At 32.3% G+C, this 56,705-nt stretch carries 66 protein-coding genes and 1 pseudogene (2 of these 67 cut by a window edge); 18 read left to right on the top strand and 49 right to left on the bottom strand.

Annotated elements, in window-relative coordinates:
• From BM319_RS19680 to BM319_RS19670, 3 genes are all read right to left on the bottom strand, one after another.
• Positions 1 to 462, bottom strand: the 5' portion of a protein-coding gene (locus BM319_RS19680) for an AEC family transporter (RefSeq protein ID WP_091024325.1). It extends 450 nt beyond the left edge of the window; 462 of the gene's 912 nt are visible here — the first part of the coding sequence; its start codon is at positions 460 to 462; the stop codon falls past the left edge of the window.
• 42 nt (positions 463 to 504) lie between these two features.
• On the bottom strand, positions 505 to 849 hold the full coding sequence (locus BM319_RS19675) for an SHOCT domain-containing protein (protein WP_025569086.1): 345 nt from the start codon (positions 847 to 849) through the stop codon (positions 505 to 507).
• 226 nt (positions 850 to 1,075) lie between these two features.
• Positions 1,076 to 1,528, bottom strand: a complete 453-nt coding sequence (locus BM319_RS19670; RefSeq protein WP_025569087.1) for a VOC family protein — start codon at positions 1,526 to 1,528, stop codon at positions 1,076 to 1,078.
• A gap of 161 nt (positions 1,529 to 1,689) precedes the next feature.
• On the opposite strand from BM319_RS19670, the gene BM319_RS19665 reads away from it, so the two are divergent.
• Positions 1,690 to 2,229 carry a GNAT family N-acetyltransferase gene (locus BM319_RS19665; RefSeq protein WP_091024323.1) on the top strand — a complete coding sequence of 180 codons (540 nt, stop codon included), beginning with the start codon at positions 1,690 to 1,692 and terminating at the stop codon, positions 2,227 to 2,229.
• Between the two features lie 126 nt (positions 2,230 to 2,355).
• Here BM319_RS19665 and BM319_RS19660 read toward each other — a convergent pair whose 3' ends face one another.
• Positions 2,356 to 3,894, bottom strand: a complete 1,539-nt coding sequence (locus BM319_RS19660; RefSeq protein ID WP_091024321.1) for an FAD-dependent oxidoreductase — start codon at positions 3,892 to 3,894, stop codon at positions 2,356 to 2,358.
• 163 nt (positions 3,895 to 4,057) lie between these two features.
• Here BM319_RS19660 and hpt point away from each other — a divergent pair, with 163 nt between their 5' ends.
• Positions 4,058 to 4,585, top strand: a complete 528-nt coding sequence (gene hpt / locus BM319_RS19655) for a hypoxanthine phosphoribosyltransferase (RefSeq protein WP_091024319.1) — start codon at positions 4,058 to 4,060, stop codon at positions 4,583 to 4,585.
• 45 nt (positions 4,586 to 4,630) lie between these two features.
• On the opposite strand, the gene BM319_RS19650 is transcribed toward hpt, so the two are convergent.
• Positions 4,631 to 5,047, bottom strand: coding sequence for an NUDIX hydrolase (locus BM319_RS19650; RefSeq protein ID WP_091024317.1), 417 nt, complete (start codon positions 5,045 to 5,047; stop codon positions 4,631 to 4,633).
• 139 nt (positions 5,048 to 5,186) lie between these two features.
• Between BM319_RS19650 and BM319_RS19645 the strand changes: the two genes are divergently transcribed.
• Positions 5,187 to 6,446: a TolB family protein gene (locus BM319_RS19645; RefSeq protein WP_091024315.1), complete on the top strand. Its 1,260-nt coding sequence runs from the start codon at positions 5,187 to 5,189 to the stop codon at positions 6,444 to 6,446.
• A gap of 21 nt (positions 6,447 to 6,467) precedes the next feature.
• Here BM319_RS19645 and BM319_RS19640 read toward each other — a convergent pair whose 3' ends face one another.
• The 3 genes from BM319_RS19640 to BM319_RS19630 all read right to left on the bottom strand — a co-directional run bounded on the left by BM319_RS19640 (position 6,468) and on the right by BM319_RS19630 (position 8,285).
• Positions 6,468 to 7,232 (bottom strand): 2-phosphosulfolactate phosphatase, encoded by a 765-nt coding sequence (locus tag BM319_RS19640; protein ID WP_091024314.1) that lies wholly within the window; start codon positions 7,230 to 7,232, stop codon positions 6,468 to 6,470.
• Between the two features lie 140 nt (positions 7,233 to 7,372).
• The gene (locus tag BM319_RS19635; RefSeq protein WP_091024312.1) at positions 7,373 to 7,894 is read right to left on the bottom strand and encodes a hypothetical protein; all 522 of its coding nucleotides are present in this window, start codon (positions 7,892 to 7,894) and stop codon (positions 7,373 to 7,375) included.
• 28 nt (positions 7,895 to 7,922) lie between these two features.
• Entirely contained in the window at positions 7,923 to 8,285 is a 363-nt protein-coding gene (locus BM319_RS19630; RefSeq protein ID WP_069033275.1) for a VOC family protein, read from the bottom strand.
• Between the two features lie 146 nt (positions 8,286 to 8,431).
• Between BM319_RS19630 and BM319_RS19625 the strand changes: the two genes are divergently transcribed.
• A complete protein-coding gene (locus BM319_RS19625; RefSeq protein WP_091024310.1) occupies positions 8,432 to 8,920 on the top strand; it encodes a GNAT family N-acetyltransferase in 489 nt (162 codons plus the stop codon).
• Positions 8,921 to 8,952: 32 nt separating this feature from the next.
• Here the strand turns inward: BM319_RS19625 and BM319_RS19620 are convergent, their stop codons facing one another.
• The 3 genes and pseudogenes from BM319_RS19620 to BM319_RS19610 all read right to left on the bottom strand — a co-directional run bounded on the left by BM319_RS19620 (position 8,953) and on the right by BM319_RS19610 (position 10,973).
• A complete protein-coding gene (locus tag BM319_RS19620) occupies positions 8,953 to 9,912 on the bottom strand; it encodes an RtcB family protein (RefSeq protein ID WP_091024306.1) in 960 nt (319 codons plus the stop codon).
• Positions 9,913 to 10,196: 284 nt separating this feature from the next.
• Positions 10,197 to 10,412, bottom strand: a pseudogene (locus tag BM319_RS19615) (RtcB family protein); the annotation flags it as partial.
• 111 nt (positions 10,413 to 10,523) lie between these two features.
• On the bottom strand, positions 10,524 to 10,973 hold the full coding sequence (locus BM319_RS19610) for a GNAT family N-acetyltransferase (protein ID WP_091024302.1): 450 nt from the start codon (positions 10,971 to 10,973) through the stop codon (positions 10,524 to 10,526).
• Positions 10,974 to 11,238: 265 nt separating this feature from the next.
• Between BM319_RS19610 and BM319_RS19605 the strand changes: the two genes are divergently transcribed.
• The 6 genes from BM319_RS19605 (at position 11,239) to BM319_RS19585 (ending at position 16,623) form a co-directional block, all read left to right on the top strand.
• Entirely contained in the window at positions 11,239 to 11,790 is a 552-nt protein-coding gene (locus BM319_RS19605) for a cysteine hydrolase family protein (protein ID WP_069033278.1), read from the top strand.
• On the top strand, positions 11,787 to 13,256 hold the full coding sequence (locus tag BM319_RS19600; RefSeq protein ID WP_091024300.1) for a nicotinate phosphoribosyltransferase: 1,470 nt from the start codon (positions 11,787 to 11,789) through the stop codon (positions 13,254 to 13,256). The genes BM319_RS19605 and BM319_RS19600 overlap by 4 nt, the downstream gene beginning before the upstream one ends.
• Positions 13,249 to 13,878: a nicotinate (nicotinamide) nucleotide adenylyltransferase gene (gene nadD, locus BM319_RS19595; protein ID WP_069033280.1), complete on the top strand. Its 630-nt coding sequence runs from the start codon at positions 13,249 to 13,251 to the stop codon at positions 13,876 to 13,878. Before BM319_RS19600 ends, nadD begins: the two co-directional genes overlap by 8 nt.
• Positions 13,875 to 14,696, top strand: coding sequence for an NAD(+) synthase (nadE, locus tag BM319_RS19590; RefSeq protein ID WP_069033281.1), 822 nt, complete (start codon positions 13,875 to 13,877; stop codon positions 14,694 to 14,696). The genes nadD and nadE overlap by 4 nt, the downstream gene beginning before the upstream one ends.
• A 115-nt stretch (positions 14,697 to 14,811) precedes the next feature.
• On the top strand, positions 14,812 to 14,952 hold the full coding sequence (locus BM319_RS24415) for a lmo0937 family membrane protein (protein WP_170927396.1): 141 nt from the start codon (positions 14,812 to 14,814) through the stop codon (positions 14,950 to 14,952).
• 159 nt (positions 14,953 to 15,111) lie between these two features.
• A complete protein-coding gene (locus tag BM319_RS19585; protein ID WP_091024298.1) occupies positions 15,112 to 16,623 on the top strand; it encodes a flavin monoamine oxidase family protein in 1,512 nt (503 codons plus the stop codon).
• 107 nt (positions 16,624 to 16,730) lie between these two features.
• Here the strand turns inward: BM319_RS19585 and BM319_RS19580 are convergent, their stop codons facing one another.
• From BM319_RS19580 to BM319_RS19555, 6 genes are all read right to left on the bottom strand, one after another.
• Positions 16,731 to 17,144 carry a hypothetical protein gene (locus BM319_RS19580; RefSeq protein ID WP_091024296.1) on the bottom strand — a complete coding sequence of 138 codons (414 nt, stop codon included), beginning with the start codon at positions 17,142 to 17,144 and terminating at the stop codon, positions 16,731 to 16,733.
• Positions 17,145 to 17,373: 229 nt separating this feature from the next.
• Positions 17,374 to 18,015 (bottom strand): thermonuclease family protein, encoded by a 642-nt coding sequence (locus BM319_RS19575; protein ID WP_286143841.1) that lies wholly within the window; start codon positions 18,013 to 18,015, stop codon positions 17,374 to 17,376.
• Between the two features lie 115 nt (positions 18,016 to 18,130).
• A complete protein-coding gene (locus BM319_RS19570) occupies positions 18,131 to 19,063 on the bottom strand; it encodes a DNA-3-methyladenine glycosylase family protein (RefSeq protein WP_286143840.1) in 933 nt (310 codons plus the stop codon).
• A gap of 88 nt (positions 19,064 to 19,151) precedes the next feature.
• Entirely contained in the window at positions 19,152 to 20,126 is a 975-nt protein-coding gene (locus BM319_RS19565; protein ID WP_091024292.1) for a DMT family transporter, read from the bottom strand.
• Positions 20,127 to 20,220: 94 nt separating this feature from the next.
• Positions 20,221 to 21,156, bottom strand: a complete 936-nt coding sequence (locus BM319_RS19560; RefSeq protein WP_091024289.1) for a DUF1835 domain-containing protein — start codon at positions 21,154 to 21,156, stop codon at positions 20,221 to 20,223.
• Positions 21,157 to 21,361: 205 nt separating this feature from the next.
• Positions 21,362 to 21,496, bottom strand: coding sequence for a YuzL family protein (locus tag BM319_RS19555; protein WP_082459488.1), 135 nt, complete (start codon positions 21,494 to 21,496; stop codon positions 21,362 to 21,364).
• A gap of 103 nt (positions 21,497 to 21,599) precedes the next feature.
• Between BM319_RS19555 and BM319_RS19550 the strand changes: the two genes are divergently transcribed.
• Positions 21,600 to 21,842: a YkuS family protein gene (locus tag BM319_RS19550; RefSeq protein WP_069033287.1), complete on the top strand. Its 243-nt coding sequence runs from the start codon at positions 21,600 to 21,602 to the stop codon at positions 21,840 to 21,842.
• Positions 21,843 to 22,053: 211 nt separating this feature from the next.
• Here BM319_RS19550 and BM319_RS19545 read toward each other — a convergent pair whose 3' ends face one another.
• The 3 genes from BM319_RS19545 to BM319_RS19530 all read right to left on the bottom strand — a co-directional run bounded on the left by BM319_RS19545 (position 22,054) and on the right by BM319_RS19530 (position 23,755).
• Complete coding sequence (locus BM319_RS19545) at positions 22,054 to 22,578, bottom strand: chromate transporter (protein ID WP_091024287.1); 525 nt, start codon at positions 22,576 to 22,578, stop codon at positions 22,054 to 22,056.
• Complete coding sequence (locus tag BM319_RS19540) at positions 22,578 to 23,147, bottom strand: chromate transporter (protein ID WP_091024285.1); 570 nt, start codon at positions 23,145 to 23,147, stop codon at positions 22,578 to 22,580. The genes BM319_RS19545 and BM319_RS19540 overlap by 1 nt, the downstream gene beginning before the upstream one ends.
• Positions 23,148 to 23,410: 263 nt before the next feature.
• Positions 23,411 to 23,755 carry a 2Fe-2S iron-sulfur cluster-binding protein gene (locus BM319_RS19530; protein WP_056471833.1) on the bottom strand — a complete coding sequence of 115 codons (345 nt, stop codon included), beginning with the start codon at positions 23,753 to 23,755 and terminating at the stop codon, positions 23,411 to 23,413.
• Positions 23,756 to 23,945: 190 nt separating this feature from the next.
• On the opposite strand from BM319_RS19530, the gene BM319_RS19525 reads away from it, so the two are divergent.
• Positions 23,946 to 24,746: an aspartate dehydrogenase gene (locus BM319_RS19525; RefSeq protein ID WP_091024283.1), complete on the top strand. Its 801-nt coding sequence runs from the start codon at positions 23,946 to 23,948 to the stop codon at positions 24,744 to 24,746.
• Between the two features lie 151 nt (positions 24,747 to 24,897).
• Here BM319_RS19525 and BM319_RS19520 read toward each other — a convergent pair whose 3' ends face one another.
• From BM319_RS19520 to BM319_RS19490, 7 genes are all read right to left on the bottom strand, one after another.
• Positions 24,898 to 25,560, bottom strand: a complete 663-nt coding sequence (locus tag BM319_RS19520; protein ID WP_069033356.1) for a GntR family transcriptional regulator — start codon at positions 25,558 to 25,560, stop codon at positions 24,898 to 24,900.
• 333 nt (positions 25,561 to 25,893) lie between these two features.
• On the bottom strand, positions 25,894 to 26,373 hold the full coding sequence (locus BM319_RS19515; RefSeq protein WP_091024282.1) for a GlcG/HbpS family heme-binding protein: 480 nt from the start codon (positions 26,371 to 26,373) through the stop codon (positions 25,894 to 25,896).
• A 13-nt stretch (positions 26,374 to 26,386) separates the two neighbouring features.
• Positions 26,387 to 27,859 carry an aldehyde dehydrogenase family protein gene (locus BM319_RS19510; RefSeq protein ID WP_091024280.1) on the bottom strand — a complete coding sequence of 491 codons (1,473 nt, stop codon included), beginning with the start codon at positions 27,857 to 27,859 and terminating at the stop codon, positions 26,387 to 26,389.
• Between the two features lie 58 nt (positions 27,860 to 27,917).
• Entirely contained in the window at positions 27,918 to 28,646 is a 729-nt protein-coding gene (locus BM319_RS19505) for an iron-containing redox enzyme family protein (RefSeq protein ID WP_056471818.1), read from the bottom strand.
• Between the two features lie 220 nt (positions 28,647 to 28,866).
• Positions 28,867 to 30,321 (bottom strand): hypothetical protein, encoded by a 1,455-nt coding sequence (locus BM319_RS19500; protein WP_091024277.1) that lies wholly within the window; start codon positions 30,319 to 30,321, stop codon positions 28,867 to 28,869.
• Positions 30,322 to 30,348: 27 nt separating this feature from the next.
• Positions 30,349 to 31,116: a creatininase family protein gene (locus BM319_RS19495; RefSeq protein WP_091024275.1), complete on the bottom strand. Its 768-nt coding sequence runs from the start codon at positions 31,114 to 31,116 to the stop codon at positions 30,349 to 30,351.
• Positions 31,117 to 31,228: 112 nt separating this feature from the next.
• Positions 31,229 to 31,561, bottom strand: a complete 333-nt coding sequence (locus BM319_RS19490) for a 2Fe-2S iron-sulfur cluster-binding protein (RefSeq protein WP_069033297.1) — start codon at positions 31,559 to 31,561, stop codon at positions 31,229 to 31,231.
• A 283-nt stretch (positions 31,562 to 31,844) separates the two neighbouring features.
• Between BM319_RS19490 and BM319_RS19485 the strand changes: the two genes are divergently transcribed.
• Positions 31,845 to 32,180: a hypothetical protein gene (locus BM319_RS19485; protein ID WP_069033298.1), complete on the top strand. Its 336-nt coding sequence runs from the start codon at positions 31,845 to 31,847 to the stop codon at positions 32,178 to 32,180.
• Positions 32,181 to 32,268: 88 nt separating this feature from the next.
• Here the strand turns inward: BM319_RS19485 and BM319_RS19480 are convergent, their stop codons facing one another.
• Positions 32,269 to 33,645 carry a hypothetical protein gene (locus BM319_RS19480; protein WP_069033299.1) on the bottom strand — a complete coding sequence of 459 codons (1,377 nt, stop codon included), beginning with the start codon at positions 33,643 to 33,645 and terminating at the stop codon, positions 32,269 to 32,271.
• A 435-nt stretch (positions 33,646 to 34,080) separates the two neighbouring features.
• Between BM319_RS19480 and BM319_RS19475 the strand changes: the two genes are divergently transcribed.
• On the top strand, positions 34,081 to 34,236 hold the full coding sequence (locus BM319_RS19475) for a DUF1540 domain-containing protein (protein ID WP_069033300.1): 156 nt from the start codon (positions 34,081 to 34,083) through the stop codon (positions 34,234 to 34,236).
• A gap of 170 nt (positions 34,237 to 34,406) precedes the next feature.
• On the opposite strand, the gene BM319_RS19470 is transcribed toward BM319_RS19475, so the two are convergent.
• The 5 genes from BM319_RS19470 to BM319_RS19455 form a co-directional block, all read right to left on the bottom strand.
• Positions 34,407 to 34,733, bottom strand: a complete 327-nt coding sequence (locus tag BM319_RS19470; protein ID WP_091024273.1) for an antibiotic biosynthesis monooxygenase family protein — start codon at positions 34,731 to 34,733, stop codon at positions 34,407 to 34,409.
• A gap of 112 nt (positions 34,734 to 34,845) precedes the next feature.
• Entirely contained in the window at positions 34,846 to 34,983 is a 138-nt protein-coding gene (locus tag BM319_RS24840; RefSeq protein ID WP_175403473.1) for a hypothetical protein, read from the bottom strand.
• A 115-nt stretch (positions 34,984 to 35,098) separates the two neighbouring features.
• The gene (locus BM319_RS19465) at positions 35,099 to 36,262 is read right to left on the bottom strand and encodes an MFS transporter (protein ID WP_069033302.1); all 1,164 of its coding nucleotides are present in this window, start codon (positions 36,260 to 36,262) and stop codon (positions 35,099 to 35,101) included.
• Positions 36,263 to 36,936: 674 nt separating this feature from the next.
• Positions 36,937 to 37,308, bottom strand: coding sequence for an ArsR/SmtB family transcription factor (locus BM319_RS19460; protein WP_091024271.1), 372 nt, complete (start codon positions 37,306 to 37,308; stop codon positions 36,937 to 36,939).
• The gene (locus BM319_RS19455) at positions 37,308 to 37,733 is read right to left on the bottom strand and encodes an SRPBCC family protein (protein ID WP_069033304.1); all 426 of its coding nucleotides are present in this window, start codon (positions 37,731 to 37,733) and stop codon (positions 37,308 to 37,310) included. Before BM319_RS19455 ends, BM319_RS19460 begins: the two co-directional genes overlap by 1 nt.
• A 415-nt stretch (positions 37,734 to 38,148) precedes the next feature.
• On the opposite strand from BM319_RS19455, the gene BM319_RS19450 reads away from it, so the two are divergent.
• Positions 38,149 to 40,248 (top strand): TerD family protein, encoded by a 2,100-nt coding sequence (locus BM319_RS19450; RefSeq protein ID WP_091024269.1) that lies wholly within the window; start codon positions 38,149 to 38,151, stop codon positions 40,246 to 40,248.
• Between the two features lie 40 nt (positions 40,249 to 40,288).
• Here the strand turns inward: BM319_RS19450 and BM319_RS19445 are convergent, their stop codons facing one another.
• The 6 genes from BM319_RS19445 to BM319_RS19420 all read right to left on the bottom strand — a co-directional run bounded on the left by BM319_RS19445 (position 40,289) and on the right by BM319_RS19420 (position 46,706).
• Positions 40,289 to 40,762: a GNAT family N-acetyltransferase gene (locus BM319_RS19445; protein ID WP_069033306.1), complete on the bottom strand. Its 474-nt coding sequence runs from the start codon at positions 40,760 to 40,762 to the stop codon at positions 40,289 to 40,291.
• A 127-nt stretch (positions 40,763 to 40,889) separates the two neighbouring features.
• Entirely contained in the window at positions 40,890 to 41,180 is a 291-nt protein-coding gene (locus BM319_RS19440; RefSeq protein ID WP_069033307.1) for a hypothetical protein, read from the bottom strand.
• 726 nt (positions 41,181 to 41,906) lie between these two features.
• Positions 41,907 to 43,100 carry a CapA family protein gene (locus BM319_RS19435; RefSeq protein ID WP_091024267.1) on the bottom strand — a complete coding sequence of 398 codons (1,194 nt, stop codon included), beginning with the start codon at positions 43,098 to 43,100 and terminating at the stop codon, positions 41,907 to 41,909.
• A 336-nt stretch (positions 43,101 to 43,436) separates the two neighbouring features.
• On the bottom strand, positions 43,437 to 44,474 hold the full coding sequence (locus tag BM319_RS19430; protein ID WP_069033309.1) for a TolB family protein: 1,038 nt from the start codon (positions 44,472 to 44,474) through the stop codon (positions 43,437 to 43,439).
• Between the two features lie 88 nt (positions 44,475 to 44,562).
• A complete protein-coding gene (locus BM319_RS19425; protein WP_069033310.1) occupies positions 44,563 to 46,020 on the bottom strand; it encodes a sensor histidine kinase in 1,458 nt (485 codons plus the stop codon).
• Positions 46,017 to 46,706, bottom strand: a complete 690-nt coding sequence (locus BM319_RS19420) for a response regulator transcription factor (RefSeq protein ID WP_069033311.1) — start codon at positions 46,704 to 46,706, stop codon at positions 46,017 to 46,019. Before BM319_RS19420 ends, BM319_RS19425 begins: the two co-directional genes overlap by 4 nt.
• A 263-nt stretch (positions 46,707 to 46,969) precedes the next feature.
• Between BM319_RS19420 and BM319_RS19415 the strand changes: the two genes are divergently transcribed.
• Positions 46,970 to 47,302 carry a hypothetical protein gene (locus tag BM319_RS19415; RefSeq protein ID WP_091024263.1) on the top strand — a complete coding sequence of 111 codons (333 nt, stop codon included), beginning with the start codon at positions 46,970 to 46,972 and terminating at the stop codon, positions 47,300 to 47,302.
• A 51-nt stretch (positions 47,303 to 47,353) separates the two neighbouring features.
• Here BM319_RS19415 and BM319_RS19410 read toward each other — a convergent pair whose 3' ends face one another.
• Both BM319_RS19410 and BM319_RS19405 read right to left on the bottom strand, forming a co-directional pair.
• The gene (locus tag BM319_RS19410; protein WP_069033313.1) at positions 47,354 to 48,199 is read right to left on the bottom strand and encodes a class I SAM-dependent methyltransferase; all 846 of its coding nucleotides are present in this window, start codon (positions 48,197 to 48,199) and stop codon (positions 47,354 to 47,356) included.
• Between the two features lie 68 nt (positions 48,200 to 48,267).
• Positions 48,268 to 48,987 (bottom strand): toast rack family protein, encoded by a 720-nt coding sequence (locus BM319_RS19405; RefSeq protein WP_091024262.1) that lies wholly within the window; start codon positions 48,985 to 48,987, stop codon positions 48,268 to 48,270.
• Positions 48,988 to 49,276: 289 nt separating this feature from the next.
• On the opposite strand from BM319_RS19405, the gene BM319_RS19400 reads away from it, so the two are divergent.
• The gene (locus BM319_RS19400) at positions 49,277 to 50,719 is read left to right on the top strand and encodes a flavin monoamine oxidase family protein (RefSeq protein WP_069033315.1); all 1,443 of its coding nucleotides are present in this window, start codon (positions 49,277 to 49,279) and stop codon (positions 50,717 to 50,719) included.
• A 168-nt stretch (positions 50,720 to 50,887) separates the two neighbouring features.
• Here BM319_RS19400 and BM319_RS19395 read toward each other — a convergent pair whose 3' ends face one another.
• The 4 genes from BM319_RS19395 to BM319_RS19380 form a co-directional block, all read right to left on the bottom strand.
• Complete coding sequence (locus BM319_RS19395) at positions 50,888 to 51,391, bottom strand: GNAT family N-acetyltransferase (protein WP_069033316.1); 504 nt, start codon at positions 51,389 to 51,391, stop codon at positions 50,888 to 50,890.
• 22 nt (positions 51,392 to 51,413) lie between these two features.
• Positions 51,414 to 51,983: a nucleotidyltransferase domain-containing protein gene (locus tag BM319_RS19390; RefSeq protein WP_069033317.1), complete on the bottom strand. Its 570-nt coding sequence runs from the start codon at positions 51,981 to 51,983 to the stop codon at positions 51,414 to 51,416.
• 61 nt (positions 51,984 to 52,044) lie between these two features.
• Complete coding sequence (locus BM319_RS19385; protein ID WP_091024260.1) at positions 52,045 to 52,308, bottom strand: hypothetical protein; 264 nt, start codon at positions 52,306 to 52,308, stop codon at positions 52,045 to 52,047.
• A gap of 1 nt (position 52,309) precedes the next feature.
• The gene (locus tag BM319_RS19380; protein WP_069033319.1) at positions 52,310 to 53,560 is read right to left on the bottom strand and encodes a helix-turn-helix domain-containing protein; all 1,251 of its coding nucleotides are present in this window, start codon (positions 53,558 to 53,560) and stop codon (positions 52,310 to 52,312) included.
• A 452-nt stretch (positions 53,561 to 54,012) separates the two neighbouring features.
• Here BM319_RS19380 and BM319_RS19375 point away from each other — a divergent pair, with 452 nt between their 5' ends.
• Positions 54,013 to 54,510, top strand: coding sequence for a hypothetical protein (locus BM319_RS19375; RefSeq protein WP_069033320.1), 498 nt, complete (start codon positions 54,013 to 54,015; stop codon positions 54,508 to 54,510).
• 236 nt (positions 54,511 to 54,746) lie between these two features.
• Here BM319_RS19375 and BM319_RS19370 read toward each other — a convergent pair whose 3' ends face one another.
• The 4 genes from BM319_RS19370 to BM319_RS19355 form a co-directional block, all read right to left on the bottom strand.
• Positions 54,747 to 55,208 (bottom strand): hypothetical protein, encoded by a 462-nt coding sequence (locus tag BM319_RS19370; RefSeq protein ID WP_069033321.1) that lies wholly within the window; start codon positions 55,206 to 55,208, stop codon positions 54,747 to 54,749.
• A 59-nt stretch (positions 55,209 to 55,267) separates the two neighbouring features.
• Complete coding sequence (locus BM319_RS19365) at positions 55,268 to 55,555, bottom strand: hypothetical protein (RefSeq protein WP_069033322.1); 288 nt, start codon at positions 55,553 to 55,555, stop codon at positions 55,268 to 55,270.
• A 244-nt stretch (positions 55,556 to 55,799) separates the two neighbouring features.
• A complete protein-coding gene (locus tag BM319_RS19360) occupies positions 55,800 to 56,519 on the bottom strand; it encodes a YebC/PmpR family DNA-binding transcriptional regulator (RefSeq protein ID WP_069033323.1) in 720 nt (239 codons plus the stop codon).
• Positions 56,520 to 56,697: 178 nt separating this feature from the next.
• Positions 56,698 to 56,705 carry the final stretch of a hypothetical protein gene (locus tag BM319_RS19355; protein ID WP_069033324.1) on the bottom strand. 445 nt of this gene lie beyond the right edge of the window, so 8 of the gene's 453 nt are visible here — the last part of the coding sequence; its start codon lies beyond the right edge, outside the window; the stop codon is at positions 56,698 to 56,700.

Genomic DNA, 56,705 nt, shown 5'->3' with positions numbered 1-56,705 from the left:
TTCTTTCATTTGAACTGAAGCCTCTGCATTATATACCCCAACAGTAAATGTCATGATATTTTGAAACAAAACGATTAAAACTCCAATACTCAATGCAAAAGGATCATTTTTAAAAACTAACGCATTTACTGGCAATCCAAGATTTCCTGAATTATTTAACGCGATGCTATTCGCAAATGTACCTTGCATAGATTTTTCAATTCCTCGCCATCTACATATTAATGTTGAAATTAGCGACATAAAGACAAATTGAATAACCAAGTAAAATAAAACAATACCTGCAACTTTACCAGATAACGGACTATCATATATTTTCATAAATACTGCGACTGGAAGAAATAAATAAACTAAGAGGGTTGTTAAAGTACGTAAGTGAAGTTTAAAAAGGCGATTAAATAAATAACCTAATAAAACATAAAAAAATAGAGGAAGCATAACTTCTAGTAGTAATTTTATTACCATTTCTTTTCCTTCTTTCAGATGATCAACCGCTTATTATTATCTCTACATATCTCGGTTAAAAATTTTTTCCTTTTGTTTCTGAAACTCATTTTCTGTGATTACCCCGTCATTTTTTAATTTACTTAATTTACGAAGTTTCACTTCAAAGTCCTCTTTCTCTCTTGTAATATACTCTTCAACATTTACTTCATAATTAGATATACCACGATTACTAAAAACGTTGTATCCATTGATTATGGTAATCATTAACGCAATTCCGATCCATATCAATCCGATCAAACCAGCTTTTGGTATTACAATCGTAAAACCGAGGACAATAAAAATAATGCCAATCATTAAACCAAAAAATGACTGCCCTTTACTTGGTTTAACTCGAATCTTTCTCAAGTTTCCACCTCTTTTCATTTTAAAGTTAAATTCTGAATGAAATAGAAGCTTTGATCTTAAAATTAAATAAAATATTATTTTGCTTTCGAAATAACTATATTCGACAAATTATGTTTAAATACCTATTGCAAAAATAAAAAACCACCTATTTAGGTGGAATTTTTATTTTTTTTATCACGTTATTTAAAATGATTTAACAACATTTTTTCAAACTTCTATCAACGAGTTATTTTGAAAATTTTTCTTTCCATTCACTTAAATACAAAACCTCATTTGTTTTTACTGTTTCTCCATCAAGTAGCGAAATAAACTCTAAACTATTTCCATCAGGATCTCGGAAATAAACACTTGCTGCTGGCATCCAAGTATGTACTACAGGTTCAATTGGATTTAATCCAAAAAAGTTTTCAGTTGGTTTTATCCCTCTCACTTTAAGCCATTCAATACTATTCTCTAGTTCATAAAGACTTACGCCAAAAGCAAAGTGGCCTTTGTGAAATTCCTTACCTTTCTCTACCTCCCAAAGTCCGAGCATTTGTTTGTCTTCACCAATAAAAAAGAAAGCAACTCTTCTTCCTTCAATTTTATGAGCGAGCTTAATACCTAGTTTTTCGTAAAACATAATGGATTCTTCTAAATTTCTCACTTCTAAATGAGTTTCATATATACTTTTAATCATCGCTTTTTCTCCTCTCATCAGAATAAAGTAATTTCGTAAGTATTTATATTTTAGCATTAGGCTATTTATTATAAAAAATTCTGAATTTACAACTCCTCGAGAATATCTCCAAGATGATATGATTTAATTAACTTTAATTCCAATTGTAAGGAGGTTTGTAAGTGATCTTCCAATCAAATAAGCTTACTATTCGTCAATTAAAAGAAAGTGATGTTCCCCTTCTAGCAAAATGGCTTTCGAATCCAAAAGTTCTTCAATATTATGAAGGTCGTGATCATCCGTTCGACGATGAAAAAGTAAAAAATATATTTTTTACGAAAGATCCCTCTATTCAAATGTGTATTGTAGTTTATGAAAATATTGAGATAGGCTATATACAATTTTATAAATTAGACAATGAATCAAAAATTGAATATGGTTATGAAAATACAAGTGAAGTTATTTACGGAATGGATCAATTTATTGGTGAAATTGATTTTTGGAATCGTGGAATTGGAAGTTTACTTGTCTCATCGATGGTGAAATACTTAGTGAATAAACAAAACGCAAAAAAAGTAGTAGTAGATCCACAAACATGGAATGTACGTGCGATTAAATGCTATGAAAAATGTGGATTTAAAAAAATTCGATTACTTCCGAAACATGAGTTACATGAAGGCGAATATAGGGATTGTTATGTGATGGAGTACGTTTCAGACTAAATTTTCATCACAAATTGCTAAGACATTTTTGAATAGATTATCATTGGAGATATAATGGTTAACTACTGGCAATTAATAAGGGATCTCTCACTATTTGAGAAATCCCTCATAATCTAATATTTTTAGTTATTGAACAAAAACTTGTTTTAAAGGTTGATCGGCTGGTCCTTCTAATACTTCGCCATAAATTGAAAACCTTGAGCCATGGCAAGGACAATCCCATGATTTTTCACCATTATTCCACTCGACCTCACAACCTAAATGAGTACAAGTTGTATCTACACAATGAACTTTACCATTTACATCTTTATATGCTCCAACTCTTTTACCATCTAGTGTTACAACTGAGCCCTCATCATTGTATAACTCTTCTATTTTTCTAGAAACAGGCTCTAATTTTCCTTCAATTAAATGTTTAGCTACATCTAGGTTTTGCATTAAGAAATGCTTGATACTAGGGTCTGCTTGAAATCTCGAAGGAGTGAACACATCAGCATCAACAGCTTCTTTTCCTAAAATTAAATTACTTATTAACTGCGCAGAGACTGTTCCACTTGTCATCCCCCATTTACGGAAACCAGTGGCTACGTAAATATTTTGATGTTTTGACGATAGTCTACCAATATAAGGCATTTTATCTAAAGTAATTAAATCTTGGGTAGACCATCTGAATAATACATCTTCAATTCCAAAGGTTTCTTCCCCAAAAAGTTTTAAATTTTCATAAAAACTCATAGTACGAGTTTCTACTCCAGTTTTATGACTTTCTCCACCAATTAGTACTAGTTCTTCATTATTAAATTTAAAGGATCTTAGAGACCTTTTCGGATTTTCCGCACTTATGTACATGCCTCCTGGATATGCTGTTTTTACTTTTGCAGCTAAGGCATATGAACGATCTGCATGTAATTTCGTAAAAAAGAATTGATTACCATCGTAAAAAGGAAAATGGGATGCACTTACCACATGCTTACATTTTATTTTTCTTCCACTTTGAGTGACTACGACTGGGGTGTTACCTGTTTCAACGTCAATAACGACAGTTTCTTCATAAACCTTTAATCCGTTTTCAATTGAAGCTTTTAATAAATGAATCAAGTATTTTAGTGGGTGAAACTGAGCTTGATCCCTCATTGTAATCGAATATTTTGTATCAAAGGGTAATAATGTTTTTACTGCTCCAAATGAGTCGATTCCTAATTTTTCATAAGCTTTCAATTCATTTTCTAGATTCCTTACATAATCATCTGAAGTCGTATAAATGGTTGCATCTTGTGTCTCATAATTACATTCTATTTGATTATCACTCGTATATTTTTTTATAAAATCCATTGCATTTTTAGTAGAATGATAAAAGATTTTTGTCTTTTCTAATCCAAAATGTTGGATTAGCTCATCATATATTAAATCATGCTGTGCTGTTACTTTTGCAGTCGTATGGCCCGTTGTTCCATTAATTATTTTATTCGCTTCAATTAAAGCGACCTTCATACCCGCTTGTGTTAAAAAATATGCGGTTGAAATTCCCGTAATTCCGGCACCAACGATTACAGCATCAAACTCTTCATCATCGTTAAACGGAACAAAAGTAGGAATATTTAGTCCACTTCTCCATATTGGCTTTGAATGCTTCGGCAAGCCATTATAATCAATCTTTTCATTCATCTTTGAATACCTCCATTTATGTTATGTGGTTATTATTACCAAATTGATGGATGTTCATTAAACTAACTTTTCAATACTACTATTTAGTAAATATTGTTAAAATGGAGATAATGATGAATGCTTATCTAACAAAGTAAAAAATTAAGTAAAGAAGGTAATTTACATGGCTTATAGAATAAAAGACACTTTAATTTCTGAAACTGATTTAAAAAATAGAGTAAAAGCACTTGCCAATCAAATTGAACATGACTTTAATAACGAACCACTAATCCTTGTAGTTGTTTTAAAAGGATCATTTGTATTTGCAGCAGATTTAGTTCGTGAAATGAAAAGTAATATTAATGTAGACTTTATTTCTGTTTCTAGCTATAGTAATCAAACTGAATCAACTGGAAAAGTAAGATTGTTAAAAGATTTAGATGAGAATATCACAGATAAAAACGTGGTAGTAATTGAAGATATTATTGATAGTGGCCTAACATTGCACTTTTTACGTGACCATCTTCAAATGCATAAGCCAAAATCGATTAAGATTTGTACTTTATTAGATAAACCTGAAAGAAGAAAAATCGATCTACCAGTTGATTATGTAGGTTTTGTCATTCCAGATGAGTTTATCGTTGGCTATGGAATTGATTATGCACAGCAGTATCGAAATCTACCGTATATCGCAACTGTAGAAGAATATTAATTTAATTTTAAAAAAGCCGTTTGATTTTTTATCAAACGGCTTTTTTTATTTCTTGTTAACTTTTTTATTAATTAAGTCGATTAGTAAGTTTCGATCCTCTGGAAAACTAAGCTCTAACTCAATAATTTCATTTGCTGATTTCCAAGCAATATCATATATTAATTGATCAGGGTCTTGAATTTTAACATTACCACCAATAATTCTAACTTCAAAATAATGTACTTCTACTTGAAAACCATACGAGATACCTTCTTTAATAAATAATTGCTTAATTATTTCAACTTCATATCCTGTTTCTTCGAGTAGCTCTCTTTTACAACACTCTTCAATCGTTTCATTTTGTTCTAAACCGCCTGATGGAGGAGCCCAAAGCTTATGTTCGTCAGGCTTGCCTTGAAGTACCATTAATATCTGCCCTTTATGATTAATACAAATACCCGTTGCCCCAATCCATTTCTCCATGAATAGTCACCTCTTTTAGTTACTTTATATAATCTAGCTATTCGATCATTTAATATTTTATCTTGTTGAATACGGTCCCTTTGATATTTATATAATTTCTTGGGAAAAATAACTCAAAATTAGTAAACGGGGTGAATTTATGAATCGCAAATTACTACTCATTTTCTTGATCGTTGTTTGTTTAATTATTCCGAACTATAGTTACGCGGAAACTACTGCTAAACCATTAAAAATTGCGTTTATTCGCGATGGATTTGTTTGGATAAAAATAAATAATAAAGAGGAAAAAATAACAAAAGCAAAAGGGGTTTATACGAATCAACCCGAGTGGTCATTTGATGGAAATTATTTAATGTACCAAAAAGAAATACCTACTGGTCCTACAGCATCATATCCTACTCGCTCAGAAATATGGATTTATAATATGAAAACAAAAAAAGAACAAAGGATCATTTCCGATGGTGAGAATCCAAAATGGTCCCCTACTAAAAATATTTTTGCATTTCTAGATAGTGGTGTGTTGAACGTTTCTGATTTTAAAAATTTTTACAATATTGCACTAGGTGTTGATGATTATAATTGGATTCCAAACGGTAAAGGCTTTATAGCTTCATCAGCCGCAGCACTAAATCCGGACGGTTGGACAAACCCAGTTTTATATAAAATCACTTTACCAAATGATTTAAAAAATATTTCTAGCGCAACAAACACTGTAAAACAATTTTTCGTTGTCCCTAAAACCTTAACAAAAGGCAATACTTCCATTCCGTCCATAAATGCGTCAACATTTCAATTTTCGCCTGATCAAAAATGGATCTCTTTTATCGTTAACCCAACAGCTTCTTGGTCTATGGATAGCGACATGCTTTGTATCATTTCTTCAGATGGAAAAGTTTTTGAAGTTCAAGATGAAATTATTTTACATTTAGATAATCCAAAATGGGCTCAAACTAAAAATATATTAGGATACATTGCAGGTGGAGGCAGATTAGTTTTCGGCTACAAAAATAAGAAGATGAATATTACTGAAATGCCTGCATTTACATCAACAAATTTAACACCGCCACATTACGCTGAATTAGGATTTACATGGTGTGATGATACATCGATTGTTGTTTCAAGAGTAAAAGAAAGTGAGTGGTCAAATGATGAAAAGAAACGACCAAAACCATCATTAAATGTGATTAATCTTTCTACTCATAAACAATTAAAAATAACGAATCCACCAACTGGAAAAGGCGATTATAATCCAGTCTACTCTAAGACTACCAATAAAATAACGTGGACTAGAAAAGGCGAATTAGATGTTGTCGGTAATGTATGGATCGCCAATCTGGATGGTAGTAAACCTGAAATTTTATTAAAAAATGTTAGTTCATATTCTATTTTTGAGAGGTAAAAAGGATGAGGATGAAATTTTTCATCCTTTTTCTATTTCAAGACCATTAACGAAGCAATCAATTTGTAAAACTGGTACTACTTTAAAATGGTTTAATTGACTACAATCCGTAACATCTTCTTCAAAGCCCTTCATTCTCAGTTCTCTTCCACTTCCGCATTCCCAAATCAATTCTTTAATTTTATGTTTTGAGTGAAGAAACGCGCCAATACAAACTTCCGCTTCTGGTGATTTTGTTCCTTCTAATTCTGACAAAATTGCTCCTGCTCCTAAATAATCTTCAATAGAAGGTCGCAACGCATCCTCATTTTCATGTAAATCATTCCAAACTTCACCGCACGGAATGACTGTTATATTAACATTTTTTTCTTTTTTTAGGCGATTAGCCAAACTTGCAACCGCAGAAGCATTAAGCAAAGAACCAATCAATAACGCTGGCACCTTTGAAGCGATCCATGAACAAAATGCCCCATTTAGAGAAAATAAAACAAATTTATGATTGGCATGACGTTCATTAAATGAGACCGGCGAAAGTGTTGCCTTCCCTAAAACTGCCGCTTCATTTCTTCCTAAAATATACTCCGCTCCAATCTTTTTAGCATAAGCTTTCCCATCTAAATTTGGTGGATATGGATAGACGATTGCTTTTTGAAATACTGCTGAAACAACAGTCGATGAAAAACTAAGAACATCAACAATAATCGTTATATCCCCGCGTTCCGCTGCTTCCCTAGCTCCCCTTTTTCCCCACTCTACACGACATTCATAATTTGATTGATCGAACATGTTCTCATTCCCCTTTATTAATCTTTTAAAATCGTCATACATAGAAAAAGCAATACTCTTTTAAAGTATTGCACTAGTGTGGAGACAAAGTATTAGATTTTCAGACTTATTGCAAATGTTTGACTAGCAGTCTGAAACGATTAACGATATGTAACTTCTGTATACCCTAGGCTATTTTTAGTTGTCTTCATTGGCTTATTAGGATAATAAAAGACTAAATCTTTATAATTCATCTTATATTTACTTGTTTTAAAGTACTTGTTCAAATACACAGTTCTCATCTTTTCACCATCTACATAAATTGCTTTTCCTTGAGGGCGATCTTTATCAAATCCATAAATTAGATAATCATTTAAAAAATGCATTCCCTTCCCATCTCCGGCATACAAATGCTCTGCACCTGAAATCGAAGCAAAATTCATATTTAAAAACGATGATGTTTTAAATATATATATACTATGCGGTATATTAGTAATACAAAGAATGTATGGACTATTCGGGATTTTAACCAATTCATAGTCCACTTTTTTAAGTTCTGGTAAATCCTTATGAATAGCGAAACTAACAGCCTTTTCTTTTGAATTAAAATTTATTGATATGTAAGTAAATATGCTCACTAACGCTATAAAAATTAGCACATATGTAATAACTTTTTTATTCATATAAAACTTCCTTATTTAGAAATTAATTTTATTCAGGAAAAGAGCATACACCTAAACGATTTCCTTCTAAATCTTTGAATTCAAACCATTTAAATGTTCCATCTTCATTTAATTTCTCTACTTCTACATCATGTTCTTTTAAATGATTATAAGCTTGTTCGATATTTGGAGTATAAAAATTAAAACTCATATGCTTATTTGGATTTTCTAGTTGATTAGTTTTTCTAACTAAAGTTAATGGTGTTTCGCCAATATTTAATGCTGCATATCCATTTATCGGATCATTCCATCTAACCGTAAAACCCAATACCGAGCAATACCAATCTACTGCTTTCTCAAAATCAATTACTTGCAGAAAAACTGTATCAATTCTTTTAAAATGCTCTGACATAGCTAAGTCCTCCTTTTTTACTACACACTATTTATTCAACACTTATAAACTATTTCCTTTTATATTTCATGCTAAAAATAAAGGGATTTTACTGTAATTATTCAATTATTTATAAATATTGAAACTAGAAATTGGAGGGGAAATTTTTGATAAAGATTGTTAAAGTAAAAAAAGCCGAAGAATCAAAATTACATAATTTGATGCAATTTTATATTTATGAATTTACTAAATATCTTCCTGTAATTAAACTCGGAGAAAATGGATCTTTTCATAAGTTTAACTTAGAAAAATACTGGCAGGAACAGGATTATCACGCTTTTTTTGTGTTGAATAAAGAAGAATTAATCGGTTTCGCTTTGATTGAAACTTTATTAGAATCCAATTCAAATTGTATAGAAGAGTTTTTTATAATTGAAAAATATAAAGGGCATGGTTTTGGTAAAAAGGTAGCAATAGAACTTTTCAATCTGTTTCCTGGAAAATGGAGTATCTCACAAATTGAAAAAAATGAACCTGCTAAGGCATTCTGGAGAAAAGTAATTAATTATTATACAAAAGGGAATTTTACTGAAAGAATTGATGAGAATAAAAAGACAATTCAAGAGTTTGATACAGGTGAAATGATAGAAAATTAATTTAAATTAAAGCCACCTTTTAGGTGGCTTATTTAATTTGCTTTGAAATTATAAAGTGGTTTAATGACTTTAATAACTTCGATTGCATCCTTAGTATTTTCAATGATTTCTTTCATTTCCTTATAAGCCATTGGACTTTCGTCAAGTGTACTCTCTAAAACTGAAGTACTCCAAACATCCTTCATGGTTTCTTTAAATTCATCAAGCGAAAGAGTTGCCTTTGCTTTTGAACGACTAAGAATTCGACCTGCACCATGAGGAGCCGAATAGTTCCAATCTGGATTTCCTTTTCCAATTGCAATTAAACTTCCATCTCGCATGTTGATCGGAATCAATACTTTCTCACCTTTTTGAGCGGAAATTGCCCCTTTACGAAGAATCATATTTTCGATATCAATATAATTATGGACAGTCGTAAATTGTTCAACAACTGTTAAATCCATATTCTTTACGATTTCATCCATCATTGCCTTCCGGTTCCATAAAGCATATTCTTGGGCAATTGCCATATCATGCATATATCGATCAAACCAAACTCCTTCTAAATAAGCTAAATCCTTTGGAATATATTGCGACGGAAGACTTTTTAAAGCAGTCTCAATTTCTTTTTCACGGCCTTCATCCCTTAATTGCTGAATGACTTTAGAACGATTTTCTGACTGGCTTTTTAATAATTCATACGCTTTTTTCTGATAAAATTCCGCTACAACTTTACCTAAATTTCGGCTTCCAGAGTGAATAACAAAATAAATATTTCCGTCTTCGTCAACATTGCACTCAATAAAATGATTTCCGCCACCAAGTGAACCTAAGCTAAGCTTTGTTCTTGTTTCATTTAATTCTTTAAAGCAGTGCAGCTTTGAAAAATCAATTTTCTTCACAAACTCATGCTTATTATTTCGAATTGAAAACCCTGATGGAACATGTTTACGAATGACTGCATCTAGTTTTTGAAAATCAATTTCTTTTTGTGAAACTCTTATTGTTTCCATTCCGCAACCTATATCGTACTTTAACCTCTAATTTCTTAGAGAGTGGACTATACCTTCTCTACAATCATCGGAGTATGCAGCTCCTTTTGTAGGCTCGCCGTGTTAATTATTCTATCCGACATTAGAAGGAGAATAATTCTGCACAGGTCGTCTGCTAACAACGTGCAAGTCTCTGAACCATTTGATTATGTCACCATAACCTCTGGCTGCTGATTGCCCTCGACTATATTTTACGTTAGGGTTTCCAGCAATTGAGCGAGTTTTTTTACGTTGGAGCCGTTTTAGTTAACCCCAACGAGATTTGGAACAATTTTATCATGAATCGTCATTGTCGTTCCAATTGTACATCCCTTACCTGCATGTGTATCAGGCATAATTCTAATTTTAGAACTTTTCACGAACTCTTGATTACATAGTTCAATAATTTGCCCAATTGCTCCTTGTTCCACATTATCTGTAAATATTTTAGCTTCATTAAATGAGCCTTTAACTGTAAGCATTGTCTTCTCCTTCAAGTTAGTTTTATTTTAAGGCATGACTTTACTAAACTATTTCAAAGCGCTTTATAATAGTTCTTTTTTAACGATTTACTCTAAAGATTTTCATCTATTTTATTGATTTTCTAAATTTAATGAATACGAAAGAAATTCTTTATCAACTTGATAGCCATTTTTTTCATACAATGATTGTGCCGATTTATTATCAATAGCAGTTTGTAAATCCAATGCTTTTGCTTTCGATTCGATTGCAAATTTCTTTGCTGCATCTAACAACAATTGAGCTACTCCTTTTTTCCTTGCCGTTTCAGTTACATATAAGTCATTTAATATCCATAACTTTTTCATTGATACCGAAGAAAATGAAGGATATAACTGAGTAAATCCCATAAATTGATCTTCTTCCTTCACAAGAAAAATAACAGAATCTTGTGTTTTGATTCGTTCCGTTATAAAATCAATCGCTCCGTATAAATTACTTTCTTGTTTATAAAACATTCTGTACTGATCAAATAAATTTGCTACTTCTGTAATATGTTCTGATTTTGCACGAACTACTTCCATCATGTCACCTCTTCTAACTAATAATTAATCTATTAGTTAGTTCGGTATATTTCATTAATTTCCTCTAATCGCTACACAGGGTACAAAACGTACGAAAAATAGTAATTTTTAATTGTAAAGTTAATAATATAAAAATGATCTAATAAATTTCCAAAATTTAGGTTTTCATATGAATTAACTTATAATAAGATTGAAGATGAAAAACTAATTTAATTTTTTCTATTATGTGAAGAAATTAACATGCTTACACTTGGGGTGACAATAAATGGATAAAAAAGCGCTCATTATTATTGATTATACGAATGACTTTGTAGCAGATGCTGGTTCATTAACTTGTGGTAAACCGGCACAGGAAATAGAACAAAGTATTCTTCAATTAACAAAAAATTTCATTAAAAATCAAGATTACGTTGTATTTGCAGTAGACGTCCATGATGAGAATGATCCGTTTCATCCCGAAACAAAATTATTTCCACCTCATAATATTAGACATACTAAAGGAAGAGATTTATATGGTGGATTAATGGATTTATACAATTCATCGAAAGGCAATTCAACTATTCAATGGATCGATAAAACTCGTTACTCTGCTTTTGCAGGAACAGAACTTGAGATAAAACTAAATGAAAGAGGCATTAATGAACTTCATTTAATAGGAGTTTGCACTGATATTTGTGTATTACATACAGCGGTCGATGCTTATAATAAGGGTTATAAAATAGTCGTTCACGAGCAGGCTGTTGCAAGCTTTAATGCAGCTGGACATGAATGGGCATTAAGTCATTTCAAAAATACTTTAGGGGCGGAAATAAGATGAATTACAACTTTCAAGATGATAGCCTTGCACTTCATACAGACCTATATCAAATTAATATGGCGGAAACTTATTGGGGTGACAATATTCACAATAAAAACGCTATTTTTGAACTTTATTTTCGTAAACTCCCATTTGGAAATGGATATGCAATCTTTGCGGGTTTAGAAAAAATAATCAGTTATCTACAGAACTTTAAATTTAGTAGTTCAGATCTTGACTATTTAAAAGAAGAACTCGGATATAAAGATGAATTCATTCAATTTCTGTCTAATGTAAAATTCACAGGTTCAGTTAGAGCAATTCAAGAAGGTGAATTAGTATTTGGCAATGAGCCAATCTTAAGAATTGAGGCACCGCTATTAGAGGCACAATTAATTGAAACTGCGTTATTAAACATTGTCAATTACCAAACATTAATTGCTACTAAAGCTTCACGAATTAAACATATCGTTGGTAATGATACGTTAATGGAATTTGGAACAAGACGTGCCCAAGAATTTGATGCTGCCATTTGGGGAGCAAGAGCCGCTTATATTGGTGGATTCCATGCAACTAGTAACGTTCGTGCTGGTAAATTATTTAATATTCCTGTTTCAGGTACACACGCTCATGCGCTCGTGCAAGCATATCGAGATGAATACATAGCTTTCAAAAAATATGCAGATCGTCATTACAATTGTACATTCCTAGTTGATACATACGATACACTAAAAAGTGGAGTGCCTAATGCGATTAAAGTCGCAAAAGAACTAGGTGATAAAATTAACTTTGCAGCTATCCGACTAGATAGTGGAGACTTAGCCTATTTATCGAAAGAAGCTAGAAAAATGCTCGATCAAGCTGGTTTCGTAAATACTAAAATTGTTGCTTCGAATGATTTAGATGAATATACAATTTTAAATTTAAAATCACAAGGAGCAAAAATTGATTCTTGGGGAATCGGAACAAAGCTTATTACAGCATATGATCAACCGGCTCTAGGAGCTGTTTATAAGTTAGTAAGTATTGAAGATGAAAATGGGAAAATGATTGATACAATAAAAATTTCTCAAAACCCTGAAAAAGTAACAACTCCTGGACTTAAGAAATTGTATCGAATTATTAATACTGTTAACCATCACGCTGAGGCTGATTATATTGCCCTTGAAGATGAAGATCCAGGGTCTGAGGAAAAAATAAAGTTATTCCATCCGATCCATCCATATATCAGTAAGTTTGTAACTAATTTTGAAGCTAGAGAACTTCATCATCAAATCTTTACGAAAGGTGAATTAGTCTACAAAGTGCCTGCCATTAAAGACATTCAGGATTTTGCTGAAAACAACTTAAGTCTACTTTGGGAAGAATACAAGCGTGCATTAAACCCTGAAGAATATCCTGTAGACTTAAGTCAAAAATGTTGGGATAACAAAATGGAAAAAATAGCAGAAGCTAGAAAGAAAACAGAGGAAATGAAAAATGGCTAAAATTGGGATTTATGGCAGTTCGTTTGATCCGATTACAAACGTTCATTTATGGACTGCAAGTACGATTGCTCATCGTTGTCAATTAGACAAAGTTATCTTTTTACCCTGCTCTTCAAAAAGAAGAGATAAACAATTACATAATACTGATGAACATCGTTGGAATATGTTAAAATTGGCGATTCAAAACAACTCAAAGTTTATCGCAGACGATTATGAAATGAGTAAAGAGGCTTGGGAAGTATTCACTTATTATACAATGAACCATTTTAAAGCTAAATATAATGAAGATGAAGTTTATTTCATAATGGGAGCTGATCTCTTAGAAGATATAGCAGAAGGAAAATGGAAATACGGAGATCAATTAGTTTCCGAAAATAAATTCATTGTAATGGCCCGTGATGGAATTGATATGCTAAAGACCATCTCTCGTTCTCCCTTATTAAGAAACAATGATAACGGTTCAAGATTTCATCTAATTGATAAAGGATTAGCGATGGAAATTAGTTCAACATATATTCGAGAAGAGTTTGCTAAAGGCGGCGAGCCAAGATATTTATTACCTGAGGATTGCTACGCTTATATAAAAAAATACAATCTGTATCAAAAGGAGAATGAAGATTGAACAGTTTACAAAAAGAAATTGTCGAAGAAATGAAAGTAAAGCCAGTTATCGATCCTAAAGAGGAAGTAAGAATAAGTGTTGACTTCTTAAAAAGCTATCTTAAAAAACATCCTTTTTTAAATGGTTTTGTATTAGGTATTTCAGGTGGTCAAGATTCAACTTTAACAGGAAAACTTGCACAAATAGCAATAGATGAATTAAATAGTGAGCAATCAGAAAAAAATTATCAATTTATCGCAATTCGATTACCATATGGCGTTCAAATGGACGAAGAAGATTGCCAGGAAGCGTTAAAGTTTATTCAACCAACTAAGACATACACAGTGAATATTAAAGCTGCTGTAGATGCTAGTGTAAAAACTTTAAAAGATATTGGCGTTGCCCTTACTGATTTTGCAAAAGGGAATGAAAAAGCACGTGAAAGAATGAAAGCTCAATATAGTATTGCTGCTATGAATGGGTGTGTTGTCCTAGGCACTGACCATTCCGCTGAGGCGATTACTGGTTTTTATACTAAATATGGCGATGGTGGTTCTGACCTTTGTCCGATATTCCGTCTAAATAAGCGTCAAGGAAAGATGCTACTAAAAGAATTAAATTGCCCACCAAAACTATATGAAAAAGTTCCAACAGCTGACCTTGAAGAAGATCGCCCACAATTAGCAGATGAAGTCGCTCTTGGAGTTACATATGATGACATCGATGACTACTTAGAAGGTAAAGAAATTAATAGTGACTCTCAAGCAAAAATCGAATCATGGTTTAATAAATCTAGACATAAGAGACAAATGCCATACACTGTTTTTGATAAATTTTAATTCATTAAAGCTACCTATTTGGGTAGCTTTTTCACTTTTGTGCACAATAAATGGATATGAAAGATAAAATTGGACAACGTAATAATACAGTCATTAAGAAAGGAATGTTCATATTATGTGGATTTTATTTTTTATTCTTTTGATCTTATGGGTATTAGGTTATTTTACTTTCCATATCGCAGGCGGACTAATTCATATTCTATTAATTATCGCAATTATAGTCTTTATCGTTAACTTATTTAGACGTAAAAAGTAGCAAATCTTTAGGACTTTTTCTACAAACTAAAGAGCTTGATTTTTCAAGCTCTTTTTCTTATGCCATTTCGATTCCTAATCCTGTTTTTTACCCTCTTCTATATTCCTCTATTTTTGAATAAACTTCTATGAATGTCATAAATAAAAGAGGAGCGATATTATGCCTGTTAGTATGGAGCCTCCTATATCAATGGAACAAATGCTTCAAACAATTCGTACAGGACTTCCAAAAACACTTGAACCTAAAAATATAATAATTGTTGGAGCTGGTATATCTGGTTTGGTAGCTGCTTCACTATTAAAAGGAGCAGGACATGAAGTCACAATTCTAGAAGGAAATAATCGAATTGGTGGTCGTATTTTTACTAATCGTAATTTTTATGCAGGACAGTATATGGAAAATGGTGCTATGAGATTACCTTCTATTCATTTACTTGTTTTAGAATATATTAAGAAATTTAACCTTCCTGTAGAAGAATTCATTAATAGCACTCCAAACGATATTATATTCGTAAACAATGTAAGGACCATTCAAAAACTTTATGAAGAAAATCCAGACATTCTAAACTTCCCTACCTCACCACCTGAAAGAGGTAAAACAGCAGAATATTTAGCTCAATACGCCATGCAACCTGTAACTGACTTCATTAAAAAGAATCCAAAAAAGAATTGGGAAATCGTTATTAAATTACTTGATCGGTATTCGATGGAATATTATTTGAAATATAATCCTTATGGCAGAACATTATCAGTTGGAGCTATTGATATGATTAAGGTTATGCTTGGGATGGAAGGCTTTCCTGAGCTATCATTCACTGCCTTACTTCGAGAAGTAATGATTCTATTTACTCCTGGACTAAAGTTTTATGAAATAAAAGGTGGAAACGATCACTTACCGTATTCATTCCTACCTGAATTACAAGAAAATATTATTTACCATCAAAAAATGAAAAAAATTGAACAACACGACTCCTCTTCTGTAACTATTCATACAGAGGATACACAAACCTCTCAGGCATATACGGTAACCGGAGACTTAGCCATCATTACCATACCTTTTTCATTACTAAACTTCGTTGAAATCATTCCACGCGATTTATTTTCTTATAACAAATATAAAGCAATTCGACAATTACATTATGTTCCTTCGACTAAAATTGGTCTACAATTTAAAACTAGATTTTGGGAAAAAGCGGGTTTTATTGGGGGAAAAATGATTTCTGATCTACCTGTTCGTTATTCCTATTTCCCAAGTCAATCAGTTGGTTCAGAAGGTCCAGGTGTCATATTAGCAAGCTATACATGGGAAGATAACGCTTCAATTTGGGATAGCTTAACTGAAAAAGAACAAATAGAGAATGCGCTAGAAGATTTATCTAAGATTTACGGTAAAGAAATATATAACGAGTTTATTACCGGTAATACATTTAGTTGGTCAGAAAATCCTTTCTCAGGTGGAGCTTTTGCTATTTACAAACCTGACCAGCAAACAGAGATTGCCCCATATATATCAACTCCAGAAGGACTGATCCATTTTGCTGGTGATCACACTTCTACAGCCCCAGGTTGGATTCAAGGTGCAATCGAATCTGGAATAAGAGTAGCTTATGAGGTTAACGATTTACCTAAATCTACGGCTAATGAGAATTTTGAAATACATGGTCAAGGTTAAAGTGCACAAAATGAATTAGACCAATAATTGAAACACTTATGTCAAGCACAATTCAAGAAAAACACAAAACCCACAAGTACATAATCTTGTGGGTTTTCATCATGACTTTATCCAATTTTCAAATAACCTACTGAAGGAACAAAAGAGTATCCTTGATTAATAACCATATCTGTTATTTCTGTCGTTTCACTATCTCTGACTTGATGAAACAATTTATATTTTATTGATTTTACTTTCTTTCCTCTTAATACATTATTTAAATAAATTAACTCAATGTCTAAAAAAGGTATTCTGTACTTTAAATTATTCGTGATTCTATGTGTGATTAGTTCATTAAACTCAATATCGGCATTATTAACTGAATTTTTTTTCATATCATCTACTAATTTATTCTGTTTATCAGTAAACTCACTAATAATATATTCGATTTCCACTTTTGAAAGGGAACGAGTATCTTTTAATGGCAATGTAACTTGATTTGTTTTTTCTTTACTAAATAATCGTTTAAAAAATTTAATCATAGTCCCGTCCTCTTCAATTTTTCTTATTTATATTTTGTCATGATTAAACAAGATTGTAAAAATAATTTTTTAGGCACTAATACTATTCTATTATTAAACCGAAATTCCTTTGTAGAATTGCCTCTCTTTTAAAATTTTTAGACCAAAAATTTAATAATTCCAAGAGTCAGGGATTGAATTCGAAAATAAAAGACTGAATCAGATAAAAAACACCTAGAAATAGGTGTTTTTACTCTGTTTCACATGCGTAATTATCATGATCATGATCCATTTGTGCTTGGTAGGCTTTATTCCCTTTTGGTACTCCGTTTGGATAGACTTTTCTTAAGTCCGTGCAATTTTTAAAATACGGTTTATTATTGTTAGACGAATTATTCGTTTTTGTATGATTGGTTCTATTTTTGCTCCATAAACCAACACCTTGCTGCTGGGCAGTTGCTTGTAAGCTTCTTAGCTCTGATTCATAAGAATAATTACCATAATCATAAAATTTTTCTACATAACCTTTTTTTATGATTTCTTTTTGAATTAGTCTGCCATCAATCCAAACCCATGCAAGTGTTCGATTATATTTATCCTTTTTGGGACCATCATATTCAAGCTGAATTGTTTTTGCATTTTTTAATAGATTACATGAATATGCTGAAGCTTCTTTTCCATATGGCTCAATCGTCCTTGTACTTTCTGGCGTATCAATATATAAGAATCTTGTTGTACCAACTTCAGTAAATTTGGCAGTATCGCCATCAATACATTTTATAAGCTCAACTGTAAATTTTGAATCAGTTTTCGTATTAACTGATGCTGTTGACTGTGAACATCCACTAAGTCCAAGAATAGCCATTACAGTTAATAAAATAAGTCTTTTCATGTTGCTCCCCCAATTATTCCTGTTACTACACATTATTTTAACAATAAAAACCAATTATGTATCGAAATATAGGGGGATATTTCAATTTTAATAGACTTTGCTTTGTATTACTTATTTAGGAATATAATGATCGCCATAAATAAAATGTTACGTAAGCTTCCCAGCCCTTCCATTTTGTAGCCATTTTTTTAATTTCTTCGATTGAAGGTTTTTTCTCTAATGATAGTTGATTTTTTAATGCATTATGAATTCCTACATCGGCAATTGGAAACGCAGATTTCTCTTGTAAACATTTCATCAAAACGTAATCAGCAGTCCAGTTCCCAACTCCTCGAATTTCTAATAGTTTATTTAGCTTTTTCTCGTAGGAATCTAAACGATTTAGAGATTCTTTTGAAATGCATCCTTCTGCCATTAATTTTGCGATTCCAATCACGTATTCAGCTTTTCGTTTAGTAAATTTCATACTGGTTAAATCGGAAACTTCAAGTTTGGATATGACATCTGGAGTTGGAAATAACCAATATATTTCATCCTTCCACCTAAAGCTTTCTCCATATTTTTCAACAAAGCTTCTTTTTAAAGAAAAAGCAAATGACAGATTGATTTGTTGCCCCATAATTGCCCATGTAAATGCTTCAAATAAATCCGGAATTCCAATTACGCGAAGTCCAAAATGCTGTTCAATAAGTAATTGTAGCATTTGATTATCTTTACTTAACTCATAGAACTCGGTTAAGTCTCTGCCTAAATCAAATAAATCCCATATAAATCCTGCTGCAGCTACTTTTATTTCTTCACTTGGATTTTGGTCTGGAAATTCAATTAATAATTGGTCAAAATCACTACTTACTTTTAGTAAAATTATTTTATTTTCTATTTTAATAAGTTTAAAAAAATATTCCCCATTCACTTGATGGAGTACCTCATTTTTAGATCGTGCCAAAAATACTAAGCATTCTTTAAACCTAAAATCTTTTGGTGTTAAGATGGATATCGAATTCTTATTTTTATCTAATACGAGTGATGTATTAAATTCTTTATACACATTAATCACCTCTTTCCACAAGATTAGCATTCAAAAAGTATAATTATTGCCACTCTTTTTCGTTATTTGAATTTCACTTAATAAACTTTCATAAATTAACAGTTTCCTTATCTTGCTGTACGGACTTTCCCTTTTGTGATAGATAGCTATGTAAGATCATACCGATCATGATAATAATCATTCCAATCCAAGAAATAATTGATGGAGATGCCGCTGATAAGAAGATCATTTCACCTATTACTGTGAATAATACTTCCATGGATTGGGTTGCTTCTACTGCTCCTAATTTTTGCATATTTCCCCTTACTAAATCAGTAGCCTGAAAAAATAATACAGTAGCAATTACACCTGATGAGATCGCTACAATTAAAGATTGTGATACTTGGTTTTGACTTGGTAGTCCTTCAGTATATAAACCATAGATTGATAGAATAATCCAAAATGGTAAGCTTGCTAAGGTCATTCCTAAAACACGTTGATATACATCAAGTTTTCCATCACATAATTCCATCATTTTCCGATTGCCAAGTGGGTATGCAAATGAAGCAATTATAACTGGTAAAATACCTGTTAAAACCGTTGAAATAGCTATTTTTGTAGCTAACTCAACTTGCATTAATAAAATACCAAATATGATTAATAAAGACATTCCTAATCCTTTAAAAGGAATTTTTCCACGTACCTTTCGAATTCCACTTGATGTTTCAATTGAAATGAAGAAAAATGGTGCTAATAGTGACCCAGATAATATTGTGATCTGCCATGAACTAGCTATTAACCATCCTGGAGAATAAACCGCTGCTAGACATATTGGTGCATAAAATAAACCGAATCCAATTGTTGACCATATAATCCAACTTTTTAGTTTGCCTTTCATTTCTTGCAATAGATCATAAAAATTTCTTCTAGAGATAACGATGATCAATAAAAAAGGTACCATAAAAAAGTACCTTAAGGATGCGCTCCAAATCCAACTTCCACCAGATAATTCCATCGAGCGGTTTAAAATAAATGTGATTGAAAAGAAAAATGCCGCTAATATTCCTAATAATATCGGGCGCATATTACCACCTCTATAATGTTCAAATATCTTTTACGATTAAATTAAATACTTTGTTCTCTGACTTAAATACAACATCCATTATTAAGACCTGACCTTACATGTTATTATTAGAGGCTTTTTCAACTAAATGAACTCCTCCAACCCACCAGTCTATTCCAATTAAATTCATTCGATTTGATTTTCCCGTTAGTACGTCTAATCCCCATTTAGTTAATGCAATTTTTGCTTTTGGGTTATGTTGTTTATAACTTGGTAATTCACTGTCACTACTTATTAAAGGGTGATCACCTTCCATTAATTCATTTAAAATTGCTGCGAAATATAAATCGCTTAATCCATCATTTGTTCTTTGTCTGACGAGTTTATTAAATAGTTCTGCAAAGGAATTAATACCTTCATTGATCATTGATAATGCTAAAAATTCTACTTCATTTAATCCATTCTGTTGAGAAGGAAAATATGTCATATGACTTAATAAAGCTTGTTTTAAAAACGGAAGCGCATGACATTTTTGAATAAAATTATCCAGTTCATCTACATTATTTGAACAATAAGCTTCCCATCCAGCACATGCTTCTTTTATTTGTTCTTCTGTAACTTCTTGTTTAGTTGGAAGTAATTCAATTAATTGTTGAGAAGATAATTGACCTAATCCGTGAAATGGTTTAATTCCTTCATATTCATTTATGCTAACCATCGAAATTTTTTGAAATCCAAGTGCTGATAATTCCGATAATAAATAGAGTATCGTCACCTGATCGTATCGATCATGTTCGAACCATAGAACAACTTCCTCAGAACGAGATAGTTCATTTAATAATTGATATTGGCTACGGCAATTTTCAATAAAAAAACTCAAAGGAATTTGTAGCTTTTGTTCAAAAAATTCTGCTCTTCTATTATAAGTTTCTTCTAAAGGCCAATCTTGACTAAGTGGACCAAGATCATACATTTCTCTCCATACAACAATATTACCTTTTAAAGACTTTATTTTTCCTCCAACTATATCACCATTTACAATATGATTCATCTATTCATCTACTTTCTCCATTGGTTTAATAAAAAAAAAGAAAATACAGTTCTTAATTCTTCTTACCGATCGGAGATTCCTCTTACATATATTATTATTATTTTCAAAATAAAAACCACCTATATGATAGGTGGCGAGACATTTCCTTTTAATAAGGATTTAATAAGATTAATTTGAATGTCACTTGAATATTGACCAATAGTCTTTATTTAATTTCTCTTTTTTGTTTTTTTCTACTAGAAGACATCTCAACACCAGTTTCCGATGTTGTAGTCCCTTGACCTTGTACATTTGGTGAACCTAAGCCAACTCTAGATGGATCTTTTTTAGTTTTTCCCATTTTAAACACCTCCATCTTTACTTTTTCTAAACTTAAACTTCTTTATTCAAAGAATATTTTTCCTGTAAATTGCAAATCTTATATTTCTGAGGAGGTGTTTTTTATGGCTAGAATCGGAGTAGAACAATCTTTAACAAATGTTCAAGAAGCATTACGTTCAGCGGGACACGATGTTGTTGAATTAAAACAGGAATCAGATGCAAATGGTTGCGATTGCTGCGTAGTAACAGGACTTGATTCAAATGTAATGGGAATGCAAAATGTAGCTACACAAGGATCAGTTATCGAGGCAAGTGGCTTAACAGCTGATCAAGTTTGTCAACAAGTTGAAAGTAAATTACAATAACAAATTACAAACTAAAGTTATATTAAACATTCTAAAGAAAACGCGCCGATTGGCGAACTTTAAAGCGAAGAAAGATGCGCAGTTGACTTTTACCTTATTCCCAAAATATGCGACTACGTCGATTCCCCTTCGTCGCTAGAAAATTTATACTTTCTAATGTGCAAAAAAGGGTAAGCAAAATTCATTGAAATTTGCTTACCCTTTTTTCAAATTATAAATTTAATCCACCATATAGCAAAGCTCCCATTACTATAAAAGCCGGATGTAGTTTTACTTTCTCCATTAATATGTAACTAATTACTCCTAAAAATAAAAACTGTCCAATACCAATTTGAAAATATGAATCATGAAATGAATTATAAGCCATAACACCAAGTAAAACTGCGATTGTTGGTTTGACGTAAAGAGTCATTCGCTTAACTTGAATCGAATGACGATATTTATACAAAATTCCCATTAAGGTCAGCATGAGGATTAATGATGGTGCAAAAGTAGCGAATACAGCCAAAAATGAACCTAGTATACCACCTTCATGGAATCCGATATACCCTGCCATTTTCGTAGCAATCGGTCCAGGTAGGGAGTTTCCCATAGCAAGAGCCTCATTAAATTCTTGATGTGTAAGCCAACCTCTTGTGACGACTTCTTTTTGAATTAGAGGAATGGTCGCAGGGCCTCCTCCATACCCTAAAATATTAGCAACAAAAAACGCCCAGAAAATATTCCAATATACCATTATGCAGACAGTCCTTTTGATTTTTTACCTTCAACTGATTTGGTTGGCTTAACGACCGCAAATAACAGTAGCCCACCAATTATAAACCCAGGATGTATATGAAAATATTGCATTAAAACAATCCCAACTAAAATATGTCCGATTGTAATGGGCCATTTTAACCCCTTAACAGAAGCTTCTATAAATTGCCAAGTTAGCACACCAAGCATGACTCCAACTACTGGAACAATTGCTTTAGTCATTCCTTGCACCCATTTTAGATCTTTAAATGTTACTAGAGTGGTCAATAAAACAACCATTAAAATAATCGTCGGCAGGATCGTTGCAATTGTTGCATTGATCATTCCAATTTTACCGCCAACTTTGAACCCAATGTATCCAGCCATTTTTGTATTAATCGGTCCTGGCAGTGTGTTTCCAATAGCGAGCACATCTCCGAATTCTTCATCAGTCATCCATTTAAAGCGTTCAACCACTTCTTTATGAACTAAAGGAATGGTCGATGGTCCACCTCCGTATCCAAGCATACTGCTCCTAAAAAAGGCGATAAAAATATTTAACTGTTTCATAAAATCCATCCCTTTAGATTAACTTTCTTTTAGTTTGCAATAAGACAAGAGCACTTCACACATTTGCCGCATGGTTTTTTCTTAACTGGATTAGGTTGATTGACCATGTTCATTAAAAGCGAGGTCTCCACATTACAAAACGAGCATGTCTGACCAGTTTGAACTTTTTGAATTTGAGGCATTTCTACTAACTTTAAGGCTTCTTTCATATGTTTGTCGCATACTAACAACATATCATTCACTCCCGCTCTTAAAATTGGATTTTATGGTGTAGATGTCACTTTCTTTTTCGGATGATCTAATTTTCGTTTTTTTACTTCATCTGTTACTTCTTCGTTCCAAGAAATCGTTACATCTTCGTCAGTGATGAATGCTTGACAACCTAAACGGAAGCCTTTGCTTAACCATTCTTCACCAAGTTTTCGACGCTCCTGTACTTTTATATGATCAACAGTACCCTCTTCAATTTTACAAACGCAGGATCCACAAACGCCTCCACCACATCGATTTGGTAGTTCTCCATCAAACCGAAGAGACATACGTAAAATATTGGAGTTTTCCGGTACTTCTAATACTTTTCCACTAGTAGCAAAATTCAGTTTCGGCATTATTCAAATCCTCCTCTTCATCTCTTTGGTATACAATATACCATATTTATAATTTTCTGACAATATAAAAATTACATATATTAAGCTATTTTTCTTAATTTACATTACTCTATATGTTTTTATATACCGGTCTGATATAATATTTTGTATACCAAATACGTCTTAATATTCAAAAAACGAGGTGATGAATGTGCTTAATATTGGATTAATTGGATTTGGAGCAATCGGACAAGATATCGCCAAATATATAAACGAAGGCAAGGCTGGTAATGTGTTATTAAAGGCTGTTCTCGTACGGAGAAAGGATCAATACGAATCGCATATAAGTCATTTATTTTACGACAATGAAGAGGCTTTTTTCGGATTAGGATTGGATATTATTATTGAAGCTGCAGGTCATGAAGCTGTTTATAAGTATGGGAAAAGGACGCTGTCTACTAGTAGTGACTTTATCATCGCATCTGTAGGTGCACTAGCAGATGATGAATTATTAGCAGAACTTGAAACTGCTGCAAAACTTACTAACAGCAAGATCATTATCCCTTCTGCTGCGATTGCCGGATTAGATCGTGTTGCTGCTTCTATGCTTCAAGGTGTTGATGAAGTAAAGCTTGTAACGAGAAAACCACCGAGTGCTTGGCGAGGAACAATTGCAGAGGATAAGGTAGATTTAGATACCGTTAAAGAGCCAATTTGCATTTATAATGGCGTTGCTAGAGAATCTTCTAAGCTTTTTCCGGAAAGCACAAATGTTTCAGCAACCTTGAGCCTTGCTGGAATCGGATTTGATAAAACAAAAGTTCAAGTTTATGTAGATCCAAGCATAATGAGTAATACACACCAAATTTTCGTAAAAGGATTTTTTGGTGAAATGGAAGTAAAGGTAAAAAATATTCCTTCTTCTACTAATCCAAAGACGGGGTATATTGTAGCAATGAGTATTTGTAATACTTTAAAAAATAGAACTTCCTCTATCGTTATTGGAATCTAGTATTTGCTTTTTTACTATTTGTAAAATACGAAACCAAAATAAAAAGCCCCCTTAGTCTAGACGATCTCATTGTCTCACTTATAGGGGGCTTTTATTATTTTTAGATTAATGATTATTCATACAAGAAAAGAGAAAACATCTAAAAACTATTTTATGTCGTTTTTTCTTTTCTTTTTTCTATGTAATTCATGTACGCACGTCTAGAATTTTCGATATGAATTTTCGTTAAATACTCTGACATTTCTATTTCTTTATTCCTTACTGCTTTCATGATTTCAATATGTTCCCTCAATGATTCCTTGCGTCTTCCAGGCGTTTCGTACCCCATATTAGCGGACATATGGATATAATCTGTTAAGCCGGATAAAATTTCAAATAGCTTCGGACTTCTCGCTGCCTTATACAGTAGGAGATTCATTTCGATATGCTCGTTCTCAAATGTTTCGTCTGAGTGTTCCTCAATATAAAGAAGCTCCTCGATTTTCTCATCAAACTCTTTTTGAATTTCGTCCGTCATTTTTTTAGCAGCCAATTTTGCTGCTAACACTTCTAGTGATGATAAAATCGTAAACACTTCCATAATGTCTTCATCAGAAATATTCGAAACGATGACTCCTTTACGAGGAACCGTTTTTACAAACCCTTGTGATTCTAAGCGGAATAAAGCTTCTCTAATAGGTGTACGACTAATGTTTAGCTTAACAGCAAGCTCCCGTTCAATTAATCGATCGCCTGGCTTATAATGCCCCTCTAAAATCAATTCTTTTAAATATCTATACGCATGTTCTCGGATTGAAAGAAAATTAGTTTCCATCTCCAATTAATTCACCTGCCTCCCATTTCTTGCTTATTTTAAAATAGTGTATCATCATTTTGTTAAAAGTAAATCGATATTTCTATTATAGTATCTTTTAAATAAGTAATCGAGTAGATAGATGGAAATTAATACCACTCATGTTCATACAAGCACGTTTGCTATTTAGTTCTTTTATCTCTCAAACCATTTTGATAAGTAAATCTTCTTATAACTAAAGTTAACTACTTTTATTGCCTTTAAATACGAACTTTAATCCCAGTTATTTTCTATACGAATGTTCGTACACCAAAAAAGGCGATGTAGGAATAACACCTAACCGCCTCCAAAATATTATTTTTTAATGTCTGCATCCGTAACAACTTCATAACCATCATTTGAAAGGAACTCTTGCAATGCTTGCAGGGCAGCTGTTCCTACAGCTGTATCCTGCTCTCCATTTCCACCGCTGATCCCTACTCCACCAATGACTTCCCCATTTACTACAATTGGAAAACCGCCTACAAAAATTGCGAATTTCCCATTTAGCATATGTTGTATTCCAAATGCTTCATTGCCCGGTAGAGCTGGTCCGTTTGGTTCTGTATTAAATAAATGAGTCGAGCGTTTATGCCCCGCTGCCGTATATGCTTTAGCAATAGCAATTTCAGGACCTGTAATACGAGCATCATTCATTCGTTCAAGTGCAATAACATATCCCCCGTCATCTACGATTGCAATCGTCTCTGGAACATTAATAGTCTCTGATTTTTTCTTAGCAGCTTCAATCATTACTTTTGCTTCATCTAGTTCTAGTTTTAAAATTTTTTTCATTTAAAATCCTCCTTTAGTAACCGATATAGACTGTTTTTATTTGTGTAAAGAATTCAAGACCAACTCTGCCTGACTCACGGAATGTGGAAGTACTAGAGCGTTTTACTCCACCAAATGGTGCATTCATCAAATTACCTGTCGTTGTTCGATTTACTTTAACTGTCCCTGCTTGAACATCTTTAGTAAATTGATGAGCGAGTTTCAAATTATTCGTAACAATCGATGCTGATAATCCATATTCAACATGGTTAGCAATTAAAACGGCTTCTTCATAGCTTTCTACTTCAATTACAGCAACTACTGGGCCGAAAATCTCTTCTTTAGCAATGCGCATTTCGGGTTTTACATTTGTAAAGATCGCCGGTTCAATATAGTAGCCGTTTTCGTATTTTCCATAAGTAAGCTGTTGACCTCCATATTCAAGAGTAGCCCCTTCTTCTTTACCAATTTCTATATACTTTAGAACGTTTTTTAACTGCTTTTCGTTTGCAAGAGGTCCAATAATGACATTTTCGTCAAACCCGTCGCCAATTTTTAAAGCACTTGTTTTTTCTACTAATTTCTGAACAAATTGTTCCTTTACTTTCTTCATAACAATTACACGACTAGTGCCTGTACATGCTTGACCAGTAAGATGAAAGCCTCCATTCACGGTTAGGTTAACTGCCAAATCAACATCTGCGTCTTCCATTACAATTAGAGGATTTTTACCACCAAGCTCCATTTGTGTTCTTGTAGTAAAGGATGTGTTTTTATGAATATGTTCCCCGGCGCTAGTAGACCCAGTGAAAGTAACTCCTCGTATAGCAGGATGTTTCACTAAGATATCCCCTATATCGGACGAACTTCCTGTTACAAAATTGATGACTCCTTTTGGTATACCAGCTTCATGAAGCGCCTCAACAAGTCGAAATGCAATTAAAGGTGTATCAGATGAAGGTTTGAAAACAACTGTATTTCCAGTAATTAATGCTGGAGCAATCTTTCTTGATGGTATAGATAATGGAAAATTCCATGGTGTAATGACTGAAATAACACCAAGAGGCTCCCTTTCTGTTGTGACTCTCATATTTGGATCATCGTTCGGGAAAGTTTCCCCCGTAAAGCTTTGTCCTTCGATTGCATAATATCGAAGCGTTTCCGCTGAGCGAAGCACTTCCTGTTTGGCCGCGCTTATCACTTTTCCTTCTTCTTGTGTTAATTCTTCAGCTAGTTGTTCCACTCTCTGTTCAAGTATTGCTGCCGCCTTATTTAAAATAGCTGCACGTTTAGATGGTGGAGTTTGTGCCCAGGCAGGAAAAGCCTCGCTTGCTGCATCAATTGCTTGAATCACGTCTTGTTCTGTAGATGCCTGAAATGTACCGACAATATCTTCCTTATTAGAAGGGTTTACGCTTTGGAACGTTTTATTATCTACTGACTCGACCCAACTTCCAGATATGTAATTTTTATAAGTTTCTAGTTTAGTAGTTAGCAAATTTATCATCCTTTCTGAACAAGATGGCAGTTCCCTAGTCGGAAACTGCCATTTTATTTTCTAATTATTATGCTTGTACTAGAGCACCTAAATCCTTTTCAAGATATTCTCTCCATAAGCCATCCATATACATTCGACGCATTTTTGCACCAGTACGAACTACTTCTAAGCAACGTTGTTGTAACTCTGGAGTATCAGCATGATCAAGTACAATTTTGTATCCACGCTCTCCGTGAATTTCATCTGATACGATGTGTAAGTCGAAGAATTCAATCTCCTCATCTGTAAAGTTGTACTTCTCACGTAATGCTGGAGTTTGCTTACGATAAATGTCTGGAACTTGAGATTCAAGTCCTACAACTAATGCTGCAGTTGCTACTACGAAGTTTTCACGTGCTGCGACCGCAAAACACCAACTCTGTAATCCTAACGTTGTAGGAGCCATGTTGTTAGGATCTAATACGCGCTCACGAGTAGTTCCACAAGCTTCAGCAAATCGGATTAATAAGTCTGTATGGCGATCGCCAGCGATTTCTTCTTCGTACATATTTTGTAATGTGAAATCTTTTGCATCTTCATATTTTGGTAAATTTGGAGTGTTATGGTAGATATAAGCTAAGTAATCTGCAAAAGGTCCAACATAATGGTAATGATTTTCAGCCCAGCGAGCGAAGTGACTACGCTCTAATTTCCCTTCAGCCCATGCTACAGTAAAAGGTGCTTTTTGGCTGTGATTCCCTTTAATTGCTTCTTCTAACTCCTTACGAAACTCATCTTTAGATAATAATCTAGTCATCCAAACTCCTCCTCCAATATGTTTATGTAGTTTAATAGTTTAGTTAAACAATCGAAGTATACCAAATAACTTAAAACACCTATAAAAACTACTTTAATCGAGTGATTTATTTGTATTTTGTATTTGGTATACCAACTAACCTTATAGTAACCCATTGTTTTTTGTTTGTAAATATATTTTTATTAAATTTTCTAATTTTTCTAAATTTAAAAAGGATGCTCTACCATATAACAAGAGCGACAATGGTAGAGACTATTAAGCCTGTAGCAACAGGAAGTAAGTTTTTCCTAGCTAACTCTAAAACATTCACACCACAAAAACTAGCAACCGCTACCAATGATGACCACGCAATTAACGTTCCACCACCTGTCCACACAGATCCCATTTGACCGATAGCTCCTAGCGTTCCAGGCTCCATACCAACTCCCGGTGCTAATGCGCCTGATAAAGCTCCCACTAGCGGTAATCCAGAAAAACCTGAACCTTCTAACCCAGTAATCGCTCCCGTAATTAATAGACCAAACGCCGTTAAAACCGAATTATGTGGAATGATCGATTGACCAGCCTGAACTAAATCAACTAAGAAAGCTGGCTTTGCTACATTTTCTCCTAAGGAAAAAATGGTACCGCTAAAGTCCGAACTGCCTAAGAAGAAGAATGCAGCAATTGGAATAACTGGTCCCATTGCACGAAATGCAAATACGAATCCTTCTGTAATATGTTCACTAATTTTATCAAGAGCTTGTAAACGACGGAATGCTACACATGTTACTACTAACAACATAGTTGCAACACCACCGATAAATGCTGCACCGTCTCCTCCTTCAAATCCACTCATTTTACCATTACCAATTTTCGTTGAAAACATGAATATAATAACTGCTAGTAGTGATAGAGGGACTAATACAGCAAAGATTTTCCCCCATTTTTCACGCTCTCTATCATCCACAGTAGCTTCTGTTGCAGCAGCTATTTCATTTGCGGAAGAGTTTTTGTTTACAAGTGATTGTAAATGTTGCAATGAAGCTTCACTTTCTGATTTACCGATTGATTTGCGTTCAGTAAAGTACGTAATTGCGATTGCAACCCCCCCTGTAATTAACGAGAGAATCATGACCTTACCTGACACAGCTGATGTTTGAATACCTGCTGATTTTGCAGTAAGCATTGGCGCAATCTGCATAATATAGTCGGAAGATAATGCCATACCTTGTCCTGCAATAGAAACAACCATGGCACAAGCTATTGGCGATAAACCAGCACGAATAGCCGCAGGTACTAATAACGTACAAATAAGCGGAACGGCAGGAGTAGGCCAGAAGAATAAAGAAATGACGTATGTGACAACTAATAAAACAGCAAAAGCAATATGTCCGTTTTTCATCACCTTCTGCATCGGAGCAATCATTCTTTCATCTGCACCAGTATCTTTTAAGGAATGTAATAATGCCACCATAAAAGTGATGATTAAAAAGATGGTAAATAGCTCTTTTGCTGCTACAAGATTTGCGTTGAATAACGCTTGAAATCCACCAACAATTGATCCTTTATAAGCAACAGAAACAAGAAAGGTCCCAATGATGGTAGGCAATACAACCCCTTTTCGAAACAACATAGTCACAATTACAACAAGTGTCATGATACCATAAAGCCAGTGAGCAACAGTTAAATCCATAAACCCCACCCTCTCATTTATAGGTACTTACAACTTACATTCTTCTAGATGTAATAGCTTTTGGAGTTCGTTTGAAAGGTTTTCGAGTGCTTCACCTACAATCTTTTCCCCTATTTCGTAACTTGCTTTCGTTGCATCCCCAATGCAACCATTAGTCGTCATCTCTTCGTATCGATAAAACCCTTGAATAGCTTTACCAGGTCGTAGTTGTTTCCATCTACCTTCGTTTTGGATGCTTCCCTTAGTAATTTTATTTGGTCTAATTAAGTGAGGAGCCAAGTAAAGTGCTTCTGACACTTCACGTTCACAGCTGTGACCGAACAATGGCGAGTGAATAGATTCTGAGATTGAAAGTTTGGCAGATGCAGTCGTTTTAGCATAATAGATTTCCAAACCTAGCTCTTCTGACAACATGGTGCAAGCAACATTTAAGGTTGACTGATTTCCACCGTGAGAGTTTAATAATAAAAATTTTTGAATACCATGATGTTTAAGAGATACGATCATATCTTTTAAAATTGCGATAAGCGTAGTCGGTTGCAATGAAATGGTTCCTGGAAAGTTTAAATGATGGTGTGAAACTCCCATATTGACAGTAGGCGTTACAATTACATGAGGATACATTTTTTCAGCTAATTTCTCAGCCATTTTCTCAGCTAGAACTGCATCACAGCTTTCAACCATGTGAGGTCCATGCTGTTCGTGTGCACCGATTGGGATTATTGCTAGTTTTACAGTATGTAGTGCATCCATTACTTCTTCCCAAGTCATCTCAGTTAACAAATATGATTTCATATTTTCACCCCCTTTCATAGTTGTATCCGCTTACAAAACCTTCAACTTTCGTCCTATGAATTCAACCTTTAAATTAAAGAGGTATTTTGTATACCTAAATTATGCAAAAAAATTACTGTGCATTTACTGACTTTGCAACTTTCGGTATTGGGGCGTTTATATTTTCTTGTGAAATGACAATATCATCTTTGATTGTTAACTGACAGCATAAACGAATGCCTTCTTCAACCTTTTCGCCTAGCATTTTCTGCTCTTTCCAATTTGGCGGATCAAGCTTTTCTGCTCCTTCTAGCACTCTACATGCACATTTTGTACATTTTCCCATCCCGCACCCGTATTTCAGTTTTGGGAATTGACGGATGCCTGCCAACACAACTAAATTCGCGTGATCACGCACTTCTTGCTCAATAATTTCTCCTTCTACATGCAAGCGTACTTTTGGCATATGTATCCCTCCAACTTCTTAATTTTCTTAAAATTTCAAAAATTTAATCTGATTATAATTCGAATTTTTTAGAAAGTAAATACTATTATTTATTTGGAAATCTTTAACATTAAATGTTTTGTTAATTCAAAAAAACTTATTATTATAGCCTTCTATTATTTTTATTAAAAATTCAGAAAATTATATTGATTAATATTTTTTTCTGTATTACACTATGAATAGAATTTTGGTATACAAAATACCTTAGCTCAATACTACATAATTAGATGAGGAGTGTGCAAAGATGGGTAAGTATATTGTTTTGACGAATAAAGACACGTTTCAAACTATTGTAGATAACGAGGGATTAAAGGCAATCGAAACATACCACTTCTACTTTTTTAACGAACTAAAAGCTAAATATACAATTGCCGAAGTGTTAGATGACAATATTAAAATTAAACTTTACGAAAAGTATGAAGGAAAAGAATACGTGAATGACATTCGTGTAAAGTTCTTTGAGACATTTGAAACGATTGAAGCAGCACTAGAAGAGTTATACGAAATAGTAAAAGCCCAAGGTAACAGCGAGGACTCTCAGCATTCCAAATTAGTGAAGTCAGACGTACTAACTGTATAGATTACATAGAAATAGCACTGATCCAGTGCTATTTCTTAATTTTACAATAAAAAAAGACAACTATCATACTGTTGTCCTTTCGATTCTTCTAAATAAGCCACTCTAAACCAATCAAATAAAACATTACAATGAGTAAATAACTTATTGTATATGGTATATTCCAATTCGATACTTTAAAGGAGCTCTCTTTAACGATGCTCGACATTAATCCAATCGTCGCATTGTATGGCCCTACTAAAAACGCAGAAATGGCTCCGGCAAGTAATGACACAGTTAAAATATACGGTGATATACCTAAGCTTTGTGGATCTAGCGCTTCAGCCATTAACGTTAAGGTTACTGCAGGGTGTAGCCCTGTAAACGCAAATGCTAACGGAATTAGTGGTAATAGAATTAAAAATACCTCTGGTCCTACAATATCTTTAAAATGAGTGACTGCTATATTTACTGTTACATTTATATTCGTACCTTTTACAACGGAAATAAAAAAACCAGCTGACAAAAAAATAAAAAATTGGTCTTTCATTTTAAAAGAATATGAATGAAAATATTCCTTTAAACTATGTAAAAATGCTTTTTGCTGCTTAATGAAAAGAGACCAACCAAGCGCAAACGGTATTACTAGAATTGATACGATAATAACAAAAGAATACGAAAAAAGATGTTCTGCAAATGAAATAATGAGATTGAATAGAATAATAGCTATGAAAATATGAAAAACTTTTCCTTGAGTTACCACACCTTCTAGTGAAGCAGCTGTTTCATCTTTTACTAAATCATTTCTATGTCCTCTCAAAACATTTTGCCTTGAATTCCTTGTTGCTAATACCCAATCCAAAACAATCCCCAATATACTTAACGGTAATACATATGGCAAAATAGCTCCCCATCTAACCCCAGTTACGCCAATTACAATACCTACGATTGGTGTAATAGGAGCCCATAGTAGAGGCATCGCAAATCCATGGGTAATGGCTCGACTCATAAATCGATCTTCTTTTTTTATCGAAAAAAGACTTAAGGATGGTTGAATAGAATAGTAAGTCATTGGGAGAGTTGCCAAATTCATAAACATGCTTAAAAAGTATGATATTCCCGATGTCATAATGTACAATTGACCGGATGTTTTTACTTTTTTCTGTATGATCGTTTGAATGCCCTTTGCATACCCTCCCAATTTAACCGGAAAACCTAATATTGGAATTACTGCAAACATCGTAAGCAAATCAAGCATTGGACCGAATGAAAGGATATATTCTTTTATACTCGCATTGCTTCTCCAAAGAAGTATGAATCCTATTAGTAAAAAAATACTTCCTATTGTTCTAACGAGTGATTTTACTGTAAACATCGTATGAAGAACAATAAAGGCACAAAAAGAAGAAATAAAAAATTGTAAATCCAAATGAAACAAAGAGGAAAATAAATATAAAAAAATTACTAATCCAAACACATACTTTAACATTGTATCACCATCCTCTCTTGAACTTTGGTATACCAAAAGATATTAATTAGTATGATTTACAAGAAATTATACCATAATTACCTAGTTTTGGTATACAATTTTATCTTTTTCTGTTTTTCACTGAAAAGATATGTATAAGTTATAGGTGAATACATGTAAGCGCTTTGACTTCAAAAAGTTATTTTTTAATGGACTTTAAACTTTATGAAATTAGAGCAACAATCTTATATGGTTTTAAAGATTATTATATACAAATCACTATATGTTTAACCAATTTAAATGAGTGCACAATTTTAAAAACCTTACCGCATTCCGATAAGGTTTATATTTGCCTTTTAAGTTCTCACTTGAATTAATTTACATTAAAAAAAGAAATTATAGACGTATCAATCCCCTTATTAATGTAAAAGATAAAATTAAGGGAGGTGTCTTATAATGGCAAAAGATGTACTTTGCGAAGTTGATAACTGTAAATTTTGGGCTTCTGGAAACAAATGTAGTGCGGATTCCATTTATGTTGTGAGCCATAAAGGGAAACAAGCTAAAAACAACGCTGAAACTGATTGTAAAACATTTGAAGCTGGAATGTAATTGTATGAAGGGTAACCTACTTAGAAGGTTGCCCTTTCTTATTTATAGTATTGATAATAACTATCATTTTCATTCAAATTTATTCCAATTATTTTATATTATTTACATCTAAACCATCAAAAATATTAAATCTTGGATCTATTTCAATCATAATCGCTGTTTTCTTATGATTACATTTCAAAAAAATTATCTCTTTCAACTTTACACACTCTTAAAGCGAATGATTCATACCAGTCTTTTTTTCCACGTTCTTGCGCAACTTTGTGAGCTGCGTGCTCCTTCCAAGTCTTAATAGCATCCAATGACTCCCAATATGAAACCGTTATCCCCTTTTCATGATCTCGAGCACTTTCCACTCCTAAGAACCCTTGTTGACTTGAAGCTAATTCAACCATTTTGTCAGACATCTTACTATACCCATTATCTCTATCCGTTCTTTTAGAACAAAAAATTACAGCAAAATATGGAGGTTTTGGCGTTTTTGCAAATGAACTCATTTTTCTCCCCTCCTTCTTCTATTAATCATATTTGATGAAAGAGTTAAATAACATAGACAAATTCAAAAAAGATAAATAAAAAAGCGATACTAGGATGTATCGCTTTTAAATCTTACTCAAAAATATAAGGATTTCCGCTTATGTTAGTTCTCATTTCTTCAGTTACTTGAAAATCTTCTTGTTGAAAATTTTGTTCAAATACTTCTTTATTAATTCCGCTGCCATCATAATGCGTTAATTTATTTTCCATAAAAATCACCTTCTAATTAATATTAGTTTTATGCCGTAAAACTTAATTATTAGAATAACCAATTCTGAAAAATAAATTATAAAAACGATGCAAAAAAACGCATCGTTTCCATTTTTTATATTAATTTAGTCTCATTCACTTTATTTGTTAAAACAAAAGAATAAATCGCAGAAAGTAATGCAAAAATAACAATAATGCCTCCTACTAACGCGTTCATTGTTACTGTATATTGAGTAATTAGGATCCCACCTAAACTTGACCCTAAAGCAATTCCTGTATGAGAAAAAGAGTTATTTAAACCAACTTGAATATCCGCAGAATCTTTTGCTACTCTCGCTAGACTATCTTGAACGGCTGGACTAATTGACCAAGATACCGTTCCCCATAGAACAACTATAATAAATAAACTAATTATTGAACTAGGAGCGAATGTTAAAGTTAAAATAGAAATAGCTAATAAACCTAAATTAAACACTAATGTTTTACTTCCACCAAATTTATCAGTAGACCAACCACCTAACCATCCACCTAAAATCCCTGCCATACCAAATACTAGTAAAACAATACTGATCATGTTAGTAGATAATCCCATCGTTTTCATTAAGTATGGTGTAAAGTAAGTATAAATTGTAAAATGTCCTGTTAATTGTAAAAAAGAAATGAGTTGAATTGATAAAATACGTTTATTTTTAAGTGTTGCTACTTGCTTAATCAATGGAATTGTAGGCTGACCTTTAACTTTCGGTAAGAATTTATAAATCCCTAGCATAGCCAATAAGCTTAATAAACCGACTAATACAAATGTCATTCTCCAACCGAAGTTTTCACCGATCACTGTACCCAAAGGGACACCAAAAACTAGAGATGAACTGATTCCCATAAATATAACTCCAATTGCTCTACCTCTAATTTCAGGAGAAACGATGTTTGTTGCAGTCGTTATTGAAACAACAATTACAACCGAGCAACTTGCTGCAAGTATAATACGCGCGATTAATAATACAGCGAAATTCGGACTAATGATGGAAAGAATATTTCCAAAGAAAAATACTGATAATGCGATTAATAGTAATTTTTTACGTTCTATTTTTGAAGTGATCGCTATAAAAATTGGAGCTCCAAAAGCAAATACTACTGAAAAAATTGATACTAGTTGACCAACCGCACCAACTGAAACATGTAAATCTCCTGCAATCATTGACAGTAAACCAGTAATAATAAATTCAACGGTTCCTGCGACAAATGTTGCAATAGCTAAAATATATATACTTTTATGCATTGCTTAACTCCTCAAGTATGACTATTCATTCATAATATTTTTTTGCCACATTAGTTTATTATATAGGTATAATTAAAATTGTCTATGCAAAAAAACGAATCTACCTAAGATTCGTTTTTTACATGCTGTTGAAAAAAAGTTGTCAATTAAATAAGTATTATCGTGTTGATTTCCACTACAGGGTGCTCGCTTTCCGCGGGGCGAGACCTGAGCCTCCTCGGCAAGCCTGCGGGGTCTCAGCCTTCCCGCATATCCCACAGGAGTCGAGCACCCTTTCGTTCCAATCAACTTATTCGTCTAAAAAAGTTTATCTTTAAAAACTTTAGAACAAGCTTTTTGAGGAAGTTCACACAAAAGTCTTATCCTCAATAAAATTAAGAAATCTACAAAAATGAACCATGGATTATAAAGAAAAATAGTAGAAGAATAATAAAAATAGAAGAAATTAAATTAAAAATTCAAACGAAAAATTAAATCTTCTCAATTCTTGTTCAAATAAAAACGGTTTAATTTTTTATTAAAAATCTTACCGATTCATAAACATAAATAACTAACACTTCACCAACGAAGATTATAACTTAATCAAAAAATTTTACTTAGTGATCTATTTTTAAAATTGACTATGATATATTTCAACGCTAAAAAAAACGAATCTACTTAAGATTCGTTTTTTATTATTCTTCATTATTTTCTATATTTGATTTAACTATTTTTATACTTTGGTCTTCGTTATTTTCAACTAGATGCTGAAGGATAGATAATTTATTTGCCCAAAATTGCTCATAATATGATAACCATTGTTTAATCTCTAAAAATGCTTCTGGTTGTAGTTTGTATCTTCTTTCTCTGCCAACTTTTCTTCCACTAATTAATTCAGCTTCAGAAAGGATATGGAGATGTTTTGCAATTGCTGTTCGACTCATTGGAAAATTACTTGATATCTCTGAAATGGGCAATTCATTATTAGCTAATAATTTAAGTACTTCTCTTCTAGTAGGATCGGCTATCGCCTGAAATACGTCATATTTTTGTGCAGAACTGGTCACTAGTTTTCAACAACCTTTTTAAGCTTCTGAACAATACCAGCCCAACCACCATTCATATTGTCACGTACTATACCACTTTTTTGGTTTGGTTTTGGAAGAATTTCATCAGCAGTTTTCCATCCACTATGGATTAACGTAAATTCAGTTTGATCCCCTAAATCTTTTAAATTAAATGAAACTACCCATCCATCAACATCCCAAGTAAACGATACTCGATTTGGTTCATCAATTTCTAAAACTTTACAAGGTGATGGACCAAATGGACCTTGTAAATGAAACTCGTGACCTACGACTGGTTTAAAGTCATTTGGCATGAACCATGCAGATATACCTTCCGATGTTGAGACGACCTCCCAGACTTTTTGAATAGGTGCATTATATATTAGAGTTTGTTTAATATCTTCAACTTGGTTTTGTACGCCCATTTCAATCCTTCTTTCTAGTTAATATAAAACCTTTTGGTTATGTTTGAAATTATATACAACCATTTGGTTTCATGTCAATCAAATTTTACGTACTTATTTTTTCCTTAAGTTATTAAATTATTATAAATCGAAAAACTCCCTTACATTATGAATTTTCCTTAAACAACAAGAATATGTTATTTGTTGCAAAACGCTTTCATACATACTAAACTAATATAACAGGCTATGACTTTAGCTTCCTTCTACACTCAAATTTAGAATTTATCTAGCGGGTCTCTTTCCTGTATTCCTTATCAGAATTGATAAGGTTACGAGGCTATATTGAATCTTCCTTCTATTAGGTTTGTACTCTAAGTACTTTTTCTAGATTCAATAATTTCCTCGTTTTTTTTATTATAAAATTTGGAGGCAATAATTGAATCAAACAAACATCCTTTTCCGAAGAAAAAATTCCCTCTATATCGAAAAACAAGAAAACAACCTCCCAAAACCATTACTTGCAACAGCCTTGAAACAACTTGAAGCGTTCAGTTATACTTTTTCACTTGAGCTTATTGAAATTTTACAAACATGGAACGATCAAGAATTTATAGCTTGGTTTATAGATTTCAGGGAAACTATTGCTAATGAATTAGGCTATAATGTTGACCATATTCCTTTTTACAAAAACTTTCCTAATGACGTAATGAAAATTGATGAAGCTGAAATTTATATAAATAGCTTGTTGTATTATATTTTTGATGTTCAGCCTCTTACCTTAATTCAAAAACGACCACCACTTAGAAATAAAAAAGAGCTAAAGATAATTAAACTTGCAAAACAAGATGATTTAATTCTAATTATTAAAAGATTAATTGACAGTACTGGTTCTTTTAAATCCCAGGACATTGAAGATATTGAATTTGTACTCTTAGCTCAAAATAAACCACAAAATTTATTACCAGAACTATTTTTATCAAAAGAAAAAATGGTTATTGTCCTAAAACTATTGTATCAATCAAAAAAAATAAGCGAAAATGAAATCGCAAATTATTTAAAAACGGCAACAGATATATTACGCTTTTGTGTTGCATTAAGTGATGGTGATCCATCGTTAAGCATGAATACTAAATTTAAATCATTTAGTAGAAAAGAGCGCAAATTCGTACTTTCATTATTAAATGAAATCCCTCATGCAATTGAAGAAATGGTTAAAAGACGCAACGTATGGATAAGAGTTGGAGAAAAACTACATCCTGGTGAATACTCGAAGCGTTTTCCGCACACTGCAAATTTATTCAATATCCTTAGAAACGAAAAGCAAGTAAGTACATACCAAAGTAAAATCACTAAATACATAAGTGAAAAGAATCTCACTAAATTAACTAATGAATTAATAAAACGTCCTGGTGAGTTTGCTAGAAAACTAGATTTTGTTTTACGTTCATTTACTGAAGAAAATGATCAGCGATATATTGTTTCACAGTTTTCAATCGTTTGTAAGGATGTTTCAACTCCGGTTCTATTGAGTCTTTGGAATCATTATAATAAACGGAATGATGAGAGAAGAATTCGCACCTTTTTTCCAAAAGGAAATGTTGCGAAACTCTATGCAATTGAAAATAAAATAATAAAACTTAGTGAAGTTATAATCGATGTTGTTTTAAATATTGTTAAAAAAACTTTGTCCGAACGTTTTTCTGTTAAAGAATCTCTTGGCAAAGTATGGATCGATGAATCCTATCGTAACTTTACATTACCTAATGGATTGCGCTCGGCAAGTAAGTCACTTAGAACAATCCCTCGAGGTTCAAATGTTCCGATTGGTGAAGGTGATATTATTAGATTCTTTCTTTATTGGAAAGAAGGCGATGTAGATGGAGTACATACAGGAACTGTCGATATTGATTTAAGTGCAGTATTTTACGATGATAATTTTAATTATATAAGTGATATCTCTTACTATGAGCTAAGAAATCAACAGTTTAAATGTTATCACAGTGGTGATTTCACAAGTGCTCCTAAAGGGGCTAGTGAGTTCATAGACTGCCATATTCCTACACTTAAAAATAATGGGATTCGTTATGTTGTATTAAGTGTAAATAGTTTTTCAGATCATTCATTTTGTAATTTACCTAGTTGTTTTGCTGGATGGATGCTAAGAGACGATTTCAAGTCCGGTAAGGTTTTTGAGCCTAGTACTGTAATGGATCGCTTCGATCTAGCAAATGATCAAAAAATATGTATTCCACTAATTTTTGACACTTTCGAACAGAAAATTATCTGGTGTGATTTAGGTTTACAAGACAATCTAGAGTACTATAACAACGCAAAAAGTAATTCGAATAGTTTAGCAATACTAACTGAAGCTATGACTGAAAAGAATAGTATTTCTCTTTATGAACTATTAGAGTTACATGCTGTTGCCAGGGGTGAACTTGTAACAAATAAAGATGAAGCAGATACTGTGTTTACATTTAATGAAGAAGTCACACCATACCGTTATGATTTAATAGTAAGTGAGTTTATGAGCTAAGCTTTATTCCCCAGACAATTTATTAAAGTCTGGGGAATATTTAGTTTCCACTAATCATTGTTATAAATTCAGCACGCTCAGTACAAAACTCATTTTCCGCTTTAAATCCAAAATTTTCATAAAGTCGAATTGCTCTTTTATTAAACTTAGCAACTGTTAATCTCAGTGTAAAAAGATTAGTCGTTTCATGAATTCTTTCAAGAATAAACTTGAAAAATTCACTCCCAAATCCTTTCCCTGTTAAATCTGGTCTAACTCCTAATCCAATATCAACCATCCTTTTTTCATAAACGCCAAACTCGTTGCCTTTTGGTACTTGAGCTGACTGACCAATACAATAAAAGCCAATTAAGTTCTCATCTTGATCAATTACTGCTAAATACTCATTATTTACTAGTTCATCTAGTCCTTCTTTGCTTAATTCATTATTATAAAAATCGTAAGGTGGGGCATAATTCCAATTAAGAATTTCAGTAGCGTAAGACTCTGTCATTTTTCTAATGTATAATTTCATGATTTCTCCTTATTTTCTACTCGTTAATGCTGTAAAATTAAAAAGCATTACTCTTTTAAAATAGAGTAATGCTTGATTTAAATTAAGGTCTATGTAAAACTAAACAACCTGATCGAGCATAATAAATTTACGAAACTACTCTATTTCTAACAAAAAAGAATACTCCGATATTAATTAATAAAATTCCGAAAAATGCTGCTAATAATAATTGAATACCTAAAATTATACTTGCGTTATCACTAGCATGAAGGATCCACCAAATACTCGCAATGCCTAGGATGAATAGGTTAATATTAAATGCAATTGACATTGTAGCTAATACATTGTGTGTTTTATTTTGCATTTTAACCTCTACCCACACAGATAAAATCAAGGATACGAAAATAATACTAAGGAATTCAATAAACTGTAGATTCATTTCTTATTCCTCCTAAATTTTATTTGGCAATCAACTTACTATTAGGTTATTCTTTTGATTCGTTATAAAAGAATAAATTCCTTCCAAAAAATAGCATTATCATTTTAAATAAGAACTTTTACCTATAACTTTTGATCTGAAAAATCATGGTTTACTAAAAAAACAATCTTTTATCGGATTGCTTACGCTATTGAAAAATAGCCTAGTCAATTAATTATCAAATTTTCGTAAAAGGAGTAGAGTGATGTTGATTTCCACTACGGGATGCTCGCTTTCCATGGGGCGAGACCTGAGCCTCCTCGTCACGTTCGTTCCTGTGGGGTCTCAGCCTTCCCGCATTTCCCATAGGAGTCGAACAACCCTCCGTTCCAATCAACTTATTCAACAAAAATGGTTACACTAAAAACCTACTTTAATATCCTTTACTTAGAGTAGCATAACAGCTAGTTAATCAGTATGTAGATTAATTAAGTAAGAACATCAACTTATAATAATAATCATTTGAACTTGTTTATCTAAAATTTAGCAATTAAATATTTTTAACTTCTAAAATAAACAATTACTAGAGTTTGTTGATATTATAAAACTGCTCAAACAAATTAACATTTAAAATCATAAATAGATCAAATAAAATGAATTATATTATCAATAAGATTCTCTTAATATACGTTTGACCATTTTATATTTCAACATACAAAAAGCAACCCTTTTAAGGATTGCTCTCATTTATTTTTCATATTGAGTCCAATTGGATCCGTGTATCTTATTTGAAACATAAATTATTTTTTTCTTAACTCTTTGTTCTTCAGGGCCTTTTAAAAATAATGGTTGATAATTATTTCGGCTAGATACTGAAGAAATTGAAAATGGAACAATTCTTATTTCTTTTTGATTTGTAAGTATCCCATTATTTAGATGAAAAGTTTGTTGGAAAACAAATGTATCTTTATCTTTTGGATTTTTATTACCACCGAACATAAAATTCCCTAAACTATACACAATAAACTTCCCTTTATACTCTTCAATTCCTTGAACAACATGTGGGTGATGGCCAACTATTAAATCCGCTCCATGGTCGATTGCATAATGAGCTAAATTCTTTTGAGTACTATTCGGTACGTAGTCTCGTTCGATTCCCCAATGGAAATGGATTAGAATAATTTTGACACCACTTTTTCTTAAATTTTGTATATCATTATTAATTTTAATCCTTAAGTCAGGTGAATCATTCCAGCCTTCATAGCCTAGTGCAGCAACTTTAATCCCTTTAATCGTTGTTACATATTGGTCGTTATAACCAAAATAACCTATTTTTTCTTTTTTCAAATTGTTAATCGTATCTTCAAAACCTTTTTGCATATAATCATGACTATGGTTATTTGCTACATTGACCGCTTCAATACCACTTAAAGTTAATATTTTGGCATAAGAAGGATTACCTTTAAAACGAAATGTTTTAGATGCTCTTATTTTTGAATTCGTTAACGTCGTTTCTAAATTAACAGTTGATAAATCATCTTGTTTAAAGATATTATTTAGTCCTTTTGTAAAATAAGCTAATCCATTTTTATTTGCTTCTGCTGGAAAAGAATTAATATATTGAAAATCCTCATCTGAGCCAAGTGTAAAATCTCCAGCTGCACTAATTTTTATAGTCGTTTCTATGTTTTTTGGTTTTGCCGTATTGTTATTTTCTGGCTTTTGAACTGGTGGCTTTATAGCTGGCTTCTTAATCGATTTTGGTTTGTCTACTACTTTATTTTCAGTCTCATGTTTTACTAAGTTGCTTTCTTCATAAACTTTCTTATAAACAAAATAACTAAATCCTGATATACATCCAAATAGGACTAATATCATAAACCATATTACTATTTTTTTACTATTTCTTTTTTCAGTATTTTTATCCTTCCGACTCCTCATATGTTTTTATTTCTCCTTTTTATATCTTTGCTAGAAATATATTTTCGATTATTAGTTCAATAAAAAAATCTATTTCTTTTTAGTATGGATACCTGAGCCTCACCTACTACATTTAGACAAAGATATTACATAAAATCGCTCAAAATACTCATATAGAAAACTCGTCGACTGACCGGGCATAAGCGAAGGCAGAGGCGTAGTAGCACTTATACTTTATTCCTAACATTGGTCACCACGTAGAGTATGACTCCTTGCTGCCAAATTATACTTTCCTAAAGTGAAAAAAGAGAAAGTGAGTTTTTCTCTCACTTTCTATATGAGAAACTATTTCGTTTCTTAATTTTTCAACGTTAATACATAAGTCACAAATTCATTTAGATTATCTTTTAACATCACTTTAGAAACCAATATTTTTTTACCGGATGGACTCCAAGTAATTGGCCCAGCAATCTCGTCTAAATCAGTCGATAATTGTGTTATCTTTCTAGATTTGACATCGATCACGAATAATCCTCTTTCTCCCTTATCTTCTGAAATTACAGAAAAAGCTAATGTTTTGGAGTTTGGCGACCAACCTGCACCGAAAATTTGAGTTCCAGTAGCTAACGATACAGTTTTTCTTCCATTTTCATCGGTAATAAACAACTCTCTTTTGGTTGGAGTAATTTTTCTAACAATAGCGAATTGCTTTTGATCTAGTGATGGGATAACCCATTCAACTTTTTGCTCGTTGTATTTTTTCCTTATTAAATTAACTTTATCAGAGTTCGCATCAATCTTTTTTACTTGTCCATCTAAATCAGCTGAATACATTTGCTGAAATATTGTTGAATAAATGATAGTCTGATTGTCGATCCATCGTCCTTCTGTCGCAAATGCATAGATGGTATCCGGCTCTGACACTTTAACCTTCCCAGTTCCTTCAGAATTTATAATAAATCCTGTACCAGAATTTCCATCCTCTGTTTGCTTATAAAAAATATGCTTTTTATCAGGTGAAATAACGGCACCTACTTGATCATGCTCCTCACTTGCTAATACTTTTGATTTGTTTGTGTTTAGATCATATGAGAATAAATTAATATGATAAGTATAATCACCATTATCTGTCATTACTGATTTTGGTAATTTCGTATTTTTTTGCTCAGTTAAAATTGTATGATCATCCAACCAATCCGTCCCGCGAATACCCTCATAACGATCTATTTTCTCAAGGGCTAACTCGTTTGTTACAACCTCTTCATTTCCTGTTAATACAGTAATCTTTTTATGTTTTTTTTCAATTACTATATCTTCATTTTGACTTTGACATCCAGATATTAATAGTATTGTACTAACTAGAAAAAATACTTTAATCATGTACTTTTTATACATCACATCACCTTCCTACATTCGTACAAATTTTATGATACGTTTAGAATGTTTCTATTTTTGACATATCATGTTTCAAATTTGTAAACTTTTACTCCGCTAACGGAAATGTAATGATAAAATTTGATCCGCTACCTTCTTTCGATTCAACACGAATCGTACCATTTTGCTTTTCAATTAAATCCTTTGTTAAAGCAAGCCCTAAACCAGATCCTCCTGATTGGCGAGAACGATCTTTATTTACAGTAAAAAATGGTTCAAATATTTTATCCACTAATTCCGAAGAAATACCAATACCCGTATCTGATATATTCATAACTAAACGATTATTTTCAATCTTATTCGAAACGTATATCTCACCATTTGTTTTATTATATTTAATGGCATTATCTAATAAATTCATAATGATTAATGTAAAGCTTTCTTTATCAATAAGAATCGTTGCGTGTTCAAAATTTGTACGGATAGATAAACCAAACTTAGTCATTTTCCCTTTCATTCTTAAACAGAGATCTTCTAAAAGGGAATAAACATCAATTTTTTCTTTTACAATTTCAAAGTCATATTTTTCAAGCTCTGCTAGCTTTAATATTTTTTCAACCATATCGTAAAGACGAAGTGATTCTTTACCTATTGTACTAATTGCTTCTTCTAATAATTTTGGATCATCTGAATACATGTCTAATAAATCAATATAAGCCCTAATTACGGTCAGTGGGGTTTTAAACTCATGTGTAATCGATCCAATAAATTGCTTTTGTTGTTTTTCTAAAACTTTAAGCTTTTCAACAGCTAATTGCAGATTTTCCTTTTCTTGTTGAATGCCTTTTATATTATTTTGAATTTCATTACTCATGTAGAAAATTGCTTGGCTTAAATAACCCAATTCATCTTTTCGACTTAAAGTAGAACGGTCTGGATAGTTTCCTAATTGGATTTCCTCCGTTACTTTTCTAAGTTTTAAAATACTCATAACAAGAGAATTAAAAAAGAAATATCCAATGATAAAACTAAGAATTGTAGTTATTAAACCAATTTTAATAAAGAGTTTAATTGTATTATCATAAAACTTCTTACTATTAATTAATGAATAATCAAACTGAACTACCCCAATTTGATGATTCGCATTATAAATTGGTGCAAAATAAGATAATGTATCACCGCTCTCCTGATATGCAATCTTACCTTTTAACGCATAACTTAATGTATCCCTTACATTTCTTGTAGATTCTAATGGAAGAGAATCTCCTACAACTTTTCCAGACATATTAAAAATTGTCACATGAAGACTACTAATAATCCCAATCTGTCTAGCAATTTCCCGACCATATTGTTTAAAAAAATCTTGAGGATTTTCTGTTGTTTGACTTAAATAAACTTGCTTTACATATACATTTGCTAATTTACTTTGCCTAGCAAGTGTTTCTTCAGTTTGTTTTTGCTGATTTTGTTTTATCCCCTGTAAGACTAATATACTTAAGACAATGACAGTTCCAATTAATAGCATAGCTAAAAACAAGCTCGATTTAACTTTAATACTTAGTTTCATTTAGTTTCACTAGATATCTTATATCCAACTCCAAAAACAGTTTGAATTAAATGTTGATAAGAATTACCAAGCTTTTTACGTAAACGTTGGATATGAATATCGACAGTTCTCGTTCCACCGATATACTCCATTCCCCATACTAAATCTAATAATTCATCTCTGCTAAAAATTCGATCCATATTTGAAATTAATAAAACAAGAAGGTCGAATTCTTTAGGTGTTAGTTCTATATTGCTTCCATCAACAGTCACTTTTCTTTGAGCAGGAATTACTTGAAGCTTATTAATTGAAATGCTCTTTTTTTCATCAGGTGTTGATTGTTTTTTTAATCTTCGTAGTAAAGATCTAGTTCTAGCAAGTAATTCCCTAATATCAAACGGTTTTGTTATATAATCATCGGCTCCAAACTCTAATCCTAAAACTCGATCAATAATATCATCCTTAGCTGTAAGTAAAATAATGCCAAGTCCTTCTTTATTTCCAATTTGTTTACATAAGTCTAAACCGTTCATTACAGGCATCATAATATCCGATATTAAAATATCTGGTTTAAAATCTGGAATCTTATCTAATGCTTCTTTTCCATTAAATGCGTTTTCTACGATAAACCCTTCTCTACGAAATGCGTAAGTTAATGGATCTACAATACTTTTTTCATCATCTACAATTAATACTTTCCCTTGCAATTACCTCACCTAAATTCATAATTTATGTTTTTAGTTTTATTTACTTAAACTTTATTTTTGGATTTTTAATATTTCCTTAGAAAAATTATAGATTGCTCGGTACTGAATTACTAAACGTTTTTACTTTAAATGCAAAAAATTTACATCTTGGAAACATCTTGTTCTTTTTTTTCATTGTTCTTATCATTAATTAGTTTGGACAATATTCTAGTCCTTTATCTGAAATCATACATTTAGTAATGAGTACAAATGGGAGGGATTTCATGGAACACCCACATATTCGAAATATGCAAGATAAATGCAAAAAATATAAACTATGCCATGTAGTGTTTCAAACTTCTGAAAGAGCTTTATTAGAAGGAATTTTATTAGATAACAATTCGAGTAGCGCGGAATTACTCGTCCCTGAAGACCTCGCCGCACCGGAATCGCGTTTTTTTGAAGTAAGACAAAACAGCGGCGAAACTTTTCTCCCTAGATACCGAATATATAAAAAGGTCACTGTCCCACTTTCTTCCGTTGTATCAATATACTTGTTTCCATATTACTATCCAAGCTATCCATACATTTATCAAAGGAATTATCATCCTCAATAGTAAAAAAAGCATCTAGAATCTAGATGCTTTTTCATTTTTGATTTTGAAGTTTTATTCCGCTACAAATGCAAATATCGATAAAGGTTTGATTTCATTGGAAGTAATAGACTCTTCTAGCATTTTTACTTCTGATCGAATTAGTCCATTTAATTTACTAGGCATATTTTCAAAATTATTGAGTTCAATATCGATATCCGCCAAAGTCTTATTAATCTCCCATCTAGCATCCTGTAATTTTGGAGAGAATATAGATGTTTCATTCATTATGTTCCACCCTGAAGCTTTACAAATATTTTTCATATCATTTGGAGTAAAAAGGGTGCGAATATTTGATTCACTGTTTTGTTTTAATGACTCATACTGAGCTTGAATTAAAATAGATAGTAAATGCGGGTACTGCTCAATTGAGCTAATTCTTGTATCCCATTCGGCAAAGCATAATTTTTTACCCCATTTTTTAATCTTTTTTAAGACTGCAGTAAATTCTTCATGTGATTTTAAGTACCATGAGCAGTGAGACATTACAATATAATCAAACTCATCTTCATGGAAATCAACAGTTGGTGATAATATATCAATTTCAAATTCTATCTTTAGTTGTTTACCTAAATTGGATTGTAATAGGAAGTCCGCTGAATCTCCTAATGAAACTGGACTGCCGTATGTTGGTGGGCCAATATCGATTCCATGAACAAATCCATTTTCCCCGACAATATATGCTAAAACGGCCGTCGTATCTCCTTGACCACAGCCTATCTCTAATACTTTACTACCCTTTTCTATATTCCAAAACTCAACTAATTTAAAACGATGTTCTGTTTGTATTCTTTGTATATCAGACATCCCCTTACCTGATGCCATACAATCAATAACTGATTCAACTGCATTTTTTAGCATTGAATTCCTCCTTAGAGATAAAAGTTTTTATGAAACTATTTTTCTATTACTTTCAAATTGATTTTATATTAATCTACTTTAAAGTTTACCTCTCCTACACCTAAATCTACATTTATTGTTAATTTAACATCAGCGTTTTCATACGCTTCATTAACATAAACACCATTTCCTTTTGAAATTAAATCGATTACATTCGTTTTGCCAATTCCCTTACTTAAATTTATCTTTACACCCACATCAGAAGGTAACACGATGGTCGTTTTTCCAACCCCTGTTTCAATATTTGCTTCGAAGCTTTTTTTCCAGTTTCCACCTAAATTAACATTAAGCTCCCCGACTCCAGCCTCTATCTCTAAATCATTTAAATCTAGTCCACGTAAATCAAGATTTGTTTTTGATGCGCCAGTATTAACATCTAAATCAATCGGAAGTTTATTCGAAAGCTTCAAATTCCATTCATTCTTTAATTTACCAATTTTCACTTTTGGAAAATGCTTTTTAGATTGATCTATTCTTATTTCTCCCGTGGAATCTTTGAGCTTATATGATACATTCGGATTAAAATATTTATTGTTATATTCGATCGTTCCGTCTACCCAATTTTTTGTACCTTTAGAAACATTCATGATTCCAGCACCTAAATCTAAACTAACATCCAATTTTTTAGCTTGATCTTTATGAATAGAAACAGTTTCTTCTTTTACCTTTTCATTGTTAAAAATTGAACAACTCGCAAGAACGAATACCGAGGTAATCATTAATAAAGCAGAAATAATAAATTTTTTCATTTTTTAACCTCCAATTAAAAACTTCTAATAATCACATTTTATGGAAATTAAAAAATCTAGATAACATCCTGCAGTATCAATCTGTCTACGACCAAAGTATGAAAGTAAATAAAGTACGAGGTATCCATTAATAATTATTAGATTTTTAGACAGTATTCTCCTTTAATTGTTAATAAAATGATTTATAATTCCAACTGAAACTAGTCATACCTTCAAATTCAAATCAATTACATACGTTCTCTTGAATGCGAATAAAATGTAATGAAGGAATTGTAAAGGAGGAGAATATATGACAAGTTCTCCACTAACAACTGATCAAATGATTTCAATCATTCAAAACGGCCTTAGAAAAACTGAATCCTCAAAAAAAGTAATTATCGTAGGCGCTGGAATGGCTGGTTTGACCGCAGCTTCATTATTAAAGAATGCAGGACACCATGTCACAATTATTGAGGCAAATGATCGAATTGGTGGTCGTGCTTATACTTTACGTGCTCCGTTTAGTAATGGGCTCTATTTAAATGCTGGTCCATTACGAATCCCAAATGTTCATCATTTAACTTTAGAGTATATTAGAAAATTCAATTTGCCAGTAAATGAATTTATTAATGAAACCCGAAACGATATCATTTATGCAAATGGAATAAAAACAAATCAAACTAACTATAAAAGCAATCCTGATATATTAAATTATCCAGTAGCACCAAACGAAAAAGGAAAAACTTCAGATGTGTTATTGGACCAAGCTTTACAGCCATTTATCAATTTTATTAACCAAAATCAATCGACTAATTGGGAAATAGTCGAAAAAAGGTATGGTAATATTTCATTTGGTTCTTTTTTAAATTCGTACTTTTCTGTAGGTGCAGTTGATATGATTGGGGTGCTCCTTGATTTTGAAGCATTTATGGGAATGTCCTTTTTAGAAGTATTGAGGGAACAGGTCACTTTTAAATCGGCAACGAAATTTTATGAAATAACAGGTGGAATGGATCTTTTACCTAAAGCGTTTCTTCCTCAATTAAAGGATAATATACTATTAAATTATAAACTGACTAAAATTATTCAAAATGGTAATTCCCTAACAATCCAAACAACTGACAATACAACTGCAAACCAATACATTATGAACGCAGACCTTGCCATTATAGCTATACCATTTTCACTCTTAAGATTTGTGGAAATTGAACCATTTCATTCGATTTCTTATTACAAACGAAAAGCAATTCGCGAAATAAACTACATGTCTGCAACAAAAATTGGAATTGAATTTAAAAGTAGATTTTGGGAGAAATATGGTCAATTCGGTGGTATGTCTACAACCGATTTGCCTACCAGACTTTCACTCTATCCTAGTACTGGAATTGGCACCTCAGGTCCAGCAGTTGTCAAGGCAAGCTATACGTGGGCAGATGAGGCGCTAACATTGAGTGCCTTAACTGAAGAAGAGCGTATTCATTATGCTTTAAGGGATTTGTCTAAGATTTGGGGGAACCAAGTTTATTCTGAATTTGTAACTGGAACGTCCTTTAGCTGGAGTCAAAATCCATTTTCTGTTGGTGCCTTTACATTTTTTGAACCGGGGCAAGAAGAAGAACTGAATTCTTATATTTCTTCTCCTGAAGGCAGATTACACTTTGCAGGTGAACATACTTCAAGGTCCCACGCTTGGATTCAAGGTGCAATTGAGTCTGGTATACGGGCTGCTAATGAAGTGAATAGCCTATACTAAACTACTTAAAAGTAGGAAAGACCGGGTAATTACTGCCCGGTCCAATTTTATGTACAAATATTTTTCATTTTTACTTCACTCATCTAATGAATTAGCTCATATCATACGTTTTGATTTAAGTCTGTTTAACTCCCCAAATCGAAACTGATTTTATGCAATTACTAACTATTATTGAATCGGACCACCTGGCCTAAATCGGCACATCATTATTTCATTAACAAATTGCCCATTTGCTTTTATATTCCCTCTTTTAACACCTTCAACTTTAAACCCAAACTTTTCATATAGCGCTTGTGCCTTAGGATTTGTCTCCAATACTCCTAGCTCTACTCTTTCTAACATTAACCAATGATCTGCCAAATCTAATACTCTCGTAAGCAATGCTTTTCCAATTCCTTTATTATGATGATTTCCATCAGTTGCGATAAATAAATCTCCCACATGAGACCTGCGACCTGTTCTTTGCACTAAACCAACTAACCCTACTACATCTCCATTACATTCTGCGACAAATTCATATTCGTTTGCTTGTAAGTTTCTAATTCTATTTTCCATCATGTCTACTCGCATACTAGGTAGAAATATCATATATGGAAAAACATTTTCTTGGGTGCATATGCGATGAAGTGCCTTAGCATCATTTATTTCTACTGGTCTAATCAATACTTCCATCTATGCTCACTCCTACAACTTTTTATATTAAATCTTCAAGCCACTCATGATTAGGTTGATGTATCAAGATTGCTTCACGTAACCATGCTTTACTGTGAAAGGACAAATAATCTTTCACGTTTTTAAAGTCCTGATGATCTTTTTCTCTTGTATTTCTAACCTTATATAAAAGCACTATTTCTGGATTCAAGTAAGGAATCCCCTCATTTGTAACACGATAAAATCTGTCAAGCTTACAAGTAATCAATTCATCTCTTCTAAACTTCCAATCATTTAACTCGATTTCATTTAATAAAACTTCTAATTCATCTTTTGTCTTATCATTTTTGGCATGTATTTCATGAGTAGGTAGCTCTAAATATTCATTCTCCCAAGTTGATAATTCCCCTTTAATGACTTTATTAAACGTCCAGTTATGTAAATATTCTTTAAGATATAGTTGATCCTTACGCGCAATGGCTATTTCAATATCATGGTGATTTCTCGTTTGTTTTTCTATGAAAAGGTCAATTGCCCATCCACCAGCTATATACCATCCTTTATTAAAATCCTTCATACTTTTATACACTTTATAACATTGTTCAAAGGACACAGCATTCCAACCTCCTAATAAAAAAAGTACCACACAAAATGTATGATACTTATTTATAGATTTATCTAGTTCTAATAAATAATAATTTTTCTACCTTAGGATGAATTGGCTCATCTGCATATGAACGATTAGATCGATCATATGGTTGGAACCCATCATCTGTAGACTCACTTTGATCAATTTCATCCGAATAAAGTTGTGTTCCTAAATCATCTGAAACAATTGAGGTCTCCGAACCATCAGAAACTAAATTAGGACCGTAATTAATAGATAGTACAGTGAACAAACACAATATTGTTATAATGTTGAATAGTCTTTTCATCATGTTATTTCCTGCTTTCGATCATTTTTAATAGCGTGCTATTGTATTCTTTATATAACATGTTTTGTTTTTCTAACGATTCGTGTTTTTCATAGTATTCTGTAACAAGATCATAGTATTTAATTAATTTTTCATGATCATTGGTTTGAGCCCATAATGGCAAGCCAACTTCACGTAAATATGTAACTAAATTTGCTTCGTCCTTTTTTGCTTCTAGTAATAAAACCTTCATTCGAATAAAGGATGCACTACTTTTATCCTTTATTTTAGAGAGATTCTTACATAACAACTTAGTAGCCGTCTCGTAATCATTTATAATCATCATATTATTCGCGATGTTTGAAATGACCAAAAAATACTCTTCTGTGTCCTCTTGAATATTAGATAAATATTCTTGGTAATATTTAATTGCTTTCTTATGTTGATTAGAATGGTAGTATAAATAGCCTAAATTATGTAAAGCACTCATATGTATTGTTTTATCACTTAATATGACAGAAGAATCTAGTATTTCAATTAGAAATTGCTCGGCTCGATCTAATAACTTGCTCTTAATTAATTGAAGTGAAAGTAACATTTTTGCATCAAGGATCCGTTTAATATTATTATTTTGTAGAAAAATAGGAATTGCTTTATTACAAAAATACATAGATAAGGAAGTCTGATTAATAAAGCTATATACTAAAGCTCTATAGAAGCAATATTCCTGGAAATCTATCTCGAGGTTTGGCGTAATTTCTTGTACTTCATCCATTACTAGAAGAGAGTCATTATATCTCTTTTCTTTTATGTAATATATTGATAGTGTAAACAAATATTTTATCGTTTCATATTGGGAAAATTTCTTCTTTTTTACCTCAAGTTGTTTCCATTTTTTCTTTGCCATTTTAAGATCTTCAACAAAAATATAATATCTCCAAATTGTAATACAAAAATCATTTGATATATTAGTATAATTTATACTTTCCTCTTTACCAATCAATTCTTCAAACAGTATTTTACTAGAATCATAGTCAGCTCGTTCGATTGAATTCCATAATCGTTTAAGTTGACCCGTCACTTCATCTATACTATCATTTGCATCTATTTCAACTCGCATCTTTTTTAAAAGCAATTCAATCGTTTCTATACCAGCCTCTTTTGTACCGTTTTCAATTTTACTTAAATGTGAAACAGAGCATATTCCTTCACATAATTTCTCCTGGGTCCATCCTAATTTTTTTCGATGATGAAAGATCATCATGCCATAATCCATAATAAAATCTCCTGTTCACCTTTATTTAAAATAGATATTTATATGACTAGAAACTATTAATTTCTTATATTAATATTTTTAATTTTCTCTTAATAATTAAATTTTATTAGATTTTCCGACACATTAATATACTTTTTCGTTTTTTTTCAGACAAATTATATTCAAAAAATTTTCCCAATACAAAAAAGTCAAACAGAATGATATGATTTTAGTACAAGCAATTAAACGATACTAACGACTAATAACTTCATTAGTATTTTTTAAATGCACCCCCATTTAATAACCAGTTTTAAAGCAAGATGTAATCATTACATCTTGCGATTTTTTTGATTAAAGCCATTTTTATTTTTATAAATAATTTAAACATTGTTTCTAGTTTTCAAGCCATCAAGTAATTTAATAAATTCAAGCTAGTAATCGTCCAAATTAATTTATACTCGTAGAGGTCCTATATGACAAAAAAACCACTCATTTTATATTTGGTAATTATTGGAATATCCATCATTATTATATTAACATTAAAACAATCTATTGAAAAAGAAAAACAGAAGAGATTGGACGATGAAGCATCTACAGAATTCATAATTGAACAAAATGTTCAAAATTCTGTAAGAAACTACATTACAGCTTTAAAGTGGAAAGATGTTGAGATTTATAACTCTGTTGTAATAGATTCATTAAAAATCAGCAATCACTCTTACTACTTTACTAAGATAATGTCTAACGTAATTGATGCAAAATTCATCGGTGATAATTTATCTGTCATTCATTTAAATAAGAAAGATCAAAAAACAACGGTAAATATAAAATACGAAATAACATTTGTTGACGGGATAAAGCCTGAAGGAAAATATAAAAACGGTAGAAATATATGTAATGTAACAATGGATCTTGTTAAAATAAAAAATAAATGGGTCATTTCAAGTATATACGATTTAAAAGTTATCTAAAAAAACGTTCTCAATAAAGACCGTTATAAATGAAGAAAATCCACTAGGTGATAATTTTTTTCCTTGTGGTTTTTTTATGTATTTAATCTTTTTTCCTTCCTTTAATCTATGCATTTTCGCCAAAAAATTTATACAAAAAAGGAGAACTCAAAAGTACTCTGACTTTGAGCTCTCCTTTTTAAGTCATCTGTAGTTTCTTCCCAAATCAACTAGCCTAATTACTAAAACAAATTCGATTAAATTGTATCTAAATCTTTTAGCAACATATCTTTACTTTCTTCAAACTTTACTTCTTTTACATAATCATACGCTTTAGTTTTAGCAGCTAAGCTTTCAGTAGACTGATTTATTTTTGCATACGCTCTTGATAAAGCCTCATATGCATATGCTATGTAGAATGGCTCTACTTCTGCTTCTAAACTAATCTTCACACATTTTTTTGCGTAATCTAAAGCCGTTTCCCCTTGCCCTATAACAGCATACACTCGTGACAATTGCCAATATCCGATCGATATATTTCTTGGTGTATGGCTCTCTACTTTTGTCCAATGCCAAAATGAGCTATGACATAAATGAACCATTTCCTCTGTTTCACTTTGAGATCTATTTTCTAATTCAAGTAAATCCCACACTTTATTAAAACATGAAGCAGCAAGCTCCCTATGAGTGAAGCTATTTTGATTAATCGTCTCTTCCATAATTTACTCCTCCATAATTAAAATCAAGAATATGTATTACCTCAACTCTAAGTATAATTTTATTCACATTCCGAGTTTGAGTCCGCATCACAGCTAGCAATGGTTTCAAAGCCTGTTGAGCTATTTTTAATTTGTATGACTGAATTTCTTCGTTGCTCCTCTAACTTCAATCCTTTCTCACCAACGGATTGTTCATAATAATTTATTTCTTGTTCTTGTCGCTCGTCAGCATTAGCATTAAAGCTCATTAAAATACCTACTGGAGTTGCTAAAACTAACAAAAATACACCAATTCTAAGAGCCGCGTACTTAAATGCTTTGTACCCGTTTTTTAATAATTTATCCATTTGTATAGATCTCCTCAAATTGAATATAATATTCGAAATCCTTTAGCAATTATTGACTAACAATACTATTCTCTGTACTATTCATATTTTCCTGTTTGGCAATTATGGATTAAATAAATTCTAAGAGTAATCCTGGCCAAATGCTTAATCAAAAAAAACAAAAAACGCGTTCATACAGATGAAAATTAATTCATCTAAATGAACACGTTTATCTTAATTCATTCTATTTATTGTTGCTAAGCTACTATTCACCTAAATCTACATTGTGGTAAACACGTTGAACATCTTCTATATCTTCAAGAACGTCTAACATTTTTTCGAACTTTGCAAGACCATCTTCTGGAAGAGTTACATCATTTTGCGCTAACATTGTTAATTCAGCTACTGTAAACTCCGTAATACCTTCGTTTTTAAACGCTTCTTGTATTGCATAGAATTGGTCTTGATCAGCATAAACAATTACAGCGTCGTCTTCTTCTAAGATATCGCGAACATCTACATCTGCTTCCATTAAGATTTCAAGAACTTCATCAGAAGTCTTCCCCTCAAGTCCAATTACAGCCGTTGCATCGAACATATATGATACTGAACCTGTTACTCCAAGGTTACCACCGTTTTTACTAAATGCAGCACGAACTTCTGCAGCTGTACGGTTTACATTATTAGTAAGTGCATCAACAATTACCATTGATCCATTTGGTCCGAAACCTTCGTAACGAAGCTCATCAAAACTTTCTTCAGAACCACCTTTTGCTTTTTCAATCGCACGATCAACTATATGTTTCGGTACACTATAAGTTTTCGCACGCTCTAGTACAACTTTTAAAGCTTGGTTTGATTCTGGATCCGGCTCACCTTGCTTCGCAGCTACATATATTTCACGTCCAAACTTTGCATAAATACGACTAGTATTTGCATCTTTTGAAGCTTTCTTCTCTTTAATATTATTCCATTTACGACCCATCTTGTTCCACTCTCTTTCAACTTTAAATCTACGTTTAATTTACTATGTATTTGACTTTCGCCAAACATTTACCATTTAATATTATACCTCATTTATACTTTTTTTCGAAATTAATCGTTACTAAAAATTAGTGGAAATAAAAAACATTACTTTCTTTTTTGAAGTAATGCTTTTATTTTTAGATAA

The organism is Bacillus sp. UNCCL81, assembly GCF_900112535.1.
GTDB classification, from domain to species: Bacteria; Bacillota; Bacilli; order Bacillales; family Bacillaceae_G; genus Gottfriedia; species Gottfriedia luciferensis_B.
Note: the sequence above shows the minus strand (reverse complement) of the source record. Positions and strands in the feature narration are given on the sequence as shown.

Bases quoted from the DNA above. Each gene is read 5' to 3' on its own strand.
- BM319_RS19490 (WP_069033297.1), bottom strand. From the start codon at position 31,561: ATGCCAAAAGTACGCTTGCATGTAGAAGGAGAAATTATTGAGCAAGAA.
- BM319_RS19430 (WP_069033309.1), bottom strand. From the start codon at position 44,474: ATGTATAAAAAGTACATGATTAAAGTATTTTTTCTAGTTAGTACAATA.
- BM319_RS19410 (WP_069033313.1), bottom strand. From the start codon at position 48,199: ATGCTAAAAAATGCAGTTGAATCAGTTATTGATTGTATGGCATCAGGT.
- BM319_RS19475 (WP_069033300.1), top strand. From the start codon at position 34,081: ATGGCAAAAGATGTACTTTGCGAAGTTGATAACTGTAAATTTTGGGCT.
- BM319_RS19500 (WP_091024277.1), bottom strand. From the start codon at position 30,321: ATGGATTTAACTGTTGCTCACTGGCTTTATGGTATCATGACACTTGTT.
- BM319_RS19480 (WP_069033299.1), bottom strand. From the start codon at position 33,645: ATGTTAAAGTATGTGTTTGGATTAGTAATTTTTTTATATTTATTTTCC.
- BM319_RS19485 (WP_069033298.1), top strand. From the start codon at position 31,845: ATGGGTAAGTATATTGTTTTGACGAATAAAGACACGTTTCAAACTATT.
- BM319_RS19600 (WP_091024300.1), top strand. From the start codon at position 11,787: ATGAATTACAACTTTCAAGATGATAGCCTTGCACTTCATACAGACCTA.
- BM319_RS19670 (WP_025569087.1), bottom strand. From the start codon at position 1,528: ATGATTAAAAGTATATATGAAACTCATTTAGAAGTGAGAAATTTAGAA.
- BM319_RS19465 (WP_069033302.1), bottom strand. From the start codon at position 36,262: ATGCATAAAAGTATATATATTTTAGCTATTGCAACATTTGTCGCAGGA.
- BM319_RS19370 (WP_069033321.1), bottom strand. From the start codon at position 55,208: ATGGAAGAGACGATTAATCAAAATAGCTTCACTCATAGGGAGCTTGCT.
- BM319_RS19560 (WP_091024289.1), bottom strand. From the start codon at position 21,156: ATGAATCATATTGTAAATGGTGATATAGTTGGAGGAAAAATAAAGTCT.
- BM319_RS19610 (WP_091024302.1), bottom strand. From the start codon at position 10,973: ATGGAAGTAGTTCGTGCAAAATCAGAACATATTACAGAAGTAGCAAAT.
- BM319_RS19545 (WP_091024287.1), bottom strand. From the start codon at position 22,578: ATGGTATATTGGAATATTTTCTGGGCGTTTTTTGTTGCTAATATTTTA.
- BM319_RS19380 (WP_069033319.1), bottom strand. From the start codon at position 53,560: ATGGATTATGGCATGATGATCTTTCATCATCGAAAAAAATTAGGATGG.
- BM319_RS19575 (WP_286143841.1), bottom strand. From the start codon at position 18,015: ATGAAAAGACTTATTTTATTAACTGTAATGGCTATTCTTGGACTTAGT.
- BM319_RS24415 (WP_170927396.1), top strand. From the start codon at position 14,812: ATGTGGATTTTATTTTTTATTCTTTTGATCTTATGGGTATTAGGTTAT.
- BM319_RS19505 (WP_056471818.1), bottom strand. From the start codon at position 28,646: ATGACTAGATTATTATCTAAAGATGAGTTTCGTAAGGAGTTAGAAGAA.
- BM319_RS24840 (WP_175403473.1), bottom strand. From the start codon at position 34,983: ATGGAAAATAAATTAACGCATTATGATGGCAGCGGAATTAATAAAGAA.
- BM319_RS19365 (WP_069033322.1), bottom strand. From the start codon at position 55,555: ATGGATAAATTATTAAAAAACGGGTACAAAGCATTTAAGTACGCGGCT.
- BM319_RS19515 (WP_091024282.1), bottom strand. From the start codon at position 26,373: ATGAAAAAAATTTTAAAACTAGAACTAGATGAAGCAAAAGTAATGATT.
- BM319_RS19585 (WP_091024298.1), top strand. From the start codon at position 15,112: ATGCCTGTTAGTATGGAGCCTCCTATATCAATGGAACAAATGCTTCAA.
- BM319_RS19385 (WP_091024260.1), bottom strand. From the start codon at position 52,308: ATGATGAAAAGACTATTCAACATTATAACAATATTGTGTTTGTTCACT.
- BM319_RS19630 (WP_069033275.1), bottom strand. From the start codon at position 8,285: ATGTCAGAGCATTTTAAAAGAATTGATACAGTTTTTCTGCAAGTAATT.
- BM319_RS19440 (WP_069033307.1), bottom strand. From the start codon at position 41,180: ATGAATCTACAGTTTATTGAATTCCTTAGTATTATTTTCGTATCCTTG.
- BM319_RS19375 (WP_069033320.1), top strand. From the start codon at position 54,013: ATGACAAAAAAACCACTCATTTTATATTTGGTAATTATTGGAATATCC.
- BM319_RS19605 (WP_069033278.1), top strand. From the start codon at position 11,239: ATGGATAAAAAAGCGCTCATTATTATTGATTATACGAATGACTTTGTA.
- BM319_RS19455 (WP_069033304.1), bottom strand. From the start codon at position 37,733: ATGGGCGTACAAAACCAAGTTGAAGATATTAAACAAACTCTAATATAT.
- BM319_RS19645 (WP_091024315.1), top strand. From the start codon at position 5,187: ATGAATCGCAAATTACTACTCATTTTCTTGATCGTTGTTTGTTTAATT.
- BM319_RS19555 (WP_082459488.1), bottom strand. From the start codon at position 21,496: ATGGGAAAAACTAAAAAAGATCCATCTAGAGTTGGCTTAGGTTCACCA.
- BM319_RS19530 (WP_056471833.1), bottom strand. From the start codon at position 23,755: ATGCCGAAACTGAATTTTGCTACTAGTGGAAAAGTATTAGAAGTACCG.
- BM319_RS19510 (WP_091024280.1), bottom strand. From the start codon at position 27,859: ATGATAAATTTGCTAACTACTAAACTAGAAACTTATAAAAATTACATA.
- BM319_RS19400 (WP_069033315.1), top strand. From the start codon at position 49,277: ATGACAAGTTCTCCACTAACAACTGATCAAATGATTTCAATCATTCAA.
- BM319_RS19360 (WP_069033323.1), bottom strand. From the start codon at position 56,519: ATGGGTCGTAAATGGAATAATATTAAAGAGAAGAAAGCTTCAAAAGAT.
- BM319_RS19580 (WP_091024296.1), bottom strand. From the start codon at position 17,144: ATGATTAAATTTTTTAAACGATTATTTAGTAAAGAAAAAACAAATCAA.
- BM319_RS19620 (WP_091024306.1), bottom strand. From the start codon at position 9,912: ATGGAAACAATAAGAGTTTCACAAAAAGAAATTGATTTTCAAAAACTA.
- BM319_RS19435 (WP_091024267.1), bottom strand. From the start codon at position 43,100: ATGAGGAGTCGGAAGGATAAAAATACTGAAAAAAGAAATAGTAAAAAA.
- BM319_RS19550 (WP_069033287.1), top strand. From the start codon at position 21,600: ATGGCTAGAATCGGAGTAGAACAATCTTTAACAAATGTTCAAGAAGCA.
- BM319_RS19395 (WP_069033316.1), bottom strand. From the start codon at position 51,391: ATGGAAGTATTGATTAGACCAGTAGAAATAAATGATGCTAAGGCACTT.
- BM319_RS19415 (WP_091024263.1), top strand. From the start codon at position 46,970: ATGGAACACCCACATATTCGAAATATGCAAGATAAATGCAAAAAATAT.
- BM319_RS19540 (WP_091024285.1), bottom strand. From the start codon at position 23,147: ATGAAACAGTTAAATATTTTTATCGCCTTTTTTAGGAGCAGTATGCTT.
- BM319_RS19520 (WP_069033356.1), bottom strand. From the start codon at position 25,560: ATGGAAACTAATTTTCTTTCAATCCGAGAACATGCGTATAGATATTTA.
- BM319_RS19565 (WP_091024292.1), bottom strand. From the start codon at position 20,126: ATGCGCCCGATATTATTAGGAATATTAGCGGCATTTTTCTTTTCAATC.
- BM319_RS19650 (WP_091024317.1), bottom strand. From the start codon at position 5,047: ATGGAGAAATGGATTGGGGCAACGGGTATTTGTATTAATCATAAAGGG.
- BM319_RS19445 (WP_069033306.1), bottom strand. From the start codon at position 40,762: ATGAAATTATACATTAGAAAAATGACAGAGTCTTACGCTACTGAAATT.
- BM319_RS19640 (WP_091024314.1), bottom strand. From the start codon at position 7,232: ATGTTCGATCAATCAAATTATGAATGTCGTGTAGAGTGGGGAAAAAGG.
- BM319_RS19635 (WP_091024312.1), bottom strand. From the start codon at position 7,894: ATGAATAAAAAAGTTATTACATATGTGCTAATTTTTATAGCGTTAGTG.
- BM319_RS19660 (WP_091024321.1), bottom strand. From the start codon at position 3,894: ATGAATGAAAAGATTGATTATAATGGCTTGCCGAAGCATTCAAAGCCA.
- hpt (WP_091024319.1), top strand. From the start codon at position 4,058: ATGGCTTATAGAATAAAAGACACTTTAATTTCTGAAACTGATTTAAAA.
- BM319_RS19495 (WP_091024275.1), bottom strand. From the start codon at position 31,116: ATGAAATCATATTTGTTAACTGAGATGACTTGGGAAGAAGTAATGGAT.
- BM319_RS19470 (WP_091024273.1), bottom strand. From the start codon at position 34,733: ATGAGTTCATTTGCAAAAACGCCAAAACCTCCATATTTTGCTGTAATT.
- BM319_RS19425 (WP_069033310.1), bottom strand. From the start codon at position 46,020: ATGAAACTAAGTATTAAAGTTAAATCGAGCTTGTTTTTAGCTATGCTA.
- nadD (WP_069033280.1), top strand. From the start codon at position 13,249: ATGGCTAAAATTGGGATTTATGGCAGTTCGTTTGATCCGATTACAAAC.
- BM319_RS19405 (WP_091024262.1), bottom strand. From the start codon at position 48,987: ATGAAAAAATTTATTATTTCTGCTTTATTAATGATTACCTCGGTATTC.